Annotated in this window: 52 protein-coding genes and 1 tRNA gene (2 of these 53 cut by a window edge); 31 read left to right on the forward strand and 22 right to left on the reverse strand. The window is 63.3% G+C overall.

The window, feature by feature from the left end; translation table 11 throughout:
* The 3 genes from NA29_RS19240 to NA29_RS19250 form a co-directional block, all read right to left on the reverse strand.
* Positions 1–5 carry the start of a DUF4148 domain-containing protein gene (locus NA29_RS19240; protein ID WP_039400593.1) on the reverse strand. 259 nt of this gene lie to the left of the window's left edge, so 5 of the gene's 264 nt are visible here — the first part of the coding sequence; the start codon lies at positions 3–5; the stop codon falls past the left edge of the window.
* A 294-nt stretch (positions 6–299) separates the two neighbouring features.
* Positions 300–1,067 (reverse strand): autoinducer binding domain-containing protein, encoded by a 768-nt coding sequence (locus NA29_RS19245; RefSeq protein ID WP_039400594.1) that lies wholly within the window; start codon positions 1,065–1,067, stop codon positions 300–302.
* Positions 1,068–1,214: 147 nt separating this feature from the next.
* Positions 1,215–2,108 (reverse strand): LysR family transcriptional regulator, encoded by an 894-nt coding sequence (locus tag NA29_RS19250; RefSeq protein WP_039400597.1) that lies wholly within the window; start codon positions 2,106–2,108, stop codon positions 1,215–1,217.
* A gap of 210 nt (positions 2,109–2,318) precedes the next feature.
* On the opposite strand from NA29_RS19250, the gene NA29_RS19255 reads away from it, so the two are divergent.
* Entirely contained in the window at positions 2,319–3,494 is a 1,176-nt protein-coding gene (locus NA29_RS19255; RefSeq protein WP_052253071.1) for an MFS transporter, read from the forward strand.
* On the opposite strand, the gene NA29_RS19260 is transcribed toward NA29_RS19255, so the two are convergent.
* Positions 3,394–4,347 (reverse strand): LysR family transcriptional regulator, encoded by a 954-nt coding sequence (locus NA29_RS19260; RefSeq protein WP_039400599.1) that lies wholly within the window; start codon positions 4,345–4,347, stop codon positions 3,394–3,396. The genes NA29_RS19255 and NA29_RS19260 overlap by 101 nt on opposite strands.
* A 211-nt stretch (positions 4,348–4,558) precedes the next feature.
* Between NA29_RS19260 and NA29_RS19265 the strand changes: the two genes are divergently transcribed.
* Complete coding sequence (locus tag NA29_RS19265; RefSeq protein ID WP_039400603.1) at positions 4,559–5,158, forward strand: nitroreductase family protein; 600 nt, start codon at positions 4,559–4,561, stop codon at positions 5,156–5,158.
* Positions 5,159–5,277: 119 nt separating this feature from the next.
* Here NA29_RS19265 and NA29_RS19270 read toward each other — a convergent pair whose 3' ends face one another.
* Genes NA29_RS19270 through NA29_RS19280 form a run of 3 tightly spaced genes read right to left on the reverse strand, consistent with a single transcriptional unit; the run spans position 5,278 to position 11,161 of the window.
* Complete coding sequence (locus NA29_RS19270; protein ID WP_052253072.1) at positions 5,278–6,738, reverse strand: efflux transporter outer membrane subunit; 1,461 nt, start codon at positions 6,736–6,738, stop codon at positions 5,278–5,280.
* Entirely contained in the window at positions 6,735–9,887 is a 3,153-nt protein-coding gene (locus tag NA29_RS19275; protein WP_039400605.1) for a multidrug efflux RND transporter permease subunit, read from the reverse strand. The genes NA29_RS19270 and NA29_RS19275 overlap by 4 nt, the downstream gene beginning before the upstream one ends.
* Before the next feature lie 5 nt (positions 9,888–9,892).
* Complete coding sequence (locus NA29_RS19280) at positions 9,893–11,161, reverse strand: efflux RND transporter periplasmic adaptor subunit (RefSeq protein WP_084103943.1); 1,269 nt, start codon at positions 11,159–11,161, stop codon at positions 9,893–9,895.
* 320 nt (positions 11,162–11,481) lie between these two features.
* On the opposite strand from NA29_RS19280, the gene NA29_RS19285 reads away from it, so the two are divergent.
* Positions 11,482–12,354 (forward strand): LysR family transcriptional regulator, encoded by an 873-nt coding sequence (locus NA29_RS19285; protein ID WP_039400607.1) that lies wholly within the window; start codon positions 11,482–11,484, stop codon positions 12,352–12,354.
* A 126-nt stretch (positions 12,355–12,480) separates the two neighbouring features.
* A complete protein-coding gene (locus NA29_RS19290) occupies positions 12,481–13,125 on the forward strand; it encodes an ankyrin repeat domain-containing protein (protein ID WP_039400610.1) in 645 nt (214 codons plus the stop codon).
* A 6-nt stretch (positions 13,126–13,131) separates the two neighbouring features.
* Here NA29_RS19290 and NA29_RS19295 read toward each other — a convergent pair whose 3' ends face one another.
* Positions 13,132–13,590, reverse strand: a complete 459-nt coding sequence (locus NA29_RS19295) for a YaiI/YqxD family protein (RefSeq protein ID WP_039400612.1) — start codon at positions 13,588–13,590, stop codon at positions 13,132–13,134.
* Between the two features lie 163 nt (positions 13,591–13,753).
* Between NA29_RS19295 and NA29_RS19300 the strand changes: the two genes are divergently transcribed.
* Positions 13,754–14,179, forward strand: coding sequence for a GFA family protein (locus NA29_RS19300; RefSeq protein WP_039400614.1), 426 nt, complete (start codon positions 13,754–13,756; stop codon positions 14,177–14,179).
* Positions 14,180–14,286: 107 nt separating this feature from the next.
* Here NA29_RS19300 and NA29_RS19305 read toward each other — a convergent pair.
* Positions 14,287–14,363: transfer RNA gene (locus tag NA29_RS19305), tRNA-Arg, on the reverse strand.
* A 195-nt stretch (positions 14,364–14,558) separates the two neighbouring features.
* Here NA29_RS19305 and rocD point away from each other — a divergent pair.
* Positions 14,559–15,764: an ornithine--oxo-acid transaminase gene (gene rocD / locus NA29_RS19310; protein WP_039400617.1), complete on the forward strand. Its 1,206-nt coding sequence runs from the start codon at positions 14,559–14,561 to the stop codon at positions 15,762–15,764.
* A gap of 44 nt (positions 15,765–15,808) precedes the next feature.
* Here the strand turns inward: rocD and NA29_RS19315 are convergent, their stop codons facing one another.
* Positions 15,809–16,138 (reverse strand): DMT family transporter, encoded by a 330-nt coding sequence (locus NA29_RS19315; RefSeq protein WP_039404035.1) that lies wholly within the window; start codon positions 16,136–16,138, stop codon positions 15,809–15,811.
* Between the two features lie 252 nt (positions 16,139–16,390).
* Between NA29_RS19315 and alaC the strand changes: the two genes are divergently transcribed.
* Complete coding sequence (gene alaC, locus NA29_RS19320) at positions 16,391–17,608, forward strand: alanine transaminase (RefSeq protein WP_039404036.1); 1,218 nt, start codon at positions 16,391–16,393, stop codon at positions 17,606–17,608.
* A gap of 154 nt (positions 17,609–17,762) precedes the next feature.
* On the opposite strand, the gene NA29_RS19325 is transcribed toward alaC, so the two are convergent.
* On the reverse strand, positions 17,763–18,542 hold the full coding sequence (locus tag NA29_RS19325; RefSeq protein ID WP_039400619.1) for an AraC family transcriptional regulator: 780 nt from the start codon (positions 18,540–18,542) through the stop codon (positions 17,763–17,765).
* Positions 18,543–18,636: 94 nt separating this feature from the next.
* On the opposite strand from NA29_RS19325, the gene NA29_RS19330 reads away from it, so the two are divergent.
* Positions 18,637–19,389, forward strand: coding sequence for an alpha/beta fold hydrolase (locus tag NA29_RS19330; RefSeq protein ID WP_039400622.1), 753 nt, complete (start codon positions 18,637–18,639; stop codon positions 19,387–19,389).
* Between the two features lie 102 nt (positions 19,390–19,491).
* On the opposite strand, the gene NA29_RS19335 is transcribed toward NA29_RS19330, so the two are convergent.
* The 4 genes from NA29_RS19335 to NA29_RS19350 are packed head-to-tail and all read right to left on the reverse strand — an operon-like array spanning position 19,492 to position 23,207.
* The gene (locus NA29_RS19335) at positions 19,492–19,905 is read right to left on the reverse strand and encodes a PPC domain-containing DNA-binding protein (RefSeq protein ID WP_039400626.1); all 414 of its coding nucleotides are present in this window, start codon (positions 19,903–19,905) and stop codon (positions 19,492–19,494) included.
* Entirely contained in the window at positions 19,902–20,438 is a 537-nt protein-coding gene (locus NA29_RS19340) for a PPC domain-containing DNA-binding protein (RefSeq protein ID WP_039400630.1), read from the reverse strand. The genes NA29_RS19335 and NA29_RS19340 overlap by 4 nt, the downstream gene beginning before the upstream one ends.
* A complete protein-coding gene (locus NA29_RS19345) occupies positions 20,435–22,012 on the reverse strand; it encodes an acyl-CoA synthetase (RefSeq protein ID WP_039400633.1) in 1,578 nt (525 codons plus the stop codon). Before NA29_RS19345 ends, NA29_RS19340 begins: the two co-directional genes overlap by 4 nt.
* Positions 22,013–22,040: 28 nt before the next feature.
* Positions 22,041–23,207 carry an acetyl-CoA acetyltransferase gene (locus NA29_RS19350; protein WP_039400636.1) on the reverse strand — a complete coding sequence of 389 codons (1,167 nt, stop codon included), beginning with the start codon at positions 23,205–23,207 and terminating at the stop codon, positions 22,041–22,043.
* Positions 23,208–23,896: 689 nt separating this feature from the next.
* Between NA29_RS19350 and NA29_RS19355 the strand changes: the two genes are divergently transcribed.
* The 3 genes from NA29_RS19355 to NA29_RS19365 all read left to right on the forward strand — a co-directional run bounded on the left by NA29_RS19355 (position 23,897) and on the right by NA29_RS19365 (position 27,652).
* The gene (locus NA29_RS19355) at positions 23,897–24,916 is read left to right on the forward strand and encodes a TRAP transporter substrate-binding protein (RefSeq protein WP_039400640.1); all 1,020 of its coding nucleotides are present in this window, start codon (positions 23,897–23,899) and stop codon (positions 24,914–24,916) included.
* A gap of 15 nt (positions 24,917–24,931) precedes the next feature.
* A complete protein-coding gene (locus NA29_RS19360; protein ID WP_052253316.1) occupies positions 24,932–26,794 on the forward strand; it encodes a TRAP transporter large permease in 1,863 nt (620 codons plus the stop codon).
* A gap of 102 nt (positions 26,795–26,896) precedes the next feature.
* Positions 26,897–27,652, forward strand: a complete 756-nt coding sequence (locus NA29_RS19365) for an SDR family NAD(P)-dependent oxidoreductase (protein ID WP_039400643.1) — start codon at positions 26,897–26,899, stop codon at positions 27,650–27,652.
* Positions 27,653–27,697: 45 nt separating this feature from the next.
* Here NA29_RS19365 and NA29_RS19370 read toward each other — a convergent pair whose 3' ends face one another.
* Positions 27,698–28,642, reverse strand: coding sequence for a LysR family transcriptional regulator (locus NA29_RS19370; RefSeq protein ID WP_039400645.1), 945 nt, complete (start codon positions 28,640–28,642; stop codon positions 27,698–27,700).
* A gap of 181 nt (positions 28,643–28,823) precedes the next feature.
* Here NA29_RS19370 and NA29_RS19375 point away from each other — a divergent pair, with 181 nt between their 5' ends.
* Positions 28,824–30,089 (forward strand): sigma-54-dependent Fis family transcriptional regulator, encoded by a 1,266-nt coding sequence (locus tag NA29_RS19375; RefSeq protein WP_084103947.1) that lies wholly within the window; start codon positions 28,824–28,826, stop codon positions 30,087–30,089.
* 840 nt (positions 30,090–30,929) lie between these two features.
* Positions 30,930–32,090: a porin gene (locus NA29_RS19380; RefSeq protein WP_039400647.1), complete on the forward strand. Its 1,161-nt coding sequence runs from the start codon at positions 30,930–30,932 to the stop codon at positions 32,088–32,090.
* Positions 32,091–32,247: 157 nt separating this feature from the next.
* Here the strand turns inward: NA29_RS19380 and NA29_RS19385 are convergent, their stop codons facing one another.
* Positions 32,248–33,738 (reverse strand): type 1 glutamine amidotransferase, encoded by a 1,491-nt coding sequence (locus NA29_RS19385; protein WP_039400656.1) that lies wholly within the window; start codon positions 33,736–33,738, stop codon positions 32,248–32,250.
* A 422-nt stretch (positions 33,739–34,160) separates the two neighbouring features.
* Between NA29_RS19385 and NA29_RS19390 the strand changes: the two genes are divergently transcribed.
* Positions 34,161–34,442 carry a YkvA family protein gene (locus NA29_RS19390; RefSeq protein ID WP_039400659.1) on the forward strand — a complete coding sequence of 94 codons (282 nt, stop codon included), beginning with the start codon at positions 34,161–34,163 and terminating at the stop codon, positions 34,440–34,442.
* A 96-nt stretch (positions 34,443–34,538) separates the two neighbouring features.
* Here the strand turns inward: NA29_RS19390 and NA29_RS19395 are convergent, their stop codons facing one another.
* The 3 genes from NA29_RS19395 to NA29_RS19405 all read right to left on the reverse strand — a co-directional run bounded on the left by NA29_RS19395 (position 34,539) and on the right by NA29_RS19405 (position 36,831).
* On the reverse strand, positions 34,539–35,513 hold the full coding sequence (locus NA29_RS19395) for a quinone oxidoreductase family protein (RefSeq protein ID WP_039400662.1): 975 nt from the start codon (positions 35,511–35,513) through the stop codon (positions 34,539–34,541).
* 70 nt (positions 35,514–35,583) lie between these two features.
* Positions 35,584–35,997: a methylglyoxal synthase gene (locus NA29_RS19400; RefSeq protein WP_039400665.1), complete on the reverse strand. Its 414-nt coding sequence runs from the start codon at positions 35,995–35,997 to the stop codon at positions 35,584–35,586.
* Positions 35,998–36,051: 54 nt separating this feature from the next.
* Positions 36,052–36,831: an SDR family oxidoreductase gene (locus tag NA29_RS19405; protein ID WP_039400668.1), complete on the reverse strand. Its 780-nt coding sequence runs from the start codon at positions 36,829–36,831 to the stop codon at positions 36,052–36,054.
* 169 nt (positions 36,832–37,000) lie between these two features.
* Between NA29_RS19405 and upp the strand changes: the two genes are divergently transcribed.
* Positions 37,001–37,651 carry a uracil phosphoribosyltransferase gene (gene upp / locus NA29_RS19410; RefSeq protein WP_039400670.1) on the forward strand — a complete coding sequence of 217 codons (651 nt, stop codon included), beginning with the start codon at positions 37,001–37,003 and terminating at the stop codon, positions 37,649–37,651.
* An 83-nt stretch (positions 37,652–37,734) separates the two neighbouring features.
* Here the strand turns inward: upp and NA29_RS19415 are convergent, their stop codons facing one another.
* On the reverse strand, positions 37,735–38,652 hold the full coding sequence (locus NA29_RS19415) for a DMT family transporter (RefSeq protein WP_052253073.1): 918 nt from the start codon (positions 38,650–38,652) through the stop codon (positions 37,735–37,737).
* A 130-nt stretch (positions 38,653–38,782) separates the two neighbouring features.
* Entirely contained in the window at positions 38,783–40,246 is a 1,464-nt protein-coding gene (locus NA29_RS19420) for a helicase HerA-like domain-containing protein (RefSeq protein ID WP_052253318.1), read from the reverse strand.
* 464 nt (positions 40,247–40,710) lie between these two features.
* Between NA29_RS19420 and NA29_RS19425 the strand changes: the two genes are divergently transcribed.
* The 16 genes from NA29_RS19425 to NA29_RS19500 form a co-directional block, all read left to right on the forward strand.
* Positions 40,711–41,436, forward strand: a complete 726-nt coding sequence (locus tag NA29_RS19425; protein WP_039400671.1) for a YebC/PmpR family DNA-binding transcriptional regulator — start codon at positions 40,711–40,713, stop codon at positions 41,434–41,436.
* Positions 41,437–41,438: 2 nt separating this feature from the next.
* Positions 41,439–42,716, forward strand: coding sequence for a phosphoribosylamine--glycine ligase (gene purD, locus NA29_RS19430; RefSeq protein WP_039400673.1), 1,278 nt, complete (start codon positions 41,439–41,441; stop codon positions 42,714–42,716).
* A gap of 302 nt (positions 42,717–43,018) precedes the next feature.
* On the forward strand, positions 43,019–43,927 hold the full coding sequence (locus tag NA29_RS19435) for a mechanosensitive ion channel family protein (protein ID WP_039400676.1): 909 nt from the start codon (positions 43,019–43,021) through the stop codon (positions 43,925–43,927).
* 143 nt (positions 43,928–44,070) lie between these two features.
* Complete coding sequence (hemF, locus tag NA29_RS19440; protein ID WP_039400677.1) at positions 44,071–45,006, forward strand: oxygen-dependent coproporphyrinogen oxidase; 936 nt, start codon at positions 44,071–44,073, stop codon at positions 45,004–45,006.
* 13 nt (positions 45,007–45,019) lie between these two features.
* Positions 45,020–45,751, forward strand: a complete 732-nt coding sequence (locus tag NA29_RS19445; RefSeq protein WP_039400680.1) for a nicotinate-nucleotide adenylyltransferase — start codon at positions 45,020–45,022, stop codon at positions 45,749–45,751.
* A 61-nt stretch (positions 45,752–45,812) separates the two neighbouring features.
* Positions 45,813–46,250, forward strand: coding sequence for a ribosome silencing factor (gene rsfS, locus NA29_RS19450; RefSeq protein ID WP_039400681.1), 438 nt, complete (start codon positions 45,813–45,815; stop codon positions 46,248–46,250).
* A 24-nt stretch (positions 46,251–46,274) separates the two neighbouring features.
* Entirely contained in the window at positions 46,275–46,745 is a 471-nt protein-coding gene (gene rlmH / locus NA29_RS19455; protein ID WP_039400684.1) for a 23S rRNA (pseudouridine(1915)-N(3))-methyltransferase RlmH, read from the forward strand.
* Positions 46,746–47,079: 334 nt separating this feature from the next.
* On the forward strand, positions 47,080–48,411 hold the full coding sequence (gene ugpB, locus NA29_RS19460) for a sn-glycerol-3-phosphate ABC transporter substrate-binding protein UgpB (protein ID WP_039400686.1): 1,332 nt from the start codon (positions 47,080–47,082) through the stop codon (positions 48,409–48,411).
* Between the two features lie 147 nt (positions 48,412–48,558).
* Entirely contained in the window at positions 48,559–49,455 is an 897-nt protein-coding gene (ugpA, locus tag NA29_RS19465) for a sn-glycerol-3-phosphate ABC transporter permease UgpA (protein ID WP_039400688.1), read from the forward strand.
* Positions 49,452–50,297: a sn-glycerol-3-phosphate ABC transporter permease UgpE gene (gene ugpE / locus NA29_RS19470; RefSeq protein ID WP_039400690.1), complete on the forward strand. Its 846-nt coding sequence runs from the start codon at positions 49,452–49,454 to the stop codon at positions 50,295–50,297. The genes ugpA and ugpE overlap by 4 nt, the downstream gene beginning before the upstream one ends.
* A 2-nt stretch (positions 50,298–50,299) precedes the next feature.
* Positions 50,300–51,394: a sn-glycerol-3-phosphate import ATP-binding protein UgpC gene (locus tag NA29_RS19475; protein WP_039400694.1), complete on the forward strand. Its 1,095-nt coding sequence runs from the start codon at positions 50,300–50,302 to the stop codon at positions 51,392–51,394.
* On the forward strand, positions 51,391–52,185 hold the full coding sequence (gene ugpQ / locus NA29_RS19480) for a glycerophosphodiester phosphodiesterase (RefSeq protein WP_039400696.1): 795 nt from the start codon (positions 51,391–51,393) through the stop codon (positions 52,183–52,185). The genes NA29_RS19475 and ugpQ overlap by 4 nt, the downstream gene beginning before the upstream one ends.
* A gap of 307 nt (positions 52,186–52,492) precedes the next feature.
* Entirely contained in the window at positions 52,493–53,092 is a 600-nt protein-coding gene (locus NA29_RS19485) for a Maf family protein (RefSeq protein ID WP_039400699.1), read from the forward strand.
* 41 nt (positions 53,093–53,133) lie between these two features.
* Positions 53,134–54,603: a ribonuclease G gene (rng, locus tag NA29_RS19490; protein ID WP_039400702.1), complete on the forward strand. Its 1,470-nt coding sequence runs from the start codon at positions 53,134–53,136 to the stop codon at positions 54,601–54,603.
* A gap of 198 nt (positions 54,604–54,801) precedes the next feature.
* The gene (locus NA29_RS19495; RefSeq protein ID WP_039400703.1) at positions 54,802–55,839 is read left to right on the forward strand and encodes a methyl-accepting chemotaxis protein; all 1,038 of its coding nucleotides are present in this window, start codon (positions 54,802–54,804) and stop codon (positions 55,837–55,839) included.
* Positions 55,840–55,939: 100 nt separating this feature from the next.
* Positions 55,940–56,976 carry the 5' portion of a cation diffusion facilitator family transporter gene (locus tag NA29_RS19500; protein WP_052253074.1) on the forward strand. Its footprint extends 190 nt past the window's final position, so 1,037 of the gene's 1,227 nt are visible here — the first part of the coding sequence; its start codon is at positions 55,940–55,942; its stop codon lies off the right edge, out of view.

The following is a 56,976-nucleotide window of genomic DNA, read 5'->3' on the forward strand; positions in this document are numbered from 1 at the left end:
TTCATGGAAAACTCCTTTTATCGTTCGTATGTCGTTCAAAGTGACGAAAACCGCTAACCAATCAGTTTTCGCCATGAGTAAATTATAGTTTTCCCTAGGAATTGAACTAGCCTCAAAGCGACAACACACCGTTTCGGAAAAGGTGTGAAATCGGCTGAATTCAGGGGGGGAATGTCTCGAAAATGGAGGGAATATGTCGCGCGACGGGCAAAGGCGACAGAGGTGAAATCCACAAAGCAAAGCGGTTTCGTGAGCACCTGGAAATAGCGCTCACGAATCTCGCTTGAAAGTGGATAATTTCAGGGGGAAATCAGACCGGTGCTGATCGCCGCTGCAATCGCCTGATGCCGGTTGACCGCGCCAAGTTTGCGCTTGGCGTTATTGATGTGAAACGTAACGGTGTGCTCGGAGATCTTCAGGATCAGCCCGATTTCCCAGGCGGTCTTTCCGCGCGCCGCCCACAGCAGACTTTCGATCTCGCGCGGACTGAGCTTGCCGGTGCAACGGCTCGCCACCCACTGCATGTCGAGTTGCTGAATCGCCTGATGGAAATACAACGCCGTCAGATAAATCTCACCGACCATGCGTGCTTCGAGTTCGGCCGATTCTTCCGGCGATTTTGCGGTCGCTGCGCTGAAGATCGCCCGCTCACCCGCAGCGCCGTAGATGGGGATAGATACGCCGCTGCCCAGACCGTGCGCTCTCGCGTCGGCAAAGATCGGATGCGGCCGCTTTTGCATGAGGAACGTGCGCCAGAGAATCGGCAGCGGCGAGAGATTCGCCGCCACCAGCACCGGATCGACTTCGGCATATCCCGCGCTCTGATAGCGCTCGATCCAGGCAGGCGGGAACGTCGTAAAGATGTGACGACTCGGCATGCCCTGCGCAGAAATGATCTGATCTTCCATCTGGAATGCGGCGGCTTCTCGCTCGCGACGCGGCAACAACGGCGCATAAAACAGCGCGTCGTATTCCAGCGTTTGCGTCAGCTTCCGAAACTCGGCGTCCAGCGCCTCGACCGAGCGGGCTCCCAGCAGCCCCTCATATCGATAAAGGTTGTGATGCATTGCGAGTTACACGTTCTCAATAATTGCCGGTTTGGATGCCGTTATTCGCGCATTGTAGTCCGAGCCTTGTGTTTTGCGGGGGTAATTTTGCCCAATAAAACAACGACACCTTTTCACGTGGAGTGCGAATCATTTTCTCATTGAATTTCACAACACGCTGCCCAACCCCTCCAATGCCGACAAGACTTTTCGCAATCCCGGCGTAAGCGGTTTATCCTGCCTGACGACAATCGCCAACGTTCTCGTTAATTCCGGCGTGAGCGTCGATATACGCAATCCGCGTCGATGATGAACGGCATTCACCGACATTTTCGGCACGATGCTGTAACCGAGTCCCGCCGCCACCATCTCCTTGATGGCTTCGATGCTGCCCAGCGCCATGACCGGACGCATGCGAAGCCCCGCTTGCAGAAACCAATCGTCGATCAGCAAGCGGGTGCTGCTGCCCGATTCGAACGCGACCATGGGGGCTGCGGCCAGCGTGTGCGGCGTGACTTCGTCTCCCCACGTGTTGTCGTTCGCCGGTGCGATGGCGACGAATTCGTCGCGCAATACCGGCGTGACGTGCAGGCTGCGCCCCGCTGCGGGCAACGTCACGAGGCCGATATCGAGCCGGTTTTCTGTGACGGCCGCAACAACGTCGTCGGTGTTGCCCGTGCTCACCCGGATGTCCAGTTGCGGATGCCGTTTGCGCATCGCGCGCAGCATGGGCGGCAGCAGATGGATGCAGGCCGTCGCCCCGGTGCCGATGGCCACTTCCCCGGCCACGCCCCGCGCGTGGCTCGACAACACCTGCATCGCCTCTTCGACGGCAGCGTCGATGCGGCGCGCGTGTTCGAGCAGCGTCAGACCGGCCGACGTCGGCTTGAGCCGCTTCCCCACTCGCTCGATAAGCCGCACGTTCAGGCGTTGTTCCAGTTGACGCACCTGAAGGCTGACGGCCGGTTGCGACAGATCGAGACGCACGGCTGCCGCCGAGAAACTCCCGGCATCGACGACTTCGGCGAAGGTGTTCAACTGATCCAGATTCAGGCGTCGCATCTCAAAGTTTTCCTTATGAACCGGATAAGATGCCAAGACTTTACCAAGAGATGAGGCAGGCGCACCATGCAGAGCGTGGCGTCGGTCCGGGCGTGCGAACGCTCCGAAGTCTCGTCGACGATTCGCGCTGACGTCTGAATCCGGCGTGAATCCGGCGTGAATCCGGCCTGAATCCGGCCTCAATCCGGCCTTTTTGCCCTGCACATCGTCATGCCTCTCGTCCTCCGGCTCGGCCTCGCACAACTCATCAACTGGGGCGTGAGCTTCTATCTGCCCGGCGCCTTTGCGTGGCGCATCGCACGCGACACCGGCTGGGCGCAGACATGGGTCTTCGCCGGTCCCTCGCTCGCCATGCTGGTGATGGCCGCCGTGTCGCCACTCTCGGGCCGCTGGCTCGAACGCATGGGGGGCCGCCGCGTGATGTGCTTCGGCACGCTGATTTGTGTTGCCGGATGCGCCACTCTGGCCACGAGCACCACGCTCGCGCAGTTCTACGCCGCGTGGTGCCTGCTCGGCGTGGGCATGCGGCTGTCACTGTACGACGCCGCCTTCGCCACGCTTGCCGCGCTCTACGGCGCCACCGCTCGTCGGCCGATGACGCAGATCACGCTGATCGGCGGCCTCGCCACGACCGTCTTCTGGCCGGTGGGCAACTGGCTCGGCGCCGCATGGGGATGGCGACCGGGGGTGCTCGTGTATGGCGCGTTCGGCCTGCTGGCGTGGGCGTTGCTGCGCAGCCTGCCGCCAACGCCGCCGCGCGCAACAGCCGCCGACGCCAGCAGCAAGACACGCGCCCCGCTACCGTGGCGGCCCGCCCTGCTCTACGGCGTAATCATGGCGCTGGTCTCGATCCTGTCGTCGGGGCTGGCGGCGCACCTGACGTCGCTGTTGAGCGTGCAAGGGCTGCCGGTCGGGCTCGCCGCGCTCTGGGGGCTGGGTCAGGTATGTGCGCGAACGCTGGAGTGGCTTCAGCCGCGTCAGTCGAGCGCGGTGAATCTCAACGTCGTGGTCGGCTGCGGGCTGCCGCTGTGCTTCGCGTTGGGATTGGCAGGGATGTCGTCCGTCATCGCCGCCGGGGTCTTCATCTTCTTCTACGGCGCGCTGAACGGACTCGCAACGTTGCTACGTGCGAGCCTCCCGCTCGAACTGTTCTCGCACGAAGCCTACGCGCGGGCGCTCGGCACCTTGCTCACGCCCGCCTTCGCGGTCTCGGCCGTCGCCCCCTGGGGCTACTCGGTGGCCCGCGCACACTGGGGCGACGCGGCCATCCTCTGGGTGTCGCTGGTCATCGGCCTGCTGATCGCAGGGGCTGCGCTATTGCTGCGGCGTCTGGGGCAGACAGCGCCTGCTCCACAAATGTCCGAAGAAACTCGATCCATGTCTTGACCTTCGCGTCGAGGTACAGCCGCGACGCGTAGACCGCGTAGACGTTCGTTCCCTGCAACTCGTACTCGGGCAGCACGCGCACCAGCGAACCGCTGCGCAGCGCCGAGAGTGCCGAGAGCAACGGCACCGGCCCCACGCCACAGCCGCTGATGAGCGCCGCCGCCAGCGAGTCGGCGGTGTTCACGCGTAGCCGCCCCGACGGCACCGGCAGCTTCACGCTGCCGTCCGGGCCTTCGAAAAGCCAGTGATCCACGGAGTAATGCGGCGCATTGAGACGGACCTGCGTGTGCTGCGCCAGTTCGTCCAGCGAGCGCGGGGCGCCATACCTGGCGAGATACTGGGGGGCTGCGCATAGCACCGACGCCATCCGGCAAATCCGCGCCGACACCAGCCCCGAATCGGGCAATTGCGCCGTCGCGAGCCGCAGCGACACGTCGATGTTCTCTTCCAGTAGATCGGGCACGCGCGAGGACAGCAATAAGTCGGCCTCGACGTCCGGGTACTGCTCAAGGAAGCGCGCCAGTGCGGGCACCACGAACACTTGCCCGAAGCTGGCTGGCGCGTGCAGACGCAGCGTGCCGCTGGGCGCGGCGCTCGCGGCCCCGGCTTCGGCCTCCGAGACATCGACCAGCGCAATGATGTCGCGGCAACGATCAAGGTAGCGCTTGCCTGCGTCAGTCAGGGCAAGCTTACGCGTCGTGCGATGCAGCAGCCGCGTACGCAGGTGCGCTTCGAGCTCGGAGATCGCCTTGGACACTTGAGGCGTGGTCATGTCGAGCGCGCGCGCCGCACCGGCAAAGCTCGCGACGTCGGCCACGCGTACGAAGATCCGCATGTTCTTTAAGGTGTTCATGGAAGGCGATGATATCGCGGGACGGGGATAGCACAGACGATGAAGCCACTGCGAGGACAAAGGCGTACCCGGCGAGATAACCGTCAGTCATATGCACGTGCGGCGATATTGGTTGGGATTGGCCTTCGCGCGAGGTATCCTAGCGGCCCGATCAGATGTATCTGAGCGCAATGAGCGCACTGATGGCCCTTTCGCCGACGAGACTATTCGCATGACCGATATCACCACCCGCCAAGCCGATCATCCTATCGACCCGCAATTCGTGGCCCGCTGGTCGCCGCGCGCGTTCAAGGATGAAACGATTCCCGAAGCCACCCTGCTGTCGTTCTTCGAAGCCGCCCGCTGGGCGCCGTCGGCCTACAATGCGCAACCGTGGCGCTTTGTCTTCGCCCGCCGCGGCACGCCGCACTGGGAGCAGTTCGTCGGCTTCCTCAACGAGTTCAACCAGACGTGGGCCAAGAACGCCGCCGCCATCGTCCTCGTGATCTCGAAGTCGACGCTCACGCCTCCGGGCAGCGACAAGGAAGTCCCGGCCCCGACCCACAGCTTCGACGCAGGTGCCGCATGGGGCTACCTCGCGCTGCAAGCCTCGCTCTCGGGCTGGGCGACGCACGGTCTGGCCGGTATCGAACACGACAAAATCCGTAACGAACTCGATCTGTCGCCGAAGTACAAGATCGAAGCGGCCATCGCCATCGGTCGTCCGGGCGGCGACGTGAACGCACTGCCCGAAGGCCTGCGCGCCCGTGAAGTGCCGAGCCCGCGCGAGCCGATCGCCAAGATCGCTTCGGAAGGCCGCTTCGCGTTCTGACGCTTCGCGCCTGTCGTCGCCACGTGGCTGACGGCGACGCATGAAAAAACCCCGCCGGATCGCAAGACCCGGCGGGGTTTCTGTTTGACGACGATCTATGCGATCACGCTACGATCACGTCACGACGCGTCATCCTCAGGCTTCCATCCGCCACCGAGCGCACGATATAACGCCACGTGATTGACGAGCACTCGCTGCTTCACATCGATCAGCTGCTGCGCCGCGTGGAATTCGCTGCGCTGGGCGTCGAGCAATTCGAGATAGCTCGCGACCCCGTTCACGTAACGACGCTTGGCCAGCCGCAGTCGCTCGCGTTCGCCATCGGACACACGCTTCTGCGCCTGATACTGGCGCGCGAGCAGTTGCTGCGCTGTGAGCGCATCGTCGACTTCCGCGAACGCCGTCTGGATCGTGCGCTCGTACGAGACGACCGCCATCTCTTTGCGGACGTTCGCCAGATTGAGGCCCTGAATGTTGCGCCCGCCGCTGAAGATCGGCACGGTGATCTGCGGCATGAAGGACCACACGCCGGTGCCCGCCCCGAACAAATCCGAGAAGCTGGCGCTGGCGGTGCCGATGTCGGTCGTCAGTCTGACCGACGGGAAAAACGCCGCACGCGCCGCACCGATATTCGCGTTGGCTCCGCGCAACTTCGCTTCGGCCTGACGAATGTCGGGACGACGCATCAGCAACGACGACGGCAAGCCCGCCGCGACCGGCACCACGAAAGCACCGTCGAGCGACGATGCCGCCGCAGGCTTCGCGCCAACGTCACCGGTGAGCACCTGCAACGCGTGCACGATCTCGCTACGCTGACGTTCGCGTTCGGCGAGCGCCGCCCGCGCCACTTCGACCTGCGTCGTCTCCGTGTTCAGGTCGAGGTCGTCGACCAGCCCACGCTCGGCACGCAGACGAATGACGCGAATGCCGTCCTCACGTGCCGCCAGCACATCGCGGGCGTAAGCAATCTGCTCGTTCGCGGCGACCAGCCCGATATAGGACGTCGCCACCTCCGCCACCAGACTGACCTGCGCCGCGCGTTGCGCTTCCTCGCTCGACAGATACTCCTGAAGCGCGGCGTCGCGCAGACTACGCACGCGCCCGAAGAAGTCCAGCTCGAACGCACTCACGCCCACCGTCGCACGCACGTCGTTGGCGACATAACCGCCCGGCATATTGCTTGCGCCATCGGGTTGCCCGGCCGAGCCGGAGTAGCGCTGACGGGAGAACGCGCCGCCTGCCTGAACGCTCGGCAGCAGATTGGCCGACTCGATGCCGTACAACGCGCGCGCTTCCTGCACGCGCAACGACGCCAGTCGCAAGTCGCGATTCTGCGCGAGCGCACGGCGAATCAGCGTCTGCAAGTCCGCGTCCGTGAAAACGTCGGCCCAATCGGCGTCGGCGGAGAGCGGATCGGCGAGTGCAAGATGCACACCGCTGCCCGTCGGCGCTTCGTACGTCGTCGGCATCGGCGCAGCGGGACGCTCATACGTGGGCGCCATCGTGCATCCGGCCAGCAGCGCGAACAGGCACACACCGGCCACGGTTATCCCGCGCATGCGGGGGCGAAACATCGTCATACCTTCCCCTCAACGGCCGGTGCAGCGTCATGTGCATCGTGCGGCGCATCCTTACCCGGATGCGAGCGGCGCACAAAGCGGCCCACCAGCAGGAAAAACAGTGGCACCAGGAAGATCGCCAGCACCGTGGCCGTCACGATCCCGCCCAGCACGGCCACACCGATCGCGCGCTGCGCACCCGACGCCGGGCCGGTCGCAATCGCAAGCGGTACCACGCCGAAGCCGAACGCCAGCGATGTCATCACGATCGGACGCAAGCGTAGTCGCGCAGCTTCCACCGCCGCGTCGAACCACGTCATGCCCTGCCTGGCGAGATCGTTGGCCACTTCCACAATCAGAATCGCGTTCTTCGCCGAGAGGCCGATGGTCGCAATCAGGCCCACCTTGAAGTAGATGTCGTTGGGCATGCCCATCAGACTCACCGCACCGAGTGCGCCGATCACGCCGAGCGGCACCACCATGATGACCGCCGCCGGAATCGCCCAACTCTCGTAAAGCGCCGCGAGCGCGAGGAAAACCACAAGCACCGACAACGCAAACAGGATCGGTGCCTGCGCGCCCGACGCCCGCTCTTCGAGCGACTGACCGCTCCACTCGTGCCCGATGCCCGCAGGCATCTCCGACATCAATTGCTCCATGCGCGCCATGGCCTCGCCGCTGCTCTTGCCCGGGGCCGATTCGCCCTGCAACGTGAACGACGGATAGCCGTTGTAACGCTTCAACTGCGGCGAGCCAAGCTTCCACTTGAGCGTGACGAACGAGGACAGCGGCACCATCTCGCCACTGGCGTTGCGCACGCGCAGATTGCCGATGTCTTCCGGCGACACACGCTGACGCCCGTCCGACTGCACGACCACGCGGCGATTCTCCGCACCCAGCATGAAGTCGCCCACATACTCCGAGCCGAACATGGTGGCGAGCGTGGTGTTCACGTCGTCCATGCTGACCTTGAGCGCTTCCATCTTGCGACGGTCGATGGCGATGTCGATCTGCGGCACATCGCCCTGCCCGGCAAAGATCACGTTTTTGAGCACCGGATCCTTAGCCGCCTTTTGCAGCAACTCGTCGCGCGCGGCGGTGAACACTTCCGCGCCCACGCCAGCACGATCCTGCAACCGAAGATTGAAGCCGTTCGACGAACCGAGTTCGGGCAGTGCCGGGCTGTTCATCGCGATCATCATGCGGTCCGGCTGGCCGGTGAACTTCGCGTTCACCCGCTCGACGATGGCGTTCACGCCGTCATGCTTTGACGTGCGCTCGTGCCAGTCCTTGAGCGTGACGTACAACATGCCGCCGCCGGGGCCCGCACCGAACTCGTTCCAGCCGCCCAGCACGAACACGTGCTTGACCGGCTCGTTCTGCATCAGATAGCGCTCGATACGCTTGAGCGCCGTCATCGCTTCGGGCAACGTCGCGCCCTGTGGCTCGGAGGCCATCACCATGAAGCTGCCGGTATCTTCCTCCGGCACGAAGGCCGACGGCAGACGCATGAACGCCAGCGGCACCGCGATCAGAATCGCGCCGTACACCAGCATCGAGCGCCACGGATGACGAAGCGTCTTGTCGACCCGGCGTCTGTAGCGCTCGGTGCCCATCGCGAAGGTACGGTTGAACCAGCCGAAGAAGCCGCGCTTCTCGTGATGGTCGTGCGCCACCGGACGCAGCAACGTCGCGCAGAGCGCCGGGGTCAGCGAGAGCGCGAGGAATGCGGAGAAGCTGATCGAGACCGCAAGCGTGACCGCGAACTGCCGGTAGATGTTGCCCACCGCGCCCGAGAAGAACGCCATCGGAATGAACACCATCACCAGCACCACCGTAATGCCGATGATGGCGCCACTGATCTGCTTCATCGCCTTGACCGTCGCCGCGTAAGGGGACAGCCCCTCCTCGACCATGATCCGCTCGGTGTTTTCCACCACGACGATGGCATCGTCCACCAGAATGCCGATGGCTAGCACCATGCCGAACATCGTAAGTGTGTTGACGGAGTACCCGAGGCCCAGCAATACGCCGAACGTGCCCAGCAAAGCGACCGGCACGACGAGCGTCGGGATCAGCGTCGCACGCAGGTTCTGCATGAACAGGTACATCACGATGAACACGAGCACGATGGCTTCGAGCAGCGTCTTCACGACCTTCTGGATCGATACCTTCACGAACGACGCCGTCTCATAGGGCATCTGATATTCGACGCCCGCCGGGAACAGCTTCGCCTGTTCGTCCATCACGGCGCGCACGGCCTTCATCACCTCGACGGCGTTCGAGCCTGCCGCGAGCTTGATACCCATCGCGGTGGCCGGAAGCCCGTCGACGCGCGCCGAATAGTTGTAGTCCGACGCGCCCAGTTCCACACGCGCAACGTCGCCCAGCCGGATGGCCGAACCGTCGGCACGCACGCGCAACGGAATGCTGGCGAACTGTTCCGGCGTCGAATAGGTGGTGTCGGAGACGACGTTGGCGTTGATCGGCGCGGACGTCGGAGTCGAGCCAGCACCGAGATCGCCGACCGTCACGCGCGCGTTATAGGCGCGCACCTTGGACACGATGTCCGAGGCCGTGAGATCGAGCGCGACGAGTCTGGCCGGGTCGGGCCAGATGCGAATGGCTTTCTCCGTCCCCCAGAACTGCACCTGACCGACGCCCGGCACCCGCTTGAGCTGGTTGACGACTTGCGACGCCGCCAACTCACCCAGATCGAACTCGCCGATGGCCGGATTGCGCGACGACAGCGTGACCACCATGTGGATGTTGTCGGCCGCACGTTCGACCTTCACGCCATAGCGACGCACGACTTCCGGCAAGCGCGACTCGACCGTCTTTAGCCGGTTCTGCACTTCCACGGCGGCCAGATCGAGGCTGGTGCCCTGACGGAACGTGAGGTTGACCGACGACTCGCCGTTACCGCTCGTGGCCGACGTGTACATCAGCCCCGGCGCGCCGTTCATCTGACGTTCGATGATAGCCGTGACCGAGTCTTCGACGACCTTCGCCGAAGCGCCCGGGTAGCTGCTGTACACGCTGACCATCGGCGCAGCAATGTCAGGGTACTGCGCGACGGGTAGCGCCCGAATGGCCAGCAGGCCGACGAGCGTAATCATCAGAGAGATCACCCAGGCAAAGACCGGGCGATCGATAAAGAAACGAGCCATTTGGATTACGTCTCCGCTTTGGAGGCCGGACTGCCGTTGCCCTGAGGCCTGGCGTCGGTGGACTTGGCGGTGTCTTCGCCAGCGCGCTTCACGTCTTTGGCGTCATTGCCCGCGACCTTGGTCTTGACCTTCATGCCATCGGAGAACTGCGTCAGGTTCTGAACGATGACCTGCTCGCCGCCCTTGAGACCGTCCGTCACCAGCCAGTCATGACCTTCGATGGTGTCGGCGTGGACTTTGCGGTCGTGCACGCGGCCGTCGGCGTCGACCACACGGACGATGGCGCCCGCCGTCGTGCGCGTGAGCGCCTCGCGCGGCACACGCACCACGTTCGGATTCACCGCGCCCTGCATGCGCACTTGTACGAACGCGCCGGGTAACAGCACGCCGTCCGGGTTCGGCAGCAAGGCGCGCATGGCGATGGTGTCCGTGCCGGGGTCGACGGCCAGATCCGTGAAGAGCAGCTTGCCTGGCAAGGTGTACTCGCGCCCGTCCGGCAGCGTGACGTGCACCTGCGGCGCAGCCGCCTCATTGCCATGCTCCAGCTTGCCCGCCCGAAGGTCGCGCGTCATCGCGTAGACCTGTGCGGCGGGCTGCGAGAAGTTCACGTAGATCGGATCGATCTGTTCTACACGCGTGAGCAGTGTGGGCGAGTCGAGACCGACCAGCGCGCCTTCGGTGACTTCGGCACGACGCACGCGTCCCGCGATCGGCGAGACCACGCTCGTGTAGCCAAGGTTGAGTTCCGCTTTGCGCACTTCGGCGCGGGCGGCCAGCACTTCGGCTCGCGTACGCGCTTCGGCGGCACGAGACTCGGCGTCTTCACGGGCGCTAATGGCGCGCTCTTCAAGCAGGCCACGATAGCGCTCGATCTTGTCTTTCGCGGAATCGTGCTCGGCTTGCGCCTTGGCGAGCGCACCGCGTGCGGCATCGAGCGCAGCGGACAGCGGCTGCGGGTCGATGCGGAACAGCACGTCGCCCTTGGCGACCTTCTGGCCTTCCTGATATTTACGTTCCATGACGACGCCACCCGCCCGGGCGCGCACGTCGGCACTGCGGTAGGCCTCGAGCCGGCCGGGCTGCTCCGTCGTGAGCGGCTCGGCGCGACGCTCGACCGTGCGCACGACGGCCTCCGGTGTGGCGTCGGCTTCTTCCTTTTTGTCACGACCAGAGCACGCGGCGAGAAGCAACACGCTGGCGATCAGGGTGGTGGAGACACCCGTCAGGACTCCGAAACGGGTACGGAGAGTTCGGTTATCGATTTTCGATGACATGTAAGCACGTTGGATTTACGACATCCGGTCAAGGGTGTCGCAACCGCGTTCGGTGCGCGGCGTCGAGCGACAGGCTGGCTGCAAGCGAGCCAGCGATGAGGGGAGGACCGGGGGCCCCGCATCGCTCCAGAGACACCATGGACGGCAGGTACGCGTTGCGCGAAGGAGGTCTATGCCCGAGACCACCGGACCGGGGGGATCCGGTCGTCTGCCGCCAAGCCTATGTTGGCATTTCAATCTGGCGTTTCATATTGGAGCTGCGCGATTCTGCCGCGAAATTGTTGTTAGAAAAAGTTGGAACCTATCTATAAAATGAATGGATGAACTGGACAATAGAACAATTGCGCTACTTTGTGGCGGCAGCGGAAGACGGCTCGATATCCGCTGCCGCCCGTCGTATGGGGAAAGCCCAGTCGGCAGTGAGTACGGCGATTTCGCTGCTCGAAGCGGATTTGGGATTTGAACTATTCGACCGCAGCCGCCGAAACGCGCGCCTCACCGATCAGGGCGAGGTGATGCTGCTCGAAGCCAAGGAATTGTTGCGGCAGGCCGAGGGGCTGAACCATCGGGCGAACGCGCTGGCGTTTGGCGAACAGCCCCAGTTGTCGCTGGCGCTCGACGAAGCGTTGCCGTATCAGGCCGTCAGCGAACTGGTGCGCGATCTCGCCTATCAGTTCGCCTACCTCGAATTGACGCTGCTCAACGGCACCTCGACGGAAGTCGCCGAGTACGTGGAGAAGCAGCGCGCGGATATTGGCTTTCACGTCGACCGTGGCGCGCTCTCGTCGGCGCTGGGCCATAAGTACATCGGCTCGGCCGTGCAGGGCGTGTTCGTGGCGGGCGACCATCCGCTGGCGTATCGCGATCAGGTCACGCGCGGGGATCTCGCGAAATACCGTCAGCTTCTGTTGCAAATGGACGACATCACGCCGTTGCAACTGAGTCCATCGATCTGGCGCGCGGACAGCTCGTACGTCATCGCCAGCATGGTCGTGGATAAGCTGGGCTGGGCGGTGCTGCCCATCGATATTGCGGAATACGAAGATCTGCACGAACTTCGCTGCGACGATCTGGGACTTCCGCAATTGCCGGTGCGCATGCTGTGGCGGTTCGGTCGCGAACCCAACGATGTCATGCGCTGGTGCGAAGCGCGTTTCGCCGAATTGCTGCGCGCGAGTGCGCCACAAGCGTGAGTTTGCGTGACAAGCGATGCACGACTCAGAGAATCACCGATTGCCACACGGTGCACACACAGTGCCGTTACCGTAGGTAACGGTTATGGAACCGCGCATCGCAGACGCCCTCAAGGAGAGCCAGCAATGGCGAAACCGTCGAAAACAGCGCTATTCAATGCAGCCCGGAAGTGGGATTGCGTCACGGTGGCGGAATTGCTGACCGAGGCCCCGGACCTCGTTTACGCCATGGATCCGAAGCACCGGACGGCGCTGCATCTCGCCTGCTCGATCCGCCCCTCGGAGACGGCGGGACTGGCCGAGCCGAACGGCCTGAAGACGGTCGAGACGTTGCTGGAAACGGGCGCGGTGCTGGAGCAAGTCGTCCCGATGGATGAGGATGAGGGCGATTTTCAGGCGACGGCCCTCTGGTACGCCGTGGCGCGTGGCGAAAACCGTCCGCTCGTGGAATTCTTGCTGCGTCGCGGCGCGAACCCTAGCTATTCGCTGTGGGCGACCGTCTGGCGCGACGACGATGCCATGTGTCGCGCGCTCCTCGCCCACCGGCCGTTGCTCAATCTGCGCGCCCACGGCGAAACACCGATGTTCTACGCCGCACGACTGCAACGGCTCGCCACGCTGCGTCTGCTGATCGATGCGGGTGCAGACCCTGCGATTGCCGACGATCGTGGCCGGGATTGTGTGGACATCGCCCGCGAACGAAAGCTGCCGAGCGATATTGTTGAGATGTTGGTGGCGCTCAAGGCGCGCATGCCTTGCGCAGAGGGCTGAGGAAGCCTAACGAGGTGACTTGCGTTGACGTGCCAGAAAGCGGTCCAGCTCACCGGCAAACGCCTTGCTGTCGCGCGGACTGAACGGGGCGGGACCGCCGGTCTCGATTCCGGCGGTGCGCAACTGGTCCATCATGTCGCGCACGGACAGGCGCTCTTTGATGTTCTCGTGCGTGAACCAGCTGCCACGCGGGTCGAGCGCACGCCCGCCCTTCTCGATTACCGCCGCCGCTAGCGGAATGTCGGCGGTAATCACCAGATCCCCGGCTTCGACCATCTCGACGATACGCGCGTCCGCCACGTCGAACCCCGACGGCACCTGAATCGATCTGACGAACGGCGACGGCGGCGTGCGCAGGAACTGGTTCGCCACCAGCGTCACCATCATTTCTTCACGCTTGGCCGCGCGGAACAGGATGTCCTTGATGACTGCGGGGCAGGCGTCGGCGTCGACGAGGACTTGCATTTCAGGACTTTTTCGGGAGAGAGGCCGTCATGATACGGCAAGGCGAGCACGGTGCCGTCGCGACGAATGCTAGACTCTGGCGCGGCGCGACTTCGCGACACTAGTTCGCAGTACGAATTCGTTCCCCCAACATGATTGTCGACATCATCTTAGCGAGAGCCTCATGTCACTGAACGTCACGTGCTTGTGCGGAAATACGTCACTGAGCTTGCAAGGAAGTCCCGCCGCGCGGGCGAACTGTCACTGTTCGTCATGCCGGGACTTTTACGGCACGTCCGTCTTTTCCGCGACGGCGTGGGCATCCGAGGCAGTCACCGTTGGCGAACGCGCCGGATGCACGTTCAAACATCCTGAAAAGCAGATGACGAAGACGTTCTGCGACGTCTGCGGCGAGGTTGTCTTCGGCACCAATCGCCTTGGCAAGCGCGTGGTGCCGAACGCCCTCACTGCCCGCGCGACAGGCGGAAAACTCGACGCGGCATTCGCACCGACCATGCACCTGTTCTACCGGGAGCGCGTTGTGGATGTCGTCGACGACTTGCCGAAATACCTCGACGGTTGGGACGGCCCGACTTACGTTGCCGCGTAAGCTCCCCCCGACGACGACACCACGCGTAGCCCTCAGCGCACTGAATAAGCGCGGCAGGGGATCGTAAGGCGGAAGATCTGACCGATGTTGTGAGATCGTCGGTGAGCTGGCCTGCCCAGAGGGATTCGAACCCCCGACCGTCGGCTTAGAAGGCCGATGCTCTATCCAACTGAGCTATGGGCAGTGCGTGACGGCGGCGATCGGATATCGCTGCCGGAGAGACTCGGGGGGCTGAGTGCACGTGAAACGTGCGCCACATCCGAGTAATCGGCAATTATAGCGCACGTACAGGCCAGTTTCATGCGCGGCACTTGGGGACTTGTCCCCTTTGCGTGCCATCGCGTTCACATCTAGACTTCAAGTGTGGAGGAACGCGCTCATGAACGAGATCGAACGCGAACAACGCTTTGGTGCGCACAACTACTCACCCCTGCCCGTCGTGCTCTCGCATGCCAAGGGCGTCTGGGTCTGGGACGTCGAAGGCAATCGCTATCTCGACATGATGAGCGCCTATTCCGCCGTCAGTCACGGGCACGCGCATCCGCGTCTCGTCGCCGCGCTCACCGCGCAGGCCCAGCGCCTCGCCGTCGTCTCCCGCGCCTTCTACACCGACCGTCTCGGCGCTTTTCTCGAACGCCTCTGCGATCTCACCACGCTCGGCGGCGCCCTGCCCATGAACACCGGCGCAGAAGCTGTCGAGACCGCCATCAAGGCGGCGCGCCGCTGGGGTTACAGCGTCAAGCGGATTCCCGCCGATCGCGCCGAAATCATCGTCGCGGACGGCAACTTCCACGGCCGCACCACCACCATCGTCGGGTTCTCCTCCGAGCCCGCCTACCGCGCCGACTTCGGGCCGTTCGCGCCCGGATTCATCCGCGTGCCGTATGGCGACATCGACGCCGTGCGCGCCGCTATCACGCCCAACACCTGCGCCGTCCTGTTCGAAACCATTCAGGGCGAAGGCGGCATCGTCGTGCCGCCGGACGGCTTTCTTCGCGGGCTACGTCAACTGTGCACCGAGCAGAACGTCCTCATGCTGCTCGACGAAATTCAATCCGGTCTGGGACGCACCGGCCGCTGGTTTGCCTATCAGCACGAAGGCATCGTGCCGGACGGCATCATGCTCGGCAAAGCCCTCGGGGGCGGCTTGCTGCCGGTGTCCGCCTTCGTCGCGCGACGCGACATCATCGACCTGTTCGAGCCGGGCAGCCACGGCTCGACGTTCGGTGGCAACGCGCTGGCGGCCACCGTCGCGCTCGAAGCGCTCGACGTCATGGCCGACGAAGACCTGCCAGGCAGAAGTGCGGAGATGGGCGAATACCTGCTGTCGCGCTTGCACGCGATTCATTCGCCGCTGATTCGGGAAGTGCGCGGACGCGGCCTGTGGGCTGGCATCGAAATCGATCCCGCGCGGGCCGACGCGCACGACCTCTCGATGCGAATGCTAAGACGGCGCGTGCTCGCCAAGGAAACCCGCTCGACGGTGCTGCGTCTCGCGCCGCCACTCGTCATCGAACGTGCGGAAATCGATAGTTGTATCGGCGCGCTCAAGGCGGTGCTCGCCGAAGCCGAAGGGGATCGCTGAGCTGCATCTCAATGTCATCGATGACATCAATGACCTCAACGACCTCAATGCGCCGACGACTTCGACCAGAGATTCATCACCAGTACCCCGGCGATGATGAGCGCCATGCCGAGCAATGCCGGTGCGTCGAGCTTCTGGCCGAAGAGCACGCGTGACGCAATCGAGATAAGGACAATACCCAGTCCCGACCACATCGCGTAGGCAATGCCCACGGGAATCGTGCGCAGCGTGAGCGAGAGCATGTAGAACGCGATGCCGTACCCGGCGACGACCAGCGCCACCGGACCGACGCGCGAGAATCCATCGGATGCCTTCAGTGCCGACGTCGCAATGACCTCTGCGACGATTGCCACCAACAGGTACACATAAGCCATCGACACTCCTTTCGCTTTCGCGCTGCCCGGTTCAAGGCCGGTCATCTTAACCGACGGACTAGCCCGACCGCTCACGTCGAGCGGCCTCCTTCGCATCACCTTGTGATCGATGGCGTGTTCGCTCATCGCAAGAATCGCTTGCAAGAATTCCTTGCCAAAGCGCCCGACGCCGCGCTACAGTCGCCATCACGGTGTGGCCAGCACACCGGCGTCGCTCGGACGGTTCCGGGCGCTTACGTTCCAGGGTTCAACATGTCCAGCTCACAGGGCTCGCGCAGCTTTGCGCGCATCAATCGCCTTCCCCCGTACGTTTTCAACATCACAGCCGAACTGAAGATGGCCGCGCGCCGTCGTGGCGAGGACATCATCGATCTGTCGATGGGCAACCCCGATGGGGCCACGCCGCCGCATATCGTCAGCAAGCTCGTCGAAGTCGCGCAACGTCCCGATACGCACGGCTATTCGACCTCGCGCGGTATTCCGCGTCTGCGTCGGGCCATCACGCACTGGTACAAGGATCGCTACGACGTCGAACTCGACCCGGAGCGCGAAGCCATCGTCACCATCGGTTCGAAGGAAGGCCTTGCCCACCTGATGCTCGCCACGCTGGATCAGGGCGACACGGTGCTTGTGCCGAATCCGTCCTACCCGATTCACATCTACGGCGCAGTCATCGCCGGTGCGAACATCCGCTCCGTGCCGATGACGCCCGGCATCGACTTCTTCACCGAACTCGAACGCGGCATTCGCGAAAGCCATCCGAAGCCGAAGATGGTGATCCTCGGCTTCCCGTCGAATCCCACGGCGCAATGCGTCGAACTGGAATTCTTCGAACGCGTCGTCGATCTTGCTCGCAAGCACGACATTCTCGTGGTGCACGATCTGGCCTATGCCGACATCGTCTATGACGGCTACAAAGCGCCGTCGATCATGCAGGTACCCGGCGCGCAGGATGTCGCCGTCGAATTCTTCACGCTGTCCAAGAGCTACAACATGGCCGGCTGGCGCATCGGCTTCATGGTCGGTAACGCGGAACTGGTCGCGGCGCTCGCGCGTATCAAGAGCTATCACGACTACGGCACGTTCACGCCGGTTCAGGTCGCCGCCATCGCCGCACTCGAAGGCGATCAGACGTGCGTCGAGGAAATTCGCGAACAGTACCAGCGCCGCCGCGACGTGCTCTACAAAGGACTGACGGAAGCGGGCTGGTCGGTCGATCTGCCAAAAGCGTCGATGTACATCTGGGCACGTATTCCCGAACCGTATCGTGCGCTCGGCTCCCTTGAATTCGCCAAGAAGCTGCTCGCGCAGGCGAAGGTATCGGTCTCACCGGGCATCGGCTTCGGCGAGTATGGCGATGAATACGTGCGCTTCGCGCTGATCGAAAACGAATCGCGCATCCGTCAGGCCGTGCGCGGCATCAAGCACATGTTCCGTGAAGACGGACTGGTGCAGCCGACGATCGCGTAAGCGTCATCAATAACGTTGCAAAGTACATCGGGGCGCACTCGCAAGGGGCGCCTCGATGTATTTCTGGCGTCAGGACGACTGACGGCAATCGTGCCAGTGGTCGCGTCGGTAAGAACGGCGGTCACAGCACCAAAAACGACGAAGACGGCAGCGACTAAGGGAGGTCTGTCAGATACCGGCTCGGCGCATCTCCCAACACCCGCCGAAATGCTGCGGTGAATGCGCTGGGACTGCCGTACCCGAGATCGAGCGCTACACGCGTCACCGACTGCCCGTCACTCAAGCGCTCGAGCGCCGCCATCAGACACACCTGATGACGCCACTGCGCAAAACTCACCCCCGCCTCCTCACGAAAGTGTCGCGTGAATGTGCGGCGACTCATCGACGCCATCGCCGCGACTGCATCGAGATCCAGCGCCATCGACGGCGACGCAAACACCTTGCGGCAGACCTTCGCGAGCCTCGCATCGGCAGGCAACGGCGCATGGAGCATCAGGCGCGGCATCGCCGAGATCTCCGCCAGCAGCAACGCCATGAGCTTGCCCTCGCGCGTGTCTTCGTCATACATCGGCGGCAGGTCGATGGCGTCGTCCAGCAATTGCCTGAGCAACGCAGACACCGCGTACACACAGCACTCGGTCGGGAGTCCCGCGGACGCTGACGCCTCGGGAGTCACGAAGGTGTTGAGCATCCTCACTGGCCCGCTCATCGTCATCTCGTGCGTGACGCCAGCAGGTACCCAGCACGCCCGCTGCGGCGGCACGAACCAGCGGCCCTCCGGCGTCGACACGGTAATCATGCCGCGTGACGCCAACGCAAACTGGCCGCGCGCGTGAGCATGCGCGCGGAATGTGAGTCCCGCCGGGTAGTCGTTGGTGACAACCACCACACTGCGCGGCAGATGCTCGTATTGATCGATTGAAACGTTTCTCATGGCCCGAATTCTACAGTGAATGACCCACTGTCGATGGCGGGCAGCTTTTCGTGTCGTTAGGATGAGCGCGTCCCACTCTGATTCCGCAAGCAAGATGCCCAATACCTTTCAACGCGTCGGCCACGGCCCGCACGCCGTGCTCGTTCTACACGGCTGGTTCGGCGACGCCCGCTCCTTCCACGATTGCGAACCCTGGCTTTCGCGCGATGTTTTCAGCTATGTCTTCATGGACTATCGCGGTTATGGCGGCATGCGTGACGCCCGAGGCGCTTACACCATCGACGAAATCGCTCAGGACGCCCTCGGGCTGGCCGATGCCATGGATCTCACCACGTTCAGTCTGATCGGGCACTCGATGGGCGGCATGGCCATCGAAAAGATTGCGGCCGTTGCGCCGCAACGCGTGCGCAAACTGATCCCTGTCGCGCCCGTGCCTTGCGGCGGCATATCGTTCGATCCAGCGCGTCGCGCATTGTTCGAGAACGCCGCAGCCTCGCTCGAAGATCGTATGGCGATCATCGCCCGCAGCACGGGCCACCGACTGCCAGCGTCGTGGATCAACTGGAAGGCCGCCTACTCGGCAACGCATTCGTCAATGGGGGCCTTCGCAGCCTATTTCCAAGCGTGGGCGGACACGGATTTCAGCGACCAGCTCCATGTCGACGCGCCTATCAGAGTGCTCGTCGGCGAGCACGACCCGGTGTTCGATATCGATCTGATGCGGCGCACCTATCTGCAACGTTATGCGAACGCGAGCGTCGAGGTCATCGCCAACGCAGGGCACTACCCCATGAACGAGACGCCGCTTGCACTGGTGAGCGCCATCGAATCGTTCCTTTGCGAGTAGCGCCGATATCGCCGCACCGTCTCAAAAAACGATGGGGAGTCCGCAGACTCCCCATCGACGCGCCAACCGCGCCTTTCACTCCGCGCTCAATCAAACCTTCACTCAGGCAGGCAACCACTCCTGCAACGTCACCTCGATGGTAATGAACGAGAGATTGCCGCCGCGCACGAAGCGTCCCGCGAACATGCGCCCCTCGGTGTCCGCCACCATGCCGTGCAGCATCGGCATGGCACTCGCCGCCCCCGGGCGTGCATCGACCTCACCGAACACGTTGAGGATCTCCACCCCGGGACCGTTCACCACCCTCTCGCGCCAGCCGTCGCCCGCGCGAAACGCCAGCCTTGCATCGATCAGACTCCCGACCGCGCCACGCACGATCGCGCGCGCAATCGCATGTTCGGCGCACAGCGCCTCGATGCTTTCCGTCAGATCCTGATTCGGCTTCAGACGCGCCACCACCAACCTGCCTAATGTGCCATTCTCGATGGCGACCGGAACATCCAGCGCGACGCTCATGACAGTTCTCCCGCCACCGGACGCAACAGATGGAACCGCGTCTCCTCGTCGTCGCCCGTCACGTAACCGCCGTGCGCAAAGAGACACAGACGAATCACCACCGGTTCGTCTCCGGCCCACGTGTGATCGAGAATCAGATGCCCGCCGTGTGGCTCGCCCGACGGATCGGAGAAGCCCGCATGGCAATGCATCAACGTCGCGCCATCGGCCGTTCGGCCCACGGTAATCGCGCCGCCGATCAGATCGACTTCGCGCATCTCGTCGACCGGCTGACCATAGCCGAAGGGACGATCCGCATCCGTCGTGTTCTCGATCATGTGGTACCGCAGACCTCGCGCGGTCCCCGCACAGAAACGCCCGACGCCGCCGCCGTACGCATAGCGGGATAACGCCGCGCGCAAAGCCTCGCCGAGATTGGCACCAGTCCGGATCGTCACGCGCAGTTCGTGCTGCCCGCTCAACACGCAGTCTTCCACACGGGGTAACGTGGGGGCGCCTGCATGTTGAAAGACCCGTGAAAGCGCAGGTTTCATAGTCGATAGTCTCCTTGCTCTTCGAGCATCGTCTTGATTTGCTTCTTCACGATCTTGCCGTAGCCCGATTTGGGCATGGCACTCCAGAACACGAAGCGACGCGGCCACTTGTAGCGGGCAATACGCGCTTCGAGATGTCCGAGCAGTTCATCGGCCTGAGCGGCCATGCCTTCCCGGGCGACCACTACCGCAAGCCCACTCTCCCCCCACTTGGGGTCGGGCACGCCAAGCACCGCACACTCCGACACGCAAGGATGCGTGAGCAGCGCTTCCTCGATCTCGCGCGGATAAACGTTCGAGCCACCCGAGATGTACATGTCCGACGCCCGGCCCGTGATGTACAGGAACCCCTGCGCATCCACATGACCAAGGTCGCCGGTGTGGAACCAGTCGTCCTTGAACGCCTTGGCGTTGGCGTCCGGATTGTTGTGATACCCCATGAAGACGGCCGGACCGCGCACGCAGATTTCACCCGACGCGAACGCCGGTTGGCGTTGCCCCTGCTCGTCCAGAATCGCCACTTCCATGCCGGTGCGCGGCAACCCGCATGTGCCGACGCGTGCATCGGGCGCATCGTCGTCATCGCTATGCAACCACGGCGGCAGCACCGTGATGTTGCCCGTCACCTCGCCCAGTCCGTAGTACTGCACCAGCACGCGCCCCAGCTTATGTAACGCGTACTTCTGATCGGCGCGGTACATCGGCGCGCCCGCATAGATCACGAAACGCAGCGAGCTATGGTCGTAGCGGTCCACCGCCGGATCTTCCACCAGCATCTTGACGATGGTCGGCACCGTGAACATGTTGTCGACCCGATGACGCTCGATTGCCTGCCAGACCTGTTCCGCATCCATCTTCTCGCCCGGCAACAACACGCTGGCCGCGCCGCGCGCGGTGTTGACGATGGCGTGAATGCCCGCGCCATGCGAAAGAGGGGCGACGACCATCGAGCGGCTGCGATACGTGATGCCAGGCATCAGATCGGCCAGGTGGTTGGTGACGACGAACGCCATCTGCCCGTGCGAGAGCACGCCTGCCTTCGGATGGCCGGTTGTGCCCGAGGTGTAGAAGAACCACAACGGATCTTCGTACTCCACCTCCTCCTCGTACCCCTGTGCACCCATGTGTTCGGCGACGAGCGTCTCGTAGTGCAGCTCGCCCGCACGCGGCGCACCGAGGGCGATGACGTGGCGCAATGCGGGCGACGCCGCACGTACCGCATCGACGTGGCCTTCGAAACCCGCGTCGTAAATCATCACGCAGGCGCCGCTCGACTGCCCCAGATACGCCGCTTCGGGCGCGGTGATACGGAAGTTCGTCGGCACCCACACGGCCCCGAGGCGAAACGCAATCCACGCGCTCTCGAAAATCGGCAGGTTGTTGCGCGAATGCACGAGCAACTTGTCGCCCTTCTTCACGCCGAGCTTGCGCAGCGCGTCGACGGCAGCATTCACGCGGGCGTCGATCTCGCCCCACGTCGCTACGTTGTCGCCGACGATCAGACCAGCTTCGTCCGGGTGCCGCCGCGCGACGTCGGCCAACAACCGGCCGAGGTTCATGACCTTCTTGAGCATTTCTCGTCTCCTTGATCGCCCGGCACGCTTAGCGCGCTTCGAGAATGCTCACGTAGTTCGCCACGGCCGCGCCGCCCATGTTGAAGACACCCGCCAGCTTCGCATCGGGAATCTGCATGTCGCCCGCCGTACCCGTCAGTTGCATCGCCGCCATCACGTGCATCGAGACACCGGTAGCCCCCACCGGATGCCCCTTCGCTTTCAGACCGCCCGACGGATTGACCGGCAGCAGCCCGTTCTTTTCCGTCAACCCTTCCGCAAGAACACTCGCGCCCTGCCCCGGCTTGGCCAGCCCCATCGCTTCGTATTCGATGAGTTCGGCGATGGTGAAGCAGTCATGCGTCTCGACCAGCGACAAGTCCTTCAGCGACACCCCGGCCACGCCCAGCGCCTGACGCCACGCATGCTGACCGCCTTCGAATGCCAGCGGATCGCGTCGCGAGAGCGGCAGATAGTCGTTGACCTGCACGGCGGCGCGAAAGCCGACCGCCTTGGGCATGCTGCGTGCGACGTCCGCCTTGGAGATGACGAGTGCAGCCGCACCGTCCGACACCATCGAGCAGTCGGTGCGCTTGAGCGGACCGGCCACGAACGGGTTCTTCTCCGAGACATTGCGGCAGAAGTCGTAGCCGAAGTCGCGACGCATATGGGCGTACGGATTCACCGAGCCGTTGCGGTGGTTCTTCGCGGCAATGCGCGCGAGCGCGTCGGACTGATCGCCGTAGCGGTCGAAATAGGCCTGCGCGATGGTGCCGAACACGCCTGCGAAGCCGCCGGGAATCCCGGCCTCCTCACGCGCATACGAGCATTTGAGCAGCACTTCACCGACCTGCGGCGTGGCGAGTTCGGTCATCTTCTCGAAGCCGATCACGAGCACATGTGTGGCTTTGCCCGCTTCGATGGATTGCAGCCCGCCGTGCACGGCGGCCGAACCGGTCGCGCACGCATTTTCGTAGCGCGTGGCGGGTTTGAAACGCAGGCCGGGAATGCGGTTGAAGATGAGCGACGAAGGGAAGTCCTGATACAGGAAACCGCCGTTAAAGGTACCGACGTGAATGGAATCGATCTGTTCGGGCGAGAGGCCCGCATCGTCGAGGGCGGCCTGGGCGACGTCGGCCAGCAGAACCTCGGCGTCGACGTTATCGAGTTTGCCGAACTGGGAGTGGGCCCAGCCGGTAAGGCATGCAGCAACCATGAAGTGTCTCCGGAAAATTGGGGTCATCCAGACTCCGGTGAGCAATTTCGATGCCAGATCCCTGCAAGGCGTCTACGTACGGTCGACGTGGGCAGCGTAACGCCTGATCTGTCACATCGACGGCTCGGTCAGTCGTCGTTGCGAGGTCGTTCTCTTGCCGCGCTTGTGGCGCATGCGGTGCTTGTGGCACCTGTGCAATTGACGCAAGCGTAAAGCGGGAGCCACCGGCCCATCAAGTGAATTCTTAAGCACGCCGGATGAAGAAAATTTGCTGTGCCGCAGCAATGTCCGACATGCCGAAATGCGTGCGACACCTGTCGCACCGGGCGTGGCGACATTTGCGACAGGTGTCGCAAGGCGTCGACGAAATGCGACAGGTGTCACACCCGCATGTTTGCTGGGTTCGGCCGAGCCTCGCTCGCGCAGCAAATCGCACCATACCCGCGACACGCTCGCGAAGGCTTGTTGCGCCTGATGAAAGGCGCGCGGCCGACACGCGGCACCGCCCCCGGGATTTCACTAATGCTTAACAACGTAAGGGTTTTCCCGTTCGGATGCCGAACTGGCATTCGATTTGCGTAAGATTAGCCAGCCACTTTTCCGAGTTGGCCGGGTCGTTGCATGGCAGCACGTGTGCACGGCCCGCGCTTCAGACGCAGTCACCAAACCAATAAACAGGAGACAGCAGTATGAGCACCATGGACCGCCGCCACTTCATCAAGGTTGTGGCCGCCACATCGGCCGCCGCCGCTACGGGGTTGTATCAGACGCAGGCGCACGCTGCCGAATTCACATTGAAGTTCGCCAATAACCTGCCGGTCAGCCATCCGATGAACATCCGCGCCAAGGAGATGGCGCAGAAGATCGCCGAACAATCAAAAGGCCGCATCGACTTTCAGATCTATCCGAACAATCAGCTCGGATCCGACAGCGATATGCTGAGCCAGATTCGCTCGGGCGCAATCGACTACTTCACGCTCTCGCCGCTGATTCTCGGCACGCTCGTGCCGGCCGCGCAGATTTCGGGCGTGGGCTTCGCGTTCAAGGACTACAGCCAGGTGTGGGCCGCCATGGACGGCGATCTCGGTGCGCACGTGCGCGGCCAGATCGCAAAGACGACCGTGTTCGCGTTCGACAAGATCTGGGAGAACGGTTATCGCCAGATCACCACGAGCAGCCGTCCGATCAACTCGCCGACCGACCTTAAAGGCCTGAAGATCCGCGTGCCGACGAGCCCGCTGTGGACGTCGATGTTCAAGGCGTTCGATTCGTCGCCCACGTCGATCAACTTCGCCGAAGTCTATTCGGCCCTGCAAACGCACATCGTCGAAGCGCAGGAAAACCCGCTGGCGCTGCTGACCACGGCCAAGCTCTACGAAGTTCAGAAGTACGTCTCGATGACGAACCACATGTGGGACGGCTTCTGGTTCCTCGCCAACAAGCAGAAGTGGGACAAGCTGCCGAAGGATCTTCAGGAGATTGTCACCGCCAACGTGAACGCCGCCGCCGTGGCGCAACGCGACGACGTGCGCAAACTCAACGAAGGTGTGACGGCCGAGCTCAAGCAGAAGGGTCTTGTGTTCAACGCCCCGAACAACGAGCAGTTCCGCGACAAACTTCGCGCCGCTGGTTTCTACGCGGAATGGCACAAGAAGTTTGGCGATGAAGCATGGGCCATGTTGGAAAAGTACACTGGGAAGCTCGCGTAAATGGAAACGTTGACGATGACGGCCGAGCCGACGCACGCGCTCGCCCGCCTCTTCTGCCACGTCAACCGCGCGGTGATGAAAGTCACCGAGGCGGTTGCCGTGCTGCTGGTGGTGGCGGAAACTCTCATCCTGCTCGCGGGCGTGGTCTCGCGTTACGGGTTCGACAATCCGCTCACCTGGTCGGATGAGCTCGCGCAGATGCTGTTCATCTGGCTCTCGATGCTCGGCGCGGTGCTTGCCCTCGACCGGGGCGAGCACATGCGCTTGTCCGCCATCGTCAACAAACTTCCCGCTGCCTGGCGCGACTGGTTTCAGACCATGGCCGCGCTGACGGTGTGCGTGTTCGTTGCGCTCATCATCATGCCCGCGTACACGCATGCCATCGAACAGATGGACATCACCACGCCGGCGCTGGAAATCCCCGACGGGCTGCGCGCAGCCGCTCTGCCGGTGGGCGCGGCGCTCATGCTCATTGCCGCGATCTCGCGCATGGCGCGCTGCTCCAGTGCGCGTCAGTTCGGCCTCGGCGTGCTGTTCGTCGCCGCCCTCGGTGCGGCGCTCTGGCTCGGCCGTCCCGCGCTGATCGCGATGGGCAACTACAACTTGCTGATCTTCTTCGTGCTGATCGTCGGCGCATGCGTGGCCGGTGGCATTCCGATTGCGTTTGCCTTCGGGACCGCCACGCTCGCCTATCTGGCGCTCGTGACGGACGCACCGCTGCAAATCGTCGTCAGCCGCATGGACGAAGGCATGTCCGGCCTCGTGCTGCTGTCGGTGCCGCTGTTCGTGCTGCTGGGCGCGCTCATCGAGATGAGCGGTCTGGCGCGTAGTCTGATCGAGTTCATGGCGTCGCTGCTCGGCCACGTGCGCGGCGGCCTGCAATACGTGCTGCTCGGTGCGATGTTCCTCGTCTCGGGCATTTCCGGCTCGAAGGCGGCCGACATGGCTGCCGTTGCTCCGGCACTCTTCCCCGAAATGCAACGGCGCGGCTCGAAGCAGGAAGACCTGGTGGCGCTGCTGTCCGCCACGGGTGCCATGACCGAGACGATTCCGCCGAGCCTCGTGCTCATCACCATCGGTGCGGTGTGCGGCGTGTCGATCACTGCGCTCTTCGTCGGCGGCCTGCTACCCGCCGTGATCGCCACGCTTGCCATCGTCGTCGTGTGCTTTGCCCGCTCGCGCAAGGAAGCGCCGAGCGCAGCACGCCGCGCACCGTGGGGCGTCATCGGCAAGACGTTTATCGTGGCCCTGCCTGCCCTCGCGCTGCCGATCCTGATCCGTACGGCGGTGATCGAAGGCGCGGCTACGGCGACGGAAGTCTCGACCATCGGTATCGCGTACACGATCGTGATCGGGCTGATCGTCCACGCCTTCAAGAAGCACCTGAACTTCAAACGCCTCTATCCGCTGCTCACGGAAACGGCCGCACTCTCCGGCGCGATTCTGCTGATCATCGGCATGGCGACGGCCATGGCCTGGGCGCTCACACAATCGGGTTTCTCCGCGAAGCTCGTCGGCCTGATGCATGGTGTGCCGGGCGGACAAGTCGGCTTCCTGCTCATCTCGATGGTCGTGTTCATCGTGCTCGGCAGCGTGCTCGAAGGCATTCCGGCCATCGTGCTGTTCGGCCCGTTGCTGTTCCCGGTCGCCCGCTCGCTCGGCATTCACGACGTGCACTACGCGATGGTCGTCATCCTTTCGATGGGGATGGGCCTGTTCGCACCGCCGCTGGGCGTGGGTTTCTACGCTGCGTGCGCCATCGGCAAGACGTCACCCGACAAGGTGTTCAATCGGATGTGGACCTACATGGGCGCACTGCTCGTCGCCCTGCTCATCGTGGTCTTCATCCCCTGGATCTCGATCGGTTTCCTGAAATAACGCTAACCCCTTAACGGTTTCGCGGTATCACCGACGGGCTCCGCCGCGCAGCTGGCGGCGGGGCCCGTGCTGTAGCCATCAGTACATTTAGGAGTCCATAGCATGACGGAGAAGGTAGCAGTAGTCACGGGCGGTGGAATGGGTATCGGCGCCGCCATTTGCGAACGTCTGGTCAAGGACGGCATGACGGTTGTCGTGGCCGATCTGAACGAAGGCGCGGCGACCGAGACGGCCGCAGCGCTGAGTGCATCAGGTGGCCGCGCGTGGGCGCTGGGCATGAACGTGGGTGAGGAGGCGTCGATTGCCGACGGCTTCGCGCAGATCGCCAAGCGGCATGGGCGCTGCGACGTGCTGGTGAACAATGCGGGCGTCGCCAAGACGTTCCCGTTTCTCGACTACCCGCTCGATCACTGGCATCAGGTCATGGCCGTCAATCTGACGGGCACCCTGCTGTGCGGACAGCATGCCGCGCGGCTCATGCGCGAGCAGCGCTGGGGACGGATCGTCAATCTGGCGTCGGTCGCGGGCATTCTCGCCAGTGCCGGACGCACGGCTTACGGCACGTCGAAGGCCGCGGTCATCGGTTTGACGCGCCAGATGGCCATCGAACTCGCCCCCTTCGGTATCACCGCCAATGGGATCGCTCCCGGCCCCATCGACACGCCGCTGACCAAAGTGCTGCACTCGGACGTTTCGCGCCGTCACTACACGGAGACGACGCCGCTCGGACGCTATGGACAGCCGCATGAAATCGCTGGTGCGGTGAGCTTTCTCGCGTCGGACGACGCGTCGTATATCACCGGCCATATCCTGCCGGTCGACGGCGGCTTCGTTGCCGCCGGGATTCTGGAAATCTGACGAAGGCTGGCGCGACGGGATCGTCGCGCACAACGCCTCTTGGCCTCAAAGCACGCTGGTGTCCGGCAGATCGGGCACCAGCCGCGCGCCGGGCGCACGCTGCATCTCGCGCCACACGCTGCGCGCATTCTCCACGAACGTCGCCACGCACGGATTGTGATTGTCCCGGCTCCATAGCAGCGCCACCTCGGCCACCGGTGCGTTGCGCAGCGGTTTGAACACCGCATTGCCCGACGCACTCGCGCTGCTCATCGACATCGGCACCATCGCCACACCCAGCCCTTCCCCCACGAGGTTGATGATCGTTTGCTGAAGGTTCGTTTCGAGCCGGATGTGCGGCGAAAAACCGGAGCGGCGGCAGTGAGTTACGACCAGATCGTAGACGAGCGGCGCGATCTCGCGCGGAATGCTCACGAACGACTCCTCGGCAAGCTGTGCGGCGTCGAGCACGCGCACCTTCGCCAGCGGGTGCGTGCGCGGAATCACCGCCACCATCTCTTCGCGAAACACCGTTGCCGTGTCGAGGCCGGTCAGATCCTCAGGGCGATACATGATGCCGACGTCGGTCTGGCCAGCGCGCACCGCCTCTGCCAGCAGGTTCGGCAGCGTCTCCGCAAGCTTCATGTCGACGCGCGAGAACGCCGCTGCGTAGGTCCGCGTGAGCGCGGGCAGGATGTTGTACGCCGAAGACATCATGAAGCCGACCGTAATCGCGCCATCTTCCCCACGGCTTGCCGCCACCACGTTGCGACGCGCCCGATCGACGGCGTTGAGGATTTCCACTGCGTCCTGATAGAAGCGATTACCCGCCCGCGTGAGCCGCACGCTGCGGTTCGTCCGTTCGAACAACTGCACGCCCAGTTCCGCTTCCATCAACGCAATCTGACGCGAGAGCGGCGGCTGGGAGATGTGCAACTGCTGGGCTGCGCGGCCAAAGTGCAGTGTCTGCGCGAGTACCACGAAGTACTGGAAATGGCGCAACTCGATCATTTGATACCCCTGAGGTATTAATAGCGCATCAATATTGTATTGGATGTTATGACTGCGCGGTCGTATCCTGCTTTGGCGGTAGGTCACCCGAGCCGGCCGCGACATAAAGAGACGTCAGGAATCGCCAGGCCACAAGCCACCGACGGCGCCCTTTCGTACCAATACGAGAAGGAGACAAGTCATGCCCGCTCACCTCGCTGTAGCGTCCGCCCCCGCTCGACCTGTCGGCCACGCCGCCCCCCTCGGCGCAGCCAGTGCCCATAGTGCCAATACCGCATTCAACAACATTGCCGCGCTTGCCGAGCGTGTCGTACGCGTGCCAGCCGCTCCAGCCCCGGCCCAGGCCTCCCATCAACTCAGGCCCGATTACCTCGCCATCGACGATCTGTGCGGCACCGACGCCCGCATGCGCGATTTGCTCGCGCGCGGCAAACGCTTCGTCGACCGTGGCCTGCCCGTATTGATTCTCGGTGAGACGGGCACGGGCAAAGAGTTTCTTGCCCGCGCGTTGCACGAGTACAGCGAGCGACGCAGACAGTCGTTCGTCGCCATCAATACGGCGTCGCTGCCGGAGCATCTCATCGAGAGCGAACTGTTCGGCTATCAGCGCGGTGCGTTCTCCGGCGCGTTGCCCGGGGGGATGAAAGGGAAGATGCAGCAAGCCGATGGCGGCACGCTGTTCCTCGACGAAATCGGTGACATGCCGTACGCGATGCAAACGCGTTTGCTGCGCGTGCTATCGGAACGTGAGGTCACACCCCTAGGGGCAAGTCAGCCGGTGCCGGTGGACGTCCAACTGATCTGCGCTACGCATCAGGATCTGGCAAGCGCCGTCGCACAAGGCACGTTCCGTGAAGACCTCTACTACCGGATTGCCGTCGGCGTGCTGACGCTGCCCACCTTGCGTGAGCGCGGCGACAAGTGCGAACTCATCGCGCGCATGTTGTGCGACGAATGGCCGGAGATGCGTGTCGACCAGGCGCTCGCGCGCGTGACGCCCGACGCGCTCTCGTGCCTGCTCACGCATGCGTGGCCGGGGAATTTGCGTCAGATGCGCGCGGCATTGCGATACGCGTGTGCCGTGATGAGCGGGGAAAGAGTGTGTGTGGACGATCTGCCGCCGGAACTTGCGTCGTCGCGTACATTGCATTCGACACCTCCGGTGAATCGCCACGAAGAGGCGCGCGACGCTCGGATCGAGGAAACGGCCCATACCGTCAGCATTGCTTCGCACACGCAATATCGTGCACATGACGCGTCACACGAATCACACGATCAGGAACGCGAACGCATTCTGCAAGCACTCGCACAGCATCGCTGGAACATTTCAGCGGCCGCGCGCACGTTGGGATTTTGTCGTGCATCGCTATATCGCAAGCTCAAGCAGTTGAGCATTCCGCATGTTCGAGACTGCGGCGAAGCCCTCAGCACAAGGCATTACGCCTAGTTTTTCCCACAAGAAAATTGCAGGCAAAAAAAAGCGCGGCCAATGAGGCCGCGCCAAGGTTTGGAGACTTTTCACTCAACGCAAAAGTCTACTTCTCGCGGAACGTAGTATAGGTGCGCATGCGAAAATCATTGTCATCATTCGACGCAATGAATTATTCGGAGACTCGCAATAGTCCGTAAAACCCCATAAATAAAGGCCTTTTTGGCACGCAACGATTTCATGCGCTTGCCAACATCTCGGAAATGGCTCAATGCGCGCGAGTAAGTGAGCCCGATGACAGCCAGATGGCAGCCACCTGACATGACGATGAATCGCTCTCTATATAGCGACGTCGCACATCGCAGCAACGCACTCAACTCTTCATACAAATTCACATCGCACTTTTCATGCGACGCATCGGGCGCGCGAGACGTCACCGCCGCATGCATTCACCGCGATGGAACTTAACGCGAACATGCATGTCGCGCGCAAAACCCGTGCTGGCAACGCTTCGCGCGCGCTTTCACTTGCACACCACACTGTGTCCCGAGCGCAACACACATCACTTGCATCGCGATTTCTCGCCTACGCTTAATCAAGCCAATCCCTTGTCCGACAACGCTTTAGGACGCGTCTCACAGATTCTTTTCATATCTGAAATAGATTCTTGCGGATTCTGAAATAGGCGGGAGTAGCGGTGACTCATACACTGCCCCCTGTCAACAGAGCAGTGCCGATAGCTGTACGGGTCCGCGAGTGATGAAGCGTGATGAATCGTCACCTCGACATGTTCTGTTTCGCCGCGTTCTGTTTACACGCGAATTCTGCGATTCGTGTCACGTTACTGGAGCTTAAACCATGAAAAAAACTCTTCTTGCCGCTGCCGTCGTCGGCGCGTTCTCGATGACCGCGCACGCTCAAAGCAGCGTCACCCTGTACGGCTTGATCGACGCTGGCGTCGCTTACACGAGCAACTCGACGACGTCGTCGGCTTCGGGTTCGAAGAACTTCCGTGCAACGAGCGGCCTGATCAACGGCAGCCGTTGGGGCCTGAAGGGCTCGGAAGACCTGGGTGGCGGTAACAAGGCCATCTTCGTGCTGGAAAACGGTTTCTCGATCAACAACGGCACGTCGGGCCAAAACGGCCGCATGTTCGGTCGTCAAGCCTTCGTTGGTCTGCAAAACGACCGCTTCGGCGCTGTGACGATCGGTCGTCAGTACGACTCGCTGGTCGACTACCTGGCACCGCTGACCCTGAACGGTTCGTCGTTCGGCGGCACGATCGCTTCGCACCCGTATGACAACGACAACACGAACAACTCGTTCCGTGTGAACAACTCGGTCAAGTACTCGAGCGCCAACTACAACGGCCTGACGTTCGGCGGCCTGTATGGCTTCTCGAACAAGGCTGGCGACTTCGCCAACAACCGTGCATTCAGCGCCGGCGTGAACTACGCAAACGGCCCGCTGACGGTTGCTGCTGCTTACTTGGAGCGTCAAGGCAATCCGGGTAACAACAACGGCACGGGCGCTGTCGACACGTCGGCAGGCGGTGATTCGGTGTTCCAGTCGTCGAAGCAACGCGTCTGGGGTATCGGTGGTAACTACGCCTTCGGCCCGGCAACGGTCGGCCTGGTGTACACCCACACCCAACTGCAAGGTCTGACGGGTCTGAACTACAACAGCACCGCAGTTGCTTTCGGCAACGACGGCCTGAAGTTCGACAACTTCGAAGTCAACGGTCGCTACATGCTGACCCCGGCAGTCTCGCTGTCGGCCGCGTACACGTACACGATGGCCAAGCAAGATTCGACGGACAAGAAGCCGAAGTTCCACACCGTTACGCTGCAAGCTGACTACCGTCTGTCGAAGCGCACCGATGTGTACCTGACGGGTTCGTACCAGCACATCTCCGACAACGAAGGCACGGGCCTCCAAGCCGGTGTCGGCGCTGCCGGCGGTATGTCGTCGACCAGCTCGCAAACCGTTGTGGGCACGGGCATCCGTCATCGCTTCTAAGCATCGAAGTGGCGTGAGCACCGACAGTCGTATCGCGGTGCTCCTGACATGAAAATGGCAGCCTCCGGGCTGCCATTTTTTATTGCGCCGACGAATTAGCGTATTGCCGGGACACTACGGCGCTGCGTCGAACAGCGCCGCCCGTCGGCTCATCACATCAGAAACGCGTCTCGCGTGCGGCACGCAGGAAGTTGTCCAGCACCGGCGTGCAATCCAGAAACTCCGGACCGCCTGCGCGGTGAAATTCCGGGTGCCACTGCAAGCCCATCACGAACGGCGCCTTGCGGTAGCGAATCGCCTCCACCACACCGTCTTCCGCACACACCGCCTCCACGCTCAGATCTCGCCCCAGCGTCTTGACCGACTGATGGTGAATCGAGTTGACGATCGGCACATCGACCGGCGCAAGCATTTGCGCGAGCGATGAACCCTCCGGGAACGTCAGCGTGTGACGATTATGCTCGTACGTTTCCGTGACGTGCGGGATCGCTTCGGGTAAATCCGTCGCAATGTCCTGATGCAACGTGCCTCCGAACGCCACGTTGATCAGTTGGCAGCCACGGCAGACGCCGAGAATCGGCTTGCCCTGTTCGACGAACTCATGGAGCAGTTCGAGTTCGTACATGTCGCGCATGCGGTCGCCCTGCCATTCGTGACGCGTCGCCACTTCCGAATAGGTGAGCGGCGAAACGTCGGCCCCGCCCTGCAAGACCAGCCCGTCGAGGTGCTTCGCGTAATCGTGCAGACGAATGTGGCTCGGGTGAAGCAAGCCTTGCGTGTCCACCGTGGGAATCATGAAGACAAGCACATCGCGCGACATCACCCAGTGCGCAATCGACTCTTCGAGGTATTGCAGCGTTTTGCTACGCAATCCCTTCGAACCGGGTTCCGGGTGGAAGATACGGGCCGAGATGCCGATCTTCAGCGTGCGTTGCGTGATGCGCTGACCGGCGCGGTCGTACCAGGCACGAAAGCGCGCGGACATGATCCGGCGCAACACCGACCACGGCGAGTCGCCCGCCTGCAAGTACGACGGCTGACCGCCCATCGACGCCGGGCTGCCCGGACGCGGCCCGGTCGCGCCGAACGACGGTTGATGCGGTGGCTCGCCACCGCCCGAACCGCCTCCCGCACCACCAGCAGCACCGCCCCCCGTCTCGCCGATGTTGCCCCCGGCACTCCCCACACCGGCCGCTTTCACGTCGTCACCGGATTTCGGAACGGGTGAGCCGATCGGATTGCGGTCGGACGCCACTTCAGCCGCCAAGGCAGGCGAGACGGGCTTGGTGGCAGGCGCGCCCGACGTCGGCGTCTCGGCCTTCGAATCGTCCGATCCATCGGATCGCGCAGCGCTGCTTTGCTCGGCAGGCGGCGCAGGACGTGTCAGCGTGTCGGGATTGGGCGGCATATCGCCAGAACCTTCGGCCGTACCGGCCACCGGCTTTCCCGTGGCCCGCAGCGTGGCGGGCGACGCGGGCTCCACGTACTCGGACGAACGCGTCGCAGGCGAGTCCGCGGGTGAGGCACTGTGTTTTGAAGATTCGTGTGCCGGGGCGGCCGGAGCCGTCGGCGAGGTTGCGCTCTTACTCGTATCGGATTCGGGCTTGGACGGCTGCTGCGGCGATTTCGGATCTTGAGCGTCGGTCATGATGGCGTTTGGATGCGTCCAAAAAAGGTGGACGAAGGGGGAAAGTAGGATTGACCACGTCGGCCCGGGAATTATCCCGCCGCCACAATCCCGCCGCAACCGCTATCCCGGACGTCCCTTTTTGCAAGCCCCGGCGACTTCAGCCCTGCCATCGCCCGCCCTCCCGTTTTCCTGCATCGATGAAACCGTCCCGGCCGGGCGATGTCTTAATTCATTGTTACGCATGGGACGCATGCCAGCGGCGGCTGAGCACGGGTCGGCACACAGCACGTCGATTGCGTATAATCGAGACAAATTGCACGATATTCAATCGATGTTGAGCGACGTTCGTGTCGATTGAGTGAAATCGTCTTTTGGCGTCCAACATTGCCCGGCCCTGACCGGGGCCGCCTGGCGGACGCATTGGTACCAGGAGTCTGCAAGTGAAGCGCTTTCTTCGTCTGTGGCAAATCGCCCGTCATGATTTCCGCGTTCTCTGGCATGCGGCCCGTGACCCGCGCCGTCCGCGCTGGCTGTTGCCTGCGGTGGTGTTGCTCGCCGTCTATCTGCTCAGCCCCATCGATCTGATCCCGGATTTCGTGCCGGTGTTCGGTTTGCTCGACGACGTGGTCGTGATCGGCATGGTGGTCCACTGGCTCATCAGGCGCCTGCCGGTCGATGTGCGCGAGGACGCACGCGCGCATGTGTTCACCCAGCGTGCCTGATCGTCGCTGACGCGCGCCTCGCAGGAAACGAAAAAGGACGCCGAGGCGTCCTTTTTCATTGGCGTCGCACCAAGGCGCAAAACGTACGCGCGTCGCTCAGGGCATCAGCAACGTCGACCCCGTGGTCTTGCGCGCTTCGAGATCGCGATGCGCCTGTGCAACGTCGGCCAGTGCATAACGCTGATTGACCTCGATCTTGACCGTGCCCTTGCCCACGACATCGAACAACTCGTTGGCCGTGGCGTCCAGATCGGCGCGCTTGGCGGTGTAGTTGAACAGCGTAGGACGCGTGAAGAACAACGAGCCGCGCGACACCAGGTCCGCCGTGTTGATTTGCGTGACGGGGCCGGACGCATTGCCGAAGTTCACCATCGTGCCCAGCGCACGCAGACAGTCGAGCGAACCGATGAAGGTGTCTTTGCCGATGGAGTCGTACACGACCGGCACGCCTTCGCCGCCCGTAATCTCCTTCACACGCTCGACGAAGTTCTCACGGGTGTAGACAATCGGGTGATCGCACCCGTGCTGACGCACCAGCGCGGCCTTCTCATCCGAGCCTACGGTGCCGATCACCGTTGCGCCCAACGCCTTCGCCCACTGACACACGATCAGGCCCACGCCACCGGCGGCGGCGTGAATCAGAATGGTGTCCCCGGCCTTGACCGGATACGTGCGACGCAGCAGGTACTGCGCCGTCATGCCTTGCAGCATCATGGCGGCGGCCTGATCGTCGCTAATGTTATCGGGCACGCGCACCAACGGTGCGGCGGGCATCACACGCGCCTGCGAGTATGCGCCGCACGGGCGGCTCGCGTAGGCCACGCGGTCGCCGGGCTTCACATGCGTCACGCCCTCGCCCACCGCCTCGACCACGCCGGCGGCTTCCATGCCGAGACCCGCAGGCAGCGGCTGCGGGTACAACCCGGTGCGGAAATAGACGTCGATATAGTTCAGCCCCACGGCGTTATGGCGCACGCGCGCCTCGCCCGGACCGGGTTCACCGACTTCGACATCGACCCACTTCATCACTTCGGGGCCGCCGTTCTGTTCGATGCGAATGGCTTTCGTCATGGTTGTCTTCCTCGCTCCCTTCTGTCTCGGTAGTGTTTTGCTGCGGCGTTGCCGTCGAACGTGTCGACGCTCAAGCCGAGGGTTGTGCTGCCAGTCGCACGATCAACTGTTCGAGCAGCAGACGCGCCGTCGAGCTGTTGGTCGCACACGGTACGTTGTGCACGTCGCAAGCGCGCACCAATGCGTTGATGTCGGGTTCGTGGGGCTGCGGCGTCATGGGGTCACGCAGGAACAGCACCATGTCCACGCGTCCCTCGGCCAGTTGCGCGCCGATCTGCAAGTCGCCACCGTGCGGGCCGGAGAGCATGCGCTCGACGTCAAGACCGAGCTCCGTTGCGATGCGCCCGCCGGTCGTGCCCGTCGCAACGATCTGGCACTGACGCAACACCTCGACGTAGTCGCGTGCGACCGCGAGGATCTCGTCCTTCTTCTTGTCGTGCGCGATCAGCGCAATTCTTACCTGGGGTACCGTCGAAACCGTCATGAATGCGAGTCCTGAGTGCAGTGAGTGCGATAGATGAATGCGTCGTGGTGCGACTCAGAACGTGCCGGGGTAAGCCCCGCCGTCGATCAGCACGTTTTGTCCGGCAATGTAGCCTGCGTGCGCGCTGCACAGGAAAGCGCAGGTCGCGCCAAACTCCTCGGGCTGACCGAAGCGACGCGCCGGAATCGCAGCGGCGCGCTTGCTGCGCGTGTCCTCGACACTCTGACCGCTCTTGGCGGCCGACGCCTGCATCGTCGCCGTCAGACGATCGGTGTCGAACGCGCCCGGCAGCAGATTGTTGATGGTGACGTTGTGCGACACGGTGGTGCGCGCCAACCCGGCCACAAAGCCCGTCAGCCCGGAGCGCGCGCCGTTCGACAGCCCGAGAATATCGATGGGCGCTTTCACGGCGGAAGACGTGATGTTCACAATGCGCCCGAAGCCCCGCGCGATCATGCCGTCGACCGTGGCCTTGATCAGTTCGATGGGGGTGAGCATGTTGGCGTCGAGGGCGCGAATCCAGTCGTCGCGCTGCCAGTCGCGGAAGTCGCCCGGGGGCGGACCGCCAGCGTTCGTCACGAGGATGTCGGGCTGTGGGCAGGCAGCGAGCGCCTGCGCACGGCCTTCCGGCGAGGTGATGTCGCAGGCCACGGCGGTCACGGTCACGCCCGTGGTCGCACGGATGTCCGCAGCGGTGGCGTTCAGCGCGTCGGCCGTGCGCGCGACGATCACGACATTGACACCGGCTTCGGCCAGCGCTTGCGCGCAAGCGCGCCCCAGTCCCTTGCTCGCGCCGCACACCAGCGCGGTGCGGCCTTTGATTCCCAGATCCATGTTCTGCCTTCAAGACAAGTGATGCGTTGGTCGTTGGCCGCTGTGCGGCCGTCTTGCAGCGATTCTAAGTCGAAACCCGGACCGGCATCGTCCGCATCGGCTAAAATCGCGGCCATGCGGGCCGAACCCAGTCATACCGATTCGGCGGCCCAGCCCCAAATTGCCTGCCATGAAACAAGACACCCGATTCCCGAACCTCTTCATCTGCGATCACCCGCTGATCCAGCACAAGCTTTCGCACATGCGCGACAAGGAAACGTCGACGCGCACGTTCCGCGGTCTGCTGCGCGAGATCACGCTGCTCATGGGTTACGAAATCACGCGTGACCTGCCGCTCACCACCGAGCGCATCGACACACCGATGGTCGAGATGGACGCCCCGGTCATCGCAGGCAAGAAGCTCGCCATCGTGCCCGTGCTGCGCGCCGGCGTCGGCATGAGCGACGGGCTGCTCGATCTGGTGCCGTCCGCACGCGTCGGCCATATCGGCGTGTATCGCGACGAGCAGCATCGTCCGGTCGAGTATCTCGTGCGCCTGCCCGACGTGGCCGACCGCCGCTTCATCCTGTGCGATCCGATGGTCGCCACCGGCTACTCGGCCGTGCACGCCGTCGACGTGCTAATCAAGCGCGGCGTATCGCCCGAGAACATTGCGTTCCTCGCACTCGTGGCCGCGCCCGAAGGCGTGAAGGTGCTGCTCGACGCGCATCCGGGCGTGAAGCTCTACGTCGCTTCGCTCGACGAACGTCTGGACGATCATGCGTACATCATTCCGGGCCTTGGCGACGCAGGTGACCGCCTGTTCGGCACCAAGAACTGATGAAACGATGAAACGATGAAAAAAGCCCCGGTCCTGCCGGGGCTTTTGCTTTTGGGCGGTGCGTCCTGCTTTGCCTGCCTACCTTATGCGGCCTTGCGTCGCGTAGCCATCGCCACGCCGATGGCTGCCAGCACCATCCCCGCCCACGCCAGCGGCGGCATATGTTCCCCGACCATGAGCCATGCCGCGAGCGCCGCCGAGGGCGGCACGAGGAAGAACAGCGCCGACACGCGCGACGCCTCGCCGCGCCGGATCATCGCCAGCAGCAACGAGATCGCGATGATCGAGTTGCCGATCACCAGGTAGACCAGCGTCAGGCCGAGTTGCCACGTCCATGCGACGTGCATCGGTTCGAGCCACCATGCAAGCGGCAGCGTCGCCGCGAATCCGACGAAGTACTGCACCAGATTCGAGGTCACCGGGTGCTGCCCCACGCCGAAGCGCTTTTCGTATAGCGTGCCGCACGTAATCGCGCCGAGCGCCACGAACGTCAATAGCAGCCCGACGGCCGACGTCGCCTCCACCGCCGAGCGCGCCACGATCACCAGCGCCGCCCCCGCCAGTCCCAGACCGAGTCCGATCCAGTTCAGCCCGCTCACGCGCTCGCCCACCAGATGCGGCACTGCCAGTGCCACCAGAATCGGTTGCAGCGACGTGATCAGCGCCACACTCCCCGCCGACACGCCGAGTCGCAGCGCCAGATACGTCATGCTGAAATACAGCGCCTGAATCAGCAGGCCGATGACGATGAGATGACCCCACGCCGCCGCCGTCTTCGGCAAAGGCGGGCGCATGACGACCGCCAACGGTGCCAGCACCACGAGCACCAGCCCGTAACGCAACGCCAGGAAGGTCAGCGGATCGGCGTACTCCAGACCGATCTTGGCGACGGTGAAACCGACGGACCACAGAAACAGGAAGATGAGCGGCGCGGCGCGCAGCCACAACGGATCGTGTGCCACACCGGTTCGCACCGGCTCCAGCGAAGATTTGAGGGACATCAGCGAGTGAGCGACCTTTTATTGTTTGACGGGAACCGGATCTGCAGCACGGGCAAAGAAGACGCGAGAAGCGAGAGAAGATGAAAACGCGGGCGTGCGTTGCGAGCCCGCATCAGCCTCAGTATCCGCCTTACCGGCGCTTGTTGCCGCCCAGGATGCTGCCCAGCACGCCGCGCACGATTTCGCGTCCGAGCTGACTGCCGACGGTGCGCATCGTGCTCTTGACCATTGCTTCGACAGGCGAGTCCTTGCTGCGCGACCCACTACCGCCCAGCAAGCCGCCAAGGGAGTCGAGCCAGCCGCCACCGCCACTCGCCCCACCTGCCCCGGCGGGTGTGCCGCCCGCTGGCACAGGCGCGCCGTCCGGCTGCCGCGACTCCGTGCGCCCCACAAGCTTCTCGTACGCCGATTCACGGTCGACGGCTTTCTCATACACGCCCGCGACTAGCGAGCTGGCCATCAATGCCGCGCGCTCCTGCGGCGTGATCGGCCCGATACGCGATGCAGGCGGCGAAATGTAGGCGCGCTCGGTAATGGCCGGACGTCCCTTTTCGTCGAGCAGCGACACGAGTGCCTCACCGACACCCAATTCACCGATCACCGTCTCGATGTCGAGCGACGGATTGGCGCGCATCGTCTGCGCAGCGACCTTGACCGCTTTCTGATCACGCGGGGAATAGGCGCGCAACGCGTGCTGCACGCGGTTACCCAACTGGCCGAGCACCGTGTCCGGCACGTCGACCGGATTCTGCGTCACGAAATACACGCCGACGCCCTTCGAACGAATCAACCGGACCATCTGTTCGATGCGTTCGAGCAAGGGCTTCGGCGCTTCGTTGAACAGCAGATGCGCCTCGTCGAAGAAGAAAACGAGTTTGGGTTTATCGGGGTCGCCCACTTCCGGCAGGCGCTCGAACAGCTCCGCGAGCAGCCACAACAGGAACGTGGCGTAGATGCGCGGGGCGGCCAGCAGCTTGTCCGCCGCGAGAATGTTGACGATGCCGCGTCCCTGCGCGTCCGTCTGCATGAAGTCTTCGATGTTGAGCATGGGCTCGCCGAAGAACTTGTCCGCGCCCTGCTGCTCCAGCGTGAGCAGCCCGCGTTGGATGGCGCCGACCGACGCGGCCGAGATATTGCCGTACTGCGTGGTGAAGTTCGACGCGTTATCGCCCACGTGCTGGAGCATGGCGCGCAGGTCCTTGCTGTCGAGCAGCAGCAGACCGTTATCGTCGGCGATTTTGAAAACGAGGTTGAGCACGCCGGTCTGCGTCTCGTTCAGGCCCAGCAGCCGGGAGAGCAGGAGCGGTCCCAAATCGGAGATGGTGGCGCGCACCGGGTGGCCCTGCTCGCCGAAGACGTCCCACAGCGTGGCGGGGCTGCCGTGCCAGTCGGGGGTGTCGAAGCCGAGGTTGGCGATGCGCTCCTTGAGCTTGGGCGTCTCGACGCCGGGCTGCGTGATCCCGGTGAGGTCGCCTTTGACGTCCGCCAGAAAGACGGGCACGCCAATGTCCGAAAACGCTTGGGCGATGACTTGCAGGGTCACGGTCTTGCCGGTGCCGGTCGCGCCGGTGATGAGCCCGTGGCGGTTGCCCATCGCGGGCAGCAGGCCGAGCAGGTGCTGCGCGTTGCGCGCAATCACCAGCCCTTCACTGGACTCGTGAGCGGCGCTCGTTGAAGCAGCGGATGTTGCGGGAGTGACGGGAACGGCTGGGGTCGCGGTGGACGACGCTTGCGACGGCACGGGCTTCTTGGGCATGAGCGACCTCTGCGGTAGACGCGGCGTGGCTCGTGACACGGCGCAGCAAACACCCGTGGCACGGTGCGGCGGCATGATAAAATTGCCTCCGATTATAGCGGCACAGGTTGCCGCTCGGACTGCACCGCCCCGAAATGCCCCACGCGACCGACAGGATCCGTGCGAGACGACGGGGCGGCGAGGCAATCGGCGCCCGCGACCCCTACGGTGGCGGGCGCTCCCGTTTCAACGGTTGGCCGCGCCGGACTGCGCAGGCCGGCAGAGCATACTTCGCCGCTCAGCGCGGCACGACGGAGAAATTCATGGCGGGTCATAGCAAATGGGCCAACATCAAGCACAAGAAGGCTGCGGCAGATGCCAAGCGCGGTAAAGTCTGGACACGTCTGATCAAGGAAATCACGGTCGCAGCCCGTCTGGGCGGCGGTGACGCCGACAGCAATCCGCGCCTGCGTCTGGCCGTCGAAAAAGCTGCCGATGCGAACATGCCCAAGGACAACGTCAAGCGCGCGATCGATCGCGGCGTGGGCGGTCTGGACGGCGCGAACTACGAAGAAATCCGCTACGAAGGCTATGGCATCAACGGCGCGGCCGTGATCGTCGACACCATGACGGATAACCGTGTGCGCACGGTGGCCGAAGTGCGTCACGCCTTCTCGAAGTTCGGCGGCAACATGGGCACCGACGGCTCGGTTGCCTTCCTCTTCACGCACTGCGGTCAGTTCCTGTTCTCACCGGAAACCCCGGAAGACAAGCTCATGGAAGTGGCGCTCGACGCCGGTGCGGACGACGTCATCACCAATGAAGACGGCAGTTTCGAAGTGATTTGCCCGCCCAACGACTTCCAGTCCGTCAAGGACAAGCTCGAAGCCGCAGGCCTGAAGGCAGAAGTCGCCGAAGTGACGATGAAGCCGCAAACCGAAGTGGAATTCACCGGCGACGACGCCGTGAAGATGCAAAAGCTGCTCGACGCGCTCGAAAACCTCGACGACGTGCAGGAAGTGTTCACCAACGCCGTCATCGGGGAATAAGCATGAAGATCATGGTTGTCGGCTCGGGTGGCCGCGAACACGCGCTCGCCTGGAAGCTTGCCCAATCGCCGCGTATTCAACTGGTCTATGTCGCACCGGGTAACGGCGGCACGGCGCTCGACGAACGTCTGCGCAACGTGCCGATCAGCGATCCGAACGTGCTGGCCGAATTCGCCGCGCGCGAAGGCATCGCGCTCACGGTCGTCGGCCCGGAAACGCCGCTCGCCGCCGGTATCGTCAACATCTTCCGCGCCCGTGGCCTGAAGATCTTCGGACCGACCAAGGAAGCCGCGCAGCTCGAATCGTCGAAGGACTTCGCCAAGGCGTTCATGAAGCGTCACGGCATTCCGACCGCCGATTACGAAACGTTCGCCGACGCAGCCGCCGCTCACGCTTACATCGACGCCAAGGGTGCGCCGATCGTCATCAAGGCCGACGGTCTGGCTGCCGGTAAGGGCGTGGTCGTGGCGATGTCGCTGGAAGAAGCGCACAACGCCGTCGACATGATGCTCGCGGACAACAAGCTCGGCGACGCCGGTGCGCGCGTGGTGATCGAGGAATTCCTGCAAGGCGAAGAAGCCAGCTTCATCGTGATGGTCGACGGCAAGAACGTGCTGCCGCTGGCCACGTCGCAGGATCACAAGCGTCTGCTGGATAACGATCAGGGCCCGAACACGGGCGGCATGGGCGCATACTCGCCCGCGCCGATCGTCACGCCGCAGATTCACGCGAAGGTGATGCGCGAGATCATCATGCCGACGGTGCGCGGCATGGAGACCGACGGCATTCGCTTCACGGGCTTCCTCTACGCCGGCCTGATGATCGACGCCGACGGTAACGTCAAGACGCTCGAATTCAACTGCCGCATGGGAGACCCCGAAACGCAGCCGATCATGGCGCGTCTGAAGGGTGACTTCTCGGTGGTGGTCGAGCACGCGATTGCGGGCACGCTCGACAAGATCGAACTCGACTGGGATCGCCGTTATGCGCTGGGCGTAGTGCTCGCCGCTCACGGCTACCCGGACACGCCGCGCAAGGGCGACCGCATCTCGGAAGTCCCGGCAGAGACCGACGAATGCGTGACGTTCCACGCAGGCACGCAGCTCGAAGATAACGTGCTCAAGGTCACGGGCGGACGTGTGCTGTGCGTGGTCGGCCTGTCCGACACCGTGCGCGGCGCGCAGAGCGTGGCGTACCAGACCGTCAATCAGATCAACTTCGACGGCATGCAGTATCGCCACGACATCGGCAACCGCGCACTCGCACGCAAGCCGGAATAAGTCGCCAGCTTCCGGCCGTTAGCTGACTCACGCCGGATCGCTTCGCCACGGCCCGGGGAATCTCGCGTTCCCCGGGCCGTTGTCTTTTGACGCAGGCATTTGCGTCGCCCGCCTCCCCTCCTTCCTCGCCCCGCGAAATGGGCCACCTCACATCTTCATTCCCCCGCGATTGACAAGCGCGGTCCAAATTGGCACGCTGGCGTCGCGTGACATCGAAGGTTTACCCCGAGAGCGCGCAGCCGGCCAGCCCCGGCGGCATTCATGCAGTTTTCCCGACAGACCCTCGCTCGACGGAGACTTACATGTTCGACCTCGATACGCTGGTCAACGATTATCTGGTGCCGTTCGGCCTGAAAATCGTGATGGCCGTCGTCATCTGGATCGTCGGTGGCATCGTCATCAATCTGCTGGCGCGGCTCGTTCGCAGCGCGATGAATCGCCGCCACATCGATCCCACCCTCGTTCGCTACACCGAATCGACGATGCGCATTGCCTTGCGTATCGCGCTGATCCTTTCCATTCTGAGTGTCTGCGGCATCGAAACGACATCGTTCGCTGCCCTGCTCGCCGCCGCCGGTATCGCCATCGGGGCCGCCTGGTCCGGGCTGCTGTCGAATTTCGCGTCAGGCATCTTCCTCATCGTGCTGCGTCCGTTCAAGTCGGGCGACATGATCAGCGCAGGCGGGGTGACGGGCGTGGTCGACGAGATCGGCCTGTTCGTCACCACGCTTACGACGCCGGACAACCTGCGCGTGTACGTCGGCAACACGAAGGTTTTCGGCGACAACATCACCGTGTACGACGCCAACGCCTTCCGACGCGTAGACCTCACCGCACAACTTGCGCACACGGTGGACCTGAAGGACGCCGTGGCCCGCCTGAAGGCACGCGTCGCACAGATTCCCAACGTGGTCGAGAAGCCTGCCGTGGACGTCGAGATTCTCGAGTTCAACCCGTCCGGGCCGGTGCTCGCGGTGCGCCCTTACTGCCACAACCGTGACTACTGGCAGGTCTACTTCGACACCAACCAGGCGATTGCCGAAGTCGGCGGCTCAGCCCACTGGCCGGTGCCCGCCACGCGGCAGATCCTCATGCCCCCGCCCGGCGTACCGGGATCGGTTGCCGGCGGCACCAGCGCCGTGCCGCCAATCGTGCCGGGTGCAGGAGGCACGGCCCCCGCCGGGACACTTCCGAACGCACCGGCGCCCTGAAACGCCAGCGCACCCTCCTTTGATTCAGGTCATTCGGGCGGCACCGGCACGCGGTGCCGCCCGCCCGCGTCTGCCCTCGTGCCGGTACAATCGCGGATAAAACCGCAATTTGCATACACAGACCACGCAAGGGACGTCACAGAATGACAGCGCAAGACACCGCACCGGCGCCGGACACGGGCGCGGTACGCACGTATCTTCTCGGGCTTCAGGACCGCATTGTCGAGACGCTGGAGCGCCAGGACGGCAAACGCTTCTTCGTTGACGACTGGCAGCGACCCGCCGATGGCGCGCTGCGTGGCGACGGGCGCACCCGGGTGCTCGACGATGGCGACTTCTTCGAGCGTGGCGGCGTCAACTTCTCCCATGTGATCGGCGACAAGCTGCCCGCGTCTGCCAGTGCCTCGCGGCCTGAGCTGGCCGGACGTGGCTTCGAAGCGCTTGGCGTCTCGCTCGTTTTGCATCCGCGCAATCCGTATTGCCCCACGGTGCACTTCAACGTGCGTATTCTGATTGCCACCGCGCCCGGCGAGTTGCCCGCGTTCTGGTTCGGCGGCGGCATGGATCTCACGCCGTACTACGCGCATGAAGAAGACTGCCAACACTTCCATCAGACGTGCAAGAACGCGCTCGATCCGTTCGACACCACCTGGTATCCGCGCTTCAAGACGTGGTGCGACGAGTACTTCTATCTGAAGCATCGTCAGGAGCCGCGTGGCATCGGCGGGATCTTCTTCGACGACTTCTCCGGTGGTGGCTTCGAGACCGGCTTTGCCGTCATGCAAAGCGTGGGCGATGCGTTCCTCGACGCGTACGTGCCCATCGTCGAACGCCGTCGCGGCATGCCATATGGCGAACGCGAGCGCGATTTTCAGGCGCATCGCCGTGGCCGCTACGTCGAATTCAATCTGGTATGGGACCGTGGCACGCACTTCGGCTTGCAATCGGGCGGGCGTACCGAGTCGATTCTGATGTCGATGCCGCCGATCGTGAAATGGCACTACGACTGGAAGCCGGAGCCGGGCACGCCCGAAGAAAAGCTCTACACCGACTTCCTCGTGCGCCGCGAGTGGGTGTAAAGGCTCTGCGCGCATGACCGTCACTTCCTCTGCACAGCAAGCCAGCGCGGGCAACCCGGCCAGCCCGACGCGCAAGCGTATCGGCGTGCTTGGCGGCACGTTCGACCCGATCCATACCGGTCATCTCGCGCTCGGCGCGCTGTTCGCACGCACGCTGGCGCTTGACGAACTGGTGCTGATGCCCGCCGGGCAGCAGCCGCAGAAGCAAGGCAGCACGGCCGCCGGGCATCGGTTGGCCATGACCCGGCTCGCCGCACAGGGGCTGGCGGCCGAGTTGGCCGTCACCCATCCGTCCACGCAGGTGATCGTCAGCGCGCGCGAGATCGAGCGCGCCGGGCCGAGCTACACCGTCGATACCTTGCGGGACATGCGGCAGGACGCCGGGCCCGACGCGTCGCTCTCGCTGCTCATCGGCTCGGACCAGTTGGTGCGGCTCGACACCTGGCACGCGTGGCGCGAACTGTTCGATTACGCTCATGTCTGTGCGGCGGCGCGCCCCGGTTTCAGTCGCGAAACGGCGTCCCCGGAACTGCGTCAGGTCTTCGATCAACGGGAAAAGTCCGCGCTCGGGGTACAATCCACGCCATGCGGCGGCATCCTGATCGACGACTCACTGGCCGTCGACATCTCCGCCACCGAGTTGCGCGCCATGCTGGCGCACGCGCGAGACACCGTCACACCCCCGGCAAACCTGCCCGAACCCGTGTGGCAGTACATCCGCACGCAACACCTGTACCGCGCCTGACGGCCCCACGGCAATTGCCGGGCCGCTATCTCGCACCCCTGTTTCACCAAATAGACGCACTATGGAAATTCGTAAACTTCAGCGCCTGATCGTCGACGCCCTCGAAGACGTCAAGGCCCAGGACATCAAGGTGTTCAACACCGAACACCTCACCGCCCTGTTCGAGCGCGTGATCATCGCGAGCGGCACGTCCAACCGCCAGACCAAGGCACTGGCCGCGAGCGTACGCGACAAGGTCAAGGCCGCCGGCGGCGACATCGTCAGCATGGAAGGCGAAGACGTGGGCGAATGGGTGCTGGTCGATACGGGCGACGCCATCGTGCACATCATGCAACCGGCCCTGCGCCAGTACTACAACCTCGAAGAAATCTGGGGCGAGAAGCCCGTCCGCCTGAAGGCCGCTGGCACCAAGGCCGGTGCGAAGGCCAGTGCGGAAGACGAAGACGAGGAAGACGCGCCCGCTGCCCCGGCACCAGCCCGTCGCAAGACCAGCAAGTAAGACGCCGTACGCGATCCTGCCGACATGCGTCTGTTCATTATCGCAGTCGGGCACAAGATGCCCGGCTGGATCGAGACCGCCTTCGCCGAGTACGCCAAGCGCATGCCGCCCGAGCTGCGCATCGAACTCAAGGAAATCAAGCCGGAGCAGCGCTCCAACTCCCGCACCGCCGAGACGGTCATGGCCGCCGAAGCGCAGCGCATTGAGGCGGCGCTACCGCGCGGCTGTCGTCTCGTCTGTCTGGACGAGCGCGGGCAGGATCTCACCACCATGCGTCTGGCCCAGTCGCTCACCGTCTGGCAACAGGACGGGCGCGACGTGGCCTTCGTGATCGGCGGTGCCGACGGGCTCGACCCGACCCTCAAGTCGCGCGCCGACACCCTCATCCGCCTGTCTAGCCTCACTCTGCCCCACGGCATGGTGCGCGTGCTGCTCGCTGAGCAGCTCTACCGCGCGTGGAGCATCAACGCCAATCACCCCTACCATCGGGTCTGACGGCATTGTGTCGACGGGACGGCCCGACATCTGACGTTATGTCCGCCGTCCTTGTATGACAAAAAAATAAGTCATCCATAAGTCACAAAGGTCTTTTGCGGTGCAACGCAACGTTGCGCCGGACCCTCGACGCCGCGCCAGGCCTTACTGGATGTGGGACTTCACGACGTGTCAATCCCCCCGTTGCACTCGCGTGCAACACGCATTGTGCAGTGCGAATGGAAATAACACGGTGACGTGTTAGTCTACGCGGCGCTACAGTTCGCACCGCGAACAAGTAGGGTCCACTCACATAATCAGACCCTTGACTTCTCGTGAACCCCCGGAGATTGGCATGAAGCAACCTTCCCTGCGCAAGTTCGCCCTCGCTGGCGTTGGCGCCGCACTGGCACTCGGCATGAGCACGTCGGCCCTGGCCGCCACGGAAATCCAATTCTGGCATTCGATGGAATCGGCCCTCGGCGATCGCGTCAACCAGATCGCTGCCGACTTCAACGCATCGCAAAGCGACTACAAGATTGTCCCGATCTACAAGGGCAACTACGAGCAGGGGCTGGCCGCAGGGATCGCCGCCTTCCGCGCGGGCAATGCACCGGCCATTCTTCAGGTGTACGAAGTGGGCACCGCCACGATGATCGGCGCCAAGAAGGCCGTGAAGCCCGTGTGGCAAGTCATGAAGGACGCTGGTGAGCCGTTCGACGAAAAGGCCTTCGTGCCGGCCATCGCCGGTTACTACGCCGACAGCAAGACCAATCACCTGATCTCGATGCCGTTCAACAGCTCGACGCCGGTGCTGTACTACAACAAGGACGCCTTTAAGAAGGCCGGTCTCGATCCGAACACTCCGCCGAAGACCTGGGCCGACGTGAACGCCGCCGCCACGAAGCTGAAAGCTTCGGGCATGTCGTGCGGTTTCACGATGGGCTGGCAAGGCTGGACGCAGCTCGAGAACTACAGCGCCTGGCACGCCCTGCCGTATGCCACGAAGGATAACGGCTTCGGCGGTCTTGACGCCAAGCTTGAGTTCAACGGCCCGCAACAGGTCAAGCACATCCAGTTCCTGGCCGACATGGCAAAGAACGGTACGTTCACGTACGTGGGCCGCAAGGATGAAGTGACCTCGAAGTTCTACAGCGGCGACTGCGGTATCGCCATGACGACGTCGGGCGCGCTCGCCAACATCGGCAAGTACGCCAAGTTCAGCTACGGCGTGGGCATGATGCCGTACGACGCCGACGTGAAGGGCGCACCGCAAAACGCCATCATCGGCGGCGCCAGCCTGTGGGTGCTCGCCGGCAAGTCGGCCGCCGAATACAAGGGCGTGGCCAAGTTCCTGAACTACCTCGCCTCCCCGGCCGTGGCCGCCAAATGGCACCAGGACACCGGCTACCTGCCGGTCACCAAGGCCGCTTACGAGCTGACCGAGAAGCAAGGCTTCTACGCGAAGAATCCGGGTGCCGATACGGCCATCAAGCAGATGCTCAACAAGGACCCGCTGCCGTACACGCGCGGCCTGCGTCTGGGCAACATGCCGCAGATCCGTACGGTGGTCGACGAGGAACTCGAAGGCGTGTGGAGCGGCAAGCAAACGCCTAAAGCCGCGCTCGACAAGGCAGTGGAACGTGGCAACGACCTTCTGGCTCGCTTCGCGAAGCAAGGCAGCTAAGTCGCCCTCAACGTTTGGTGAACGCACGATGACGCACGCAATGCGGGGGCTATTCCTGCATTTGCGGGGGAAATCGTGACGTTACAATGACGCCACCCCGGCTCGCGTGATACGCGGGCCGGTTTGGTTTTTTTCGGTCACTACGTTATGGCGCATACCTCCAGAGAACGTCCCCGCTTCGGCACCGGCTGGCTGCCCTACGCGCTTGTCGCGCCGCAGCTCATCATCACCGCCCTGTTCTTCCTCTGGCCTGCGGGCGAGGCCCTGTGGCAATCGACATCGACGCAAGACGCCTTCGGCCTGTCGAGCGAGTTCGTCGGACTCGACAACTTCACCTCGCTGTGGGGCGATTCGCTCTACCTCGCGTCGTTTCGCACGACGATGATTTTCAGCGGGCTGGTCACCGTCTGCGGACTGCTCATCTCGCTGTTGCTCGCGGCGATGGCCGACCGAGTCACGCGCGGCAAACGCCTCTACCAGACGCTGCTGATCTGGCCGTACGCCGTGGCACCGGCCATTGCCGCCGTGCTGTGGGCGTTCCTCTTCAACCCGAGTATCGGTCTGGTCACGTACGGCCTGGCGAAAGTCGGCATCGAGTGGAACCACGCGCTCAACGGCGGGCAGGCGATGTTCCTCGTGGTGCTCGCCTCGATCTGGAAGCAGGTCAGCTACAACTTCCTGTTCTTCTACGCCGGGTTGCAGGCGATTCCGCGCTCGCTCGTGGAAGCCGCCGCGATTGACGGTGCAGGCCCGATCCGGCGCTTTTTCGGGCTGGTGCTGCCGCTGATTTCGCCGACGACGTTCTTCCTGCTCGTGGTCAACCTCGTGTACTCGTTCTTCGACACCTTCCCGGTGATCGATGCGGCCACCGGCGGCGGTCCGGGCCAGTCGACCATGACGCTGATCTACAAGATCTACTCGGAAGGCTTCAAGGGGCTCGACCTCGGCAGCTCGGCTGCCCAGTCGGTGGTGCTGATGGTTATCGTCATCGTGCTCACGGTCGTGCAGTTCCGCTTCATCGAACGCAAGGTGCAATACGCATGATCGAGAACCGTCGCGGCCTGGATATCTTCTGCCACGTCATGCTGATAATCGGCGTGCTGCTGGTGGTCTTCCCGCTCTACGTGGCGTTCGTCGCCGCCACCATGAACGAGAGCGAAGTCTTCAACGTTCCCCTGTCGCTCATTCCGAGCACGCACCTGCTCGAGAACTTCTCGACGGTGTGGAGCGCGGGCACCGGCAACGCCGCCATGCCCTTCGGACTGATGCTCGGCAACAGTCTGTTCATGGCACTGGTCGTCACGATCGGCAAGATTTCGGTGTCGATCCTGTCGGCCTTCGCCATCGTGTATTTCCGTTTCCCGCTGCGTAATCTGTTCTTCTGGCTCATCTTCGTCACGCTGATGCTGCCGGTCGAAGTGCGGATTTTCCCGACGGTGCAGGTGATTTCGAGCCTCGGGCTCATCAACAGCTACGCCGGTCTGACGATCCCGCTGATCGCCTCGGCCACGGCCACGTTCCTGTTCCGTCAGTTCTTCATGACGCTACCGGACGAACTCGTCGAAGCCGCGCGCATCGACGGCGCAGGGCCGATGCGCTTCTTCTTCGACGTGGTGCTGCCGCTGTCGAAGACGAACATTGCGGCGCTGTTCGTCATCACCTTCATCTATGGCTGGAATCAGTATCTGTGGCCGATTCTGGTGACCAACGCGCCGGAAATGACCACGGCGGTCGTGGGTATCAAGAGCATGATCGGCAGCGGCGACACCGCTACCCAGTGGCAACTCGTCATGAGTGCTACGTTGCTCGCCATGCTACCGCCGCTCGCGGTAGTGCTGCTGATGCAACGCTGGTTCGTGCGCGGTCTGGTCGATTCGGAAAAGTAATCATGGCAAATCTCAAACTTCATAGCGTCAAGAAAACCTACGACCAGAACAACTACGTGCTTCACGGCGTCGATATCGACATCGAAGACGGCGAGTTCGTGGTCATCGTCGGCCCCTCGGGCTGCGGCAAATCGACGTTGCTGCGCATGGTCGCCGGCCTCGAATCGGTGAGCGAAGGCAGCATTCTGATCGGCTCGCAGGTCGTCAATCAGCTGGAGCCGAAGGATCGCAACATTGCGATGGTGTTCCAGAACTACGCGTTGTATCCGCACATGGACGTGCGTCAGAACATGTCGTACGGCCTGAAGATTCGCGGCATCGACAAGAAGGCCATCGAAGAGCGCGTGCTCGCGGCAGCGCGCATTCTCGAACTCGAACCCCTGCTCGCGCGCAAGCCACGCGAGCTCTCGGGCGGTCAGCGTCAGCGCGTAGCGATGGGCCGCGCCATCGTGCGCGAACCGGCCGTGTTCCTGTTCGACGAACCGCTCTCGAACCTCGACGCCAAGCTGCGTGTGCAAATGCGTCTGGAAATTCAGCGTCTGCACAAACGTCTGAAGACGACGAGCCTGTACGTCACGCACGATCAGGTCGAAGCCATGACGCTGGCCGATCGCGTGATCGTCATGAACAAGGGCTACGCCGAGCAGATCGGCACGCCGACCGACGTCTACGAGCGTCCGGCGTCGCTGTTCGTAGCGAGCTTCATGGGCTCGCCCGCGATGAACCTGCTCAAGGGCCGGGTCGATGCGGAAGGTCGTACGTTCGAAGTCGATGGTGGTCCGGCGCTGCGTCTGCCGCCGACGAGCATGGCCCACGCAGGGCGCGAACTGGTGCTTGGCGTGCGTCCGGAGCATCTGGTGCCTGCCGAACAGCAGAACGGGCTGGGCGCGTTCGCCGCACAAACCAGCATCACCGTCGATCAGCTCGAACTGCTCGGTGCGGACAACCTGCTGCACGGCCGCTGGGGCGAGCAAAACGTGACGGTGCGTCTGCCGCACGAGTTACGTCCGGCGGCGGGTTCCGTCATGCCGCTGGCGATTTCCGCCAAGGCGCTGCACCTGTTCGATCCGTCGACGGGCAAGCGGGTGGAAGCATGAGCAGCGCGAACTCAGACCCGGCTACCGCTCATTTGTGGCGCGACTGGCCGTATCCGCGCATCGTCTCGCATCGTGGCGGCGGCAAGCTCGCGCCGGAGAACACGCTGGCCGCCTTCGAGACGGGCGCGTCGCTCGGCCTGCGCATGGTCGAATTCGACGCCAAGCTCTCGGCGGATAACGTCGTCTTCCTGCTGCACGACGACACCGTCGATCGCACCAGCAACGGTCACGGCGCGGCAGCGCAAATGACGTACGCCGAGATCGAGAAGCTCGACGCCGGAAGCTGGTTTGGCGCCGACGGCCGCTTTGCAGGCCAGACGATGCCGACGCTGGCGCAGGTGGCCGAGCGTTGTCAGGCGCTGGGACTCGCCGCGAACGTCGAGATCAAGCCGTGCCCGGGGCGTGAAGCCGAGACGGGCACGCTGGTGGCGCAGGCCGTCAAGGCACTGTGGGCCGGTCAGGCCCAGCCGCCGCTGCTCTCGTCGTTCTCGTATGAGGCGCTCGAAGCGGCGGCCGCTGCCGTGCCGGAACTGCCGCGCGGCATGTTGTATGAGGCCGTACCGGCGCACTGGCGCGACGACGCCCGCAAGTTGGGCACCGTCACGCTGCATGCCAGCCATAAGCATCTCGACGGCCCGCAGGTCGCCGAGATCAAAGCCGCCGGACTGCATATGCTGGTCTACACGGTCAACGAGCCGGCGCGTGCGCGCGAACTGGCTGCGTGGGGCGTGGACGCCATCTGTACAGACCGCATCGACCTGATCGGCGCGGACTTCCTAGCCGACCTCTGAGCGTTAGCGGGGGATGGGGGGATGGGGGACGTCGCGGACGTCCCCGTGCCCTGCACGGCCCCGCTCCGCCGGTTCCGCCTGATCGGCGCTTTGGCTCCACGGTCCCAACCGCCTCCGAAAGCCCGCCGTCGCACACGATTCCCTTGAAAAACGGCACCCGCTTGCTGCCGCCGCATGGTGGCGGGCGGGGTCGCAAGGCGGCATAATAGGGCGTTCCCCTCGCCCAGCCCATCCAGCGGCCCGGTGCGCGCGCTGCAATTTTCTGCAAAGCCGTGTGCCGGGCTGGACGAATTCAAGCCAAGCCGCCATGCCGTACATCTATCTCGCTTCGCAAAGCCCCCGCCGTCAGGAATTGCTGCAACAGCTCGGCGTTCGTTTCGAGTTACTGCTGCCCCATGCCGACGAGGACGCCGAAGCACTCGAAGCCGTGCTGCCAGGGGAGCCGCCCGACGACTATGTGCAGCGCGTCACGCGTGCCAAGGCCGAAGCGGCGATGGCCCGTCTGGCGCGTGCCGGACTACCTGGCGCGCCGATCCTGACGGCCGACACGACGGTCTGTCTCGACGGCACCATCCTCGGCAAGCCGTTCGACGACGCCGACGCCTGCGCCGTACTTGCCCGTCTGTCGGGCACCCGTCACCGTGTGCTCACCGCCGTAGCGGTCTGTGCCAACGGACAGATCCATCAGGCGGTCAACATCTCGCACGTGTGGTTCCGGCCGTTGCGCCGCGAGGAGATCGAGCGCTACGTCGCCTCGGGAGAACCGAAAGGCAAGGCGGGCGCTTATGGTATTCAAGGGAAGGCCGCCGAGTTTGTGATGCGTATCGACGGCAGCTACTCCGGCATCATGGGACTTCCGCTTTGCGAAACCGCCGCGCTGCTGCGTCAGGCGGGCGTCGACTTCTAACGCTATTTGGCCCCGCGCATTTCGAGTCTGGTCGACAATCTATGAACGAAGACATTCTGGTCAATATCACGCCACAGGAAACCCGTGTGGCGCTTATGCAGCTCGGCGCTGTGCAGGAACTGCACATCGAGCGCACGCTCTCGCGCGGTCTGGTCGGCAACATTTATCTTGGCCGCGTCGTACGCGTGCTTCCGGGCATGCAGTCGGCCTTCATCGATATCGGACTGGAGCGCGCGGCGTTCTTGCATGTGGCCGATATCTGGCATCCGCGCACCAATAACGACACGTCCGTGCCGCATCCGCAGCCGCCCATCGAGAAGACGGTTTTCGAAGGGCAGACGCTGATGGTGCAGGTCATCAAGGACCCGATCGGCACGAAGGGCGCGCGCCTGTCGACGCAAATCAGCATTGCCGGACGCACGCTCGTCTATTTGCCGCAGGAGCCGCATATCGGCATCTCCCAGCGCATCGAGAGCGAAGCCGAGCGCGAGGCGCTGCGCAGCAAGATTCAGGCGCTCGTGCCGGCCGACGAAAAGGGCGGCTTCATCGTGCGCACCATTGCGGAAGATGCGGCCGACGCCGAACTTGCCAACGACGTCGCCTATCTGCGCAAGTCATGGCAGACGATTGGCGAGCAAAGCACGCGAGTGCCCGCCCCTGCGCTGCTGTATCAGGATCTGAATCTGGCCCAGCGCGTGCTGCGCGACTTCGTGCATGAAGAGACGGGGAAGATCCTCGTCGACTCGCGCGAGACGTATCAGAAGCTGGCCGAGTTTGCCGCGACTTACACGCCTGCCGTGCTCGGCAAGCTCACGCACTACACGGGCGAGCGTCCGCTGTTCGATCTGTACAACGTCGAGACGGAAATCGAGCGTGCGTTGTCGCGTCGCGTCGATCTGAAGTCTGGCGGATATCTGATGATCGATCAGACCGAAGCGATGACGACCATCGACGTGAACACCGGTGGCTACGTCGGTGCGCGTAACTTCGACGACACGATCTTCAAGACCAACCTGGAAGCGGCACTGATGATCGCGCGCCAGTTGCGGCTTCGTAATCTGGGCGGGATCATCATCATCGACTTCATCGACATGGAAAGCGCCGACCATCGCGACTCCGTGCTCGCGGAGTTGAAGAAGGCGCTCGCACGCGACCGCACGCGCATCACGGTGAACGGCTTCTCGCAGTTGGGGCTGGTGGAGATGACCCGCAAGCGCACGCGCGAGTCGCTCGCACACGTACTGTGCGAGCCGTGTGCCGTGTGTCAGGGCAAGGGACAGGTCAAGACGCCGCGCACGCTGTGTTACGACATCCTGCGCGAGATTCTGCGCGAATCGCGCCAGTTCAACCCGCGCGAGTTCCGTCTGATCGCCTCGCAGGAAGTCGTCGATCTGTTCCTCGAAGAAGAGTCGCAGCACCTCGCGATGCTGATCGACTTCATCGGTAAACCGATCTCGCTGCAAGTGGAATCGTCGTTCCATCAGGAGCAGTACGACATTATTCTGATGTAACCCGGCGGCACCCAAGGCACCGGGGCACGTTCACGCTCCCGGTGCGCGCCGGCACCGTCCTTGGGCACAAGCCCCTCTCGCAGTTCCCCCCTTTCCTCGCTTGTCACCGTCCCCAATGCACCATGACCGGTCGTGATCGCCACATGGCCCGGTTCTTGCGTTTAAACGCTTAAATAAAACGATGAAAGGGGCAAACGAATGGCGAATCCGAAAGCAATCGTCGACCTGACCCACGCGGTGAGGAAGTTGGCTGTCAGCAAAATCGGGGACATCAACGAGATCAACCGGGAGACGACATTTCTCGCATTGAACGCGTTGATCGAAGCCGCCCGAGCGGGCAACGCAGGCAAGGGTTTCGCCGTGGTGGCCAATCAGGTCAAACACGTTTCGAAGCGTATCGGCGAGGTCACCGATTCGCTCAACAAGGAACTGACCGGTTCGCTCAAGGAGCTCACGGAACTCGGTGATCTCATGATCGAGCGAATGGGCGGACACGCAGGCCAGCGCTGTGCCGATCTCGCGCTCAACATGATCGACGTCATCGACCGCAACCTGTACGAGCGATCGTGCGATGTGCGCTGGTGGGCCACGGACTCTGCCGTGGTGGGTTGCCTGAGCGACCCGCGTCCCGAGACGAGCGCGCACGCGTCGGCGCGCCTCGGCGTCATATTAGACAGCTACACCGTGTACAAGGACCTCTGGGTCGTCGATGCGCAGGGCATCGTCGTAGCGAATGGCCGCCGCTCGACTTATCCCGTGATCGGCAGCGACGTGTCGGATGCGAGTTGGTTCAAAGCCGCACTTAAAACGCGCAGCGGCGCCGATTACGTCGCCAGCGATGTCCAGACGCTCGCGCACCTCCAGCATGCTCAGGTGGCCACGTATTCGACCGCCATTCGTGAGCACGGCTTGCCGGACGGCCGCGCGCTGGGCGCACTGGTCATCTTCTTCGACTGGGCGCCACAGGCGGAAGCGGTCGTCAAAGGCGTTCGCCTCAGTGAAGACGAATGGGCGCGCACACGCTGCATGATCGTGGACGCCTCGTTCCGTGTGATTGCCAGCTCCGATGGGCAAGGCGTACTCGGTGAGACCTTCGCACTGCGCACCGACGGCAAACCGGCTGGCTTCTACACCGACGTGGTCAATCGTGCGACGATCGCGTTCGCCGCGACGCCCGGCTACGAAACGTACAAGGGCCTGGGATGGTACGGCGTGGTCCGGCAACAGCACGTGTGAGTTTCTGTGCATGTCGGGGCGAGATTGGCTGCACATTCGGGTAACCGCAATACAATACGAGATCGTTCCGATTTCGTCGCGCCCGAAGCGCGCTCCGGCCATGCCTTACTCCAACTACGACAATCTGGCAGCATCGAGCGAGGCGCTCGACAAACACGCCGTCGCACGCCATTCGACCTGGGTCAGCATCTGGGTCAACGTCGTGCTGACGACCGCGCAGATCGTCATTGGCGTTTTCGCACGGTCACAGGCGTTGATCGCCGACGGCATTCACTCCCTCTCCGATATCGTCTCCGACTTCGTGGTGCTCGCCGCCGCACGCGGCAGCGCCCGAGCGCCGGACGCCGATCACCCTTACGGTCACAACCGCTACGAAAACGCCGCGTCGCTATTTCTGGGTGTGATCCTGCTCGTCGTGGGGGCCGGGATGCTCTGGCGTGGCGTGGAGCGCTTGCTGCACCCCGAGGACATTCCCGAGGTGCACACCATCGCGCTGGTCGTGGCGGTAGTCGTGCTCGTCAGCAAGGAAGGACTCTTTCGCTACATGCTGCGCGCGGCGCAACGGGTGCGCTCGGCGATGCTCGTCGCCAACGCGTGGCATGCGCGCTCGGACGCCCTGTCGTCGCTCGTGGTGGCTTTCGGGATTCTCGGCAACCTCGCAGGCTACCGCATTCTCGATCCGCTCGCGGCAGCGCTCGTCGGGCTGATGATCGGACGCACAGGGTGGAAATTCGCCTGGAACGCCTTGCAGGATCTGATCGATCGTGGCGTGGACGACGACACCACCGTCACGATTCGCCAGCGTCTGCTCGACACACCGGGTGTACGTGGCATCGACATGCTGCGCACGCGACGCATGGGCGATGAGATCGTCGTCGACGTCCACATTCTCGTGGACGCACGTCTGTCGGTCTCGGAGGGGCACTACCTGGCCGAACAGGCCCGGGCCGCAGTCATGAACGAACCGCAGATCCTCGACGTGCTGGTGCACGTCGACCCGGAAAGCGACACCAAGGGCACCGCACTGCAACAGTGGCCGGCGCGCGCCGTGGTGGTCGGTGCGGCCGAACTGCTGTGCCGGGCCAATGCGCTGGCCCTGCACGACGTCAAGCTTCACTATCTGAACAACGGGCTGGA

The sequence above is a fragment of the Pandoraea sputorum genome (assembly GCF_000814845.2).
Classification (GTDB): Bacteria; Pseudomonadota; Gammaproteobacteria; order Burkholderiales; family Burkholderiaceae; genus Pandoraea; species Pandoraea sputorum.

Coding starts and splice junctions, on each gene's coding strand:
- NA29_RS19380 (WP_039400647.1), top strand. CDS start 30,930: ATGAAAAAAACTCTTCTTGCCGCTGCCGTCGTCGGCGCGTTCTCGATG.
- NA29_RS19495 (WP_039400703.1), top strand. CDS start 54,802: ATGGCGAATCCGAAAGCAATCGTCGACCTGACCCACGCGGTGAGGAAG.
- NA29_RS19270 (WP_052253072.1), bottom strand. CDS start 6,738: ATGACGATGTTTCGCCCCCGCATGCGCGGGATAACCGTGGCCGGTGTG.
- rocD (WP_039400617.1), top strand. CDS start 14,559: ATGAACGAGATCGAACGCGAACAACGCTTTGGTGCGCACAACTACTCA.
- NA29_RS19330 (WP_039400622.1), top strand. CDS start 18,637: ATGCCCAATACCTTTCAACGCGTCGGCCACGGCCCGCACGCCGTGCTC.
- NA29_RS19345 (WP_039400633.1), bottom strand. CDS start 22,012: ATGCTCAAGAAGGTCATGAACCTCGGCCGGTTGTTGGCCGACGTCGCG.
- NA29_RS19475 (WP_039400694.1), top strand. CDS start 50,300: ATGGCAAATCTCAAACTTCATAGCGTCAAGAAAACCTACGACCAGAAC.
- NA29_RS19350 (WP_039400636.1), bottom strand. CDS start 23,207: ATGGTTGCTGCATGCCTTACCGGCTGGGCCCACTCCCAGTTCGGCAAA.
- NA29_RS19260 (WP_039400599.1), bottom strand. CDS start 4,347: ATGAACACCTTAAAGAACATGCGGATCTTCGTACGCGTGGCCGACGTC.
- NA29_RS19425 (WP_039400671.1), top strand. CDS start 40,711: ATGGCGGGTCATAGCAAATGGGCCAACATCAAGCACAAGAAGGCTGCG.
- NA29_RS19290 (WP_039400610.1), top strand. CDS start 12,481: ATGGCGAAACCGTCGAAAACAGCGCTATTCAATGCAGCCCGGAAGTGG.
- NA29_RS19435 (WP_039400676.1), top strand. CDS start 43,019: ATGTTCGACCTCGATACGCTGGTCAACGATTATCTGGTGCCGTTCGGC.
- NA29_RS19395 (WP_039400662.1), bottom strand. CDS start 35,513: ATGACGAAAGCCATTCGCATCGAACAGAACGGCGGCCCCGAAGTGATG.
- upp (WP_039400670.1), top strand. CDS start 37,001: ATGAAACAAGACACCCGATTCCCGAACCTCTTCATCTGCGATCACCCG.
- NA29_RS19295 (WP_039400612.1), bottom strand. CDS start 13,590: ATGCAAGTCCTCGTCGACGCCGACGCCTGCCCCGCAGTCATCAAGGAC.
- ugpB (WP_039400686.1), top strand. CDS start 47,080: ATGAAGCAACCTTCCCTGCGCAAGTTCGCCCTCGCTGGCGTTGGCGCC.
- NA29_RS19375 (WP_084103947.1), top strand. CDS start 28,824: ATGCCCGCTCACCTCGCTGTAGCGTCCGCCCCCGCTCGACCTGTCGGC.
- NA29_RS19250 (WP_039400597.1), bottom strand. CDS start 2,108: ATGCGACGCCTGAATCTGGATCAGTTGAACACCTTCGCCGAAGTCGTC.
- NA29_RS19385 (WP_039400656.1), bottom strand. CDS start 33,738: ATGACCGACGCTCAAGATCCGAAATCGCCGCAGCAGCCGTCCAAGCCC.
- NA29_RS19285 (WP_039400607.1), top strand. CDS start 11,482: ATGAACTGGACAATAGAACAATTGCGCTACTTTGTGGCGGCAGCGGAA.
- NA29_RS19275 (WP_039400605.1), bottom strand. CDS start 9,887: ATGGCTCGTTTCTTTATCGATCGCCCGGTCTTTGCCTGGGTGATCTCT.
- NA29_RS19315 (WP_039404035.1), bottom strand. CDS start 16,138: ATGGCTTATGTGTACCTGTTGGTGGCAATCGTCGCAGAGGTCATTGCG.
- rlmH (WP_039400684.1), top strand. CDS start 46,275: ATGCGTCTGTTCATTATCGCAGTCGGGCACAAGATGCCCGGCTGGATC.
- hemF (WP_039400677.1), top strand. CDS start 44,071: ATGACAGCGCAAGACACCGCACCGGCGCCGGACACGGGCGCGGTACGC.
- NA29_RS19485 (WP_039400699.1), top strand. CDS start 52,493: ATGCCGTACATCTATCTCGCTTCGCAAAGCCCCCGCCGTCAGGAATTG.
- NA29_RS19400 (WP_039400665.1), bottom strand. CDS start 35,997: ATGACGGTTTCGACGGTACCCCAGGTAAGAATTGCGCTGATCGCGCAC.
- NA29_RS19415 (WP_052253073.1), bottom strand. CDS start 38,652: ATGTCCCTCAAATCTTCGCTGGAGCCGGTGCGAACCGGTGTGGCACAC.
- NA29_RS19245 (WP_039400594.1), bottom strand. CDS start 1,067: ATGCATCACAACCTTTATCGATATGAGGGGCTGCTGGGAGCCCGCTCG.
- ugpE (WP_039400690.1), top strand. CDS start 49,452: ATGATCGAGAACCGTCGCGGCCTGGATATCTTCTGCCACGTCATGCTG.
- NA29_RS19335 (WP_039400626.1), bottom strand. CDS start 19,905: ATGAGCGTCGCGCTGGATGTTCCGGTCGCCATCGAGAATGGCACATTA.
- rsfS (WP_039400681.1), top strand. CDS start 45,813: ATGGAAATTCGTAAACTTCAGCGCCTGATCGTCGACGCCCTCGAAGAC.
- NA29_RS19365 (WP_039400643.1), top strand. CDS start 26,897: ATGACGGAGAAGGTAGCAGTAGTCACGGGCGGTGGAATGGGTATCGGC.
- NA29_RS19255 (WP_052253071.1), top strand. CDS start 2,319: ATGCCTCTCGTCCTCCGGCTCGGCCTCGCACAACTCATCAACTGGGGC.
- ugpA (WP_039400688.1), top strand. CDS start 48,559: ATGGCGCATACCTCCAGAGAACGTCCCCGCTTCGGCACCGGCTGGCTG.
- NA29_RS19325 (WP_039400619.1), bottom strand. CDS start 18,542: ATGAGAAACGTTTCAATCGATCAATACGAGCATCTGCCGCGCAGTGTG.
- ugpQ (WP_039400696.1), top strand. CDS start 51,391: ATGAGCAGCGCGAACTCAGACCCGGCTACCGCTCATTTGTGGCGCGAC.
- NA29_RS19300 (WP_039400614.1), top strand. CDS start 13,754: ATGTCACTGAACGTCACGTGCTTGTGCGGAAATACGTCACTGAGCTTG.
- alaC (WP_039404036.1), top strand. CDS start 16,391: ATGTCCAGCTCACAGGGCTCGCGCAGCTTTGCGCGCATCAATCGCCTT.
- NA29_RS19405 (WP_039400668.1), bottom strand. CDS start 36,831: ATGGATCTGGGAATCAAAGGCCGCACCGCGCTGGTGTGCGGCGCGAGC.
- NA29_RS19265 (WP_039400603.1), top strand. CDS start 4,559: ATGACCGATATCACCACCCGCCAAGCCGATCATCCTATCGACCCGCAA.
- NA29_RS19360 (WP_052253316.1), top strand. CDS start 24,932: ATGACGGCCGAGCCGACGCACGCGCTCGCCCGCCTCTTCTGCCACGTC.
- purD (WP_039400673.1), top strand. CDS start 41,439: ATGAAGATCATGGTTGTCGGCTCGGGTGGCCGCGAACACGCGCTCGCC.
- NA29_RS19445 (WP_039400680.1), top strand. CDS start 45,020: ATGACCGTCACTTCCTCTGCACAGCAAGCCAGCGCGGGCAACCCGGCC.
- rng (WP_039400702.1), top strand. CDS start 53,134: ATGAACGAAGACATTCTGGTCAATATCACGCCACAGGAAACCCGTGTG.
- NA29_RS19340 (WP_039400630.1), bottom strand. CDS start 20,438: ATGAAACCTGCGCTTTCACGGGTCTTTCAACATGCAGGCGCCCCCACG.
- NA29_RS19355 (WP_039400640.1), top strand. CDS start 23,897: ATGAGCACCATGGACCGCCGCCACTTCATCAAGGTTGTGGCCGCCACA.
- NA29_RS19370 (WP_039400645.1), bottom strand. CDS start 28,642: ATGATCGAGTTGCGCCATTTCCAGTACTTCGTGGTACTCGCGCAGACA.
- NA29_RS19280 (WP_084103943.1), bottom strand. CDS start 11,161: ATGTCATCGAAAATCGATAACCGAACTCTCCGTACCCGTTTCGGAGTC.
- NA29_RS19420 (WP_052253318.1), bottom strand. CDS start 40,246: ATGGGCAACCGCCACGGGCTCATCACCGGCGCGACCGGCACCGGCAAG.